The organism is Nostoc sp. (genome assembly GCF_036919815.1).
GTDB lineage: Bacteria > Cyanobacteriota > Cyanobacteriia > Cyanobacteriales > Nostocaceae > Nostoc.
The window spans coordinates 1-41,802 of the sequence record NZ_JBALCE010000123.1 but is presented as its reverse complement, the minus strand read 5'-3'; the positions used below and the strand labels follow the sequence as shown (position 1 = coordinate 41,802).

44 protein-coding genes and 3 pseudogenes are annotated in these 41,802 nt (G+C 42.1%); 22 read left to right on the top strand and 25 right to left on the bottom strand.

What is annotated here, in order from left to right:
• Nucleotides 1–263: 263 nt before the first annotated feature.
• Nucleotides 264–890, bottom strand: a complete 627-nt coding sequence (locus tag V7K15_RS27945; protein WP_334910946.1) for a type I restriction enzyme HsdR N-terminal domain-containing protein — start codon at nucleotides 888–890, stop codon at nucleotides 264–266.
• Nucleotides 891–953: 63 nt separating this feature from the next.
• A complete protein-coding gene (locus V7K15_RS27940; protein ID WP_334910944.1) occupies nucleotides 954–2,147 on the bottom strand; it encodes a serine/threonine protein kinase in 1,194 nt (397 codons plus the stop codon).
• A gap of 111 nt (nucleotides 2,148–2,258) precedes the next feature.
• Here V7K15_RS27940 and V7K15_RS27935 point away from each other — a divergent pair, with 111 nt between their 5' ends.
• Genes V7K15_RS27935 through V7K15_RS27925 form a run of 3 tightly spaced genes read left to right on the top strand, consistent with a single transcriptional unit; the run spans nucleotide 2,259 to nucleotide 3,581 of the window.
• The gene (locus V7K15_RS27935) at nucleotides 2,259–2,441 is read left to right on the top strand and encodes a hypothetical protein (RefSeq protein WP_334910942.1); all 183 of its coding nucleotides are present in this window, start codon (nucleotides 2,259–2,261) and stop codon (nucleotides 2,439–2,441) included.
• The gene (locus tag V7K15_RS27930) at nucleotides 2,438–2,722 is read left to right on the top strand and encodes a HigA family addiction module antitoxin (protein ID WP_334910940.1); all 285 of its coding nucleotides are present in this window, start codon (nucleotides 2,438–2,440) and stop codon (nucleotides 2,720–2,722) included. The genes V7K15_RS27935 and V7K15_RS27930 overlap by 4 nt, the downstream gene beginning before the upstream one ends.
• A gap of 7 nt (nucleotides 2,723–2,729) precedes the next feature.
• Nucleotides 2,730–3,581 carry an ImmA/IrrE family metallo-endopeptidase gene (locus V7K15_RS27925; protein WP_334910938.1) on the top strand — a complete coding sequence of 284 codons (852 nt, stop codon included), beginning with the start codon at nucleotides 2,730–2,732 and terminating at the stop codon, nucleotides 3,579–3,581.
• Here V7K15_RS27925 and rfbB read toward each other — a convergent pair.
• The 4 genes from rfbB to V7K15_RS27905 all read right to left on the bottom strand — a co-directional run bounded on the left by rfbB (nucleotide 3,508) and on the right by V7K15_RS27905 (nucleotide 7,147).
• Entirely contained in the window at nucleotides 3,508–4,569 is a 1,062-nt protein-coding gene (gene rfbB / locus V7K15_RS27920) for a dTDP-glucose 4,6-dehydratase (RefSeq protein WP_334910936.1), read from the bottom strand. The two genes, V7K15_RS27925 and rfbB, sit on opposite strands and share 74 nt — an antisense overlap.
• A gap of 94 nt (nucleotides 4,570–4,663) precedes the next feature.
• A complete protein-coding gene (locus tag V7K15_RS27915; RefSeq protein ID WP_334910934.1) occupies nucleotides 4,664–5,662 on the bottom strand; it encodes a glycosyltransferase in 999 nt (332 codons plus the stop codon).
• A 107-nt stretch (nucleotides 5,663–5,769) separates the two neighbouring features.
• Complete coding sequence (locus V7K15_RS27910) at nucleotides 5,770–6,471, bottom strand: DUF6391 domain-containing protein (RefSeq protein WP_334910932.1); 702 nt, start codon at nucleotides 6,469–6,471, stop codon at nucleotides 5,770–5,772.
• A gap of 412 nt (nucleotides 6,472–6,883) precedes the next feature.
• Nucleotides 6,884–7,147 carry a helix-turn-helix domain-containing protein gene (locus V7K15_RS27905; protein WP_292801486.1) on the bottom strand — a complete coding sequence of 88 codons (264 nt, stop codon included), beginning with the start codon at nucleotides 7,145–7,147 and terminating at the stop codon, nucleotides 6,884–6,886.
• Nucleotides 7,148–7,509: 362 nt separating this feature from the next.
• Between V7K15_RS27905 and V7K15_RS27900 the strand changes: the two genes are divergently transcribed.
• Nucleotides 7,510–8,487, top strand: coding sequence for a carbohydrate kinase family protein (locus V7K15_RS27900; protein WP_334910930.1), 978 nt, complete (start codon nucleotides 7,510–7,512; stop codon nucleotides 8,485–8,487).
• Nucleotides 8,488–8,871: 384 nt separating this feature from the next.
• Nucleotides 8,872–10,197 (top strand): RNA-guided endonuclease InsQ/TnpB family protein, encoded by a 1,326-nt coding sequence (locus tag V7K15_RS27895; protein WP_334910928.1) that lies wholly within the window; start codon nucleotides 8,872–8,874, stop codon nucleotides 10,195–10,197.
• A 44-nt stretch (nucleotides 10,198–10,241) separates the two neighbouring features.
• Here the strand turns inward: V7K15_RS27895 and V7K15_RS27890 are convergent, their stop codons facing one another.
• Nucleotides 10,242–11,042 (bottom strand): RMD1 family protein, encoded by an 801-nt coding sequence (locus tag V7K15_RS27890; RefSeq protein ID WP_334910926.1) that lies wholly within the window; start codon nucleotides 11,040–11,042, stop codon nucleotides 10,242–10,244.
• A gap of 205 nt (nucleotides 11,043–11,247) precedes the next feature.
• Nucleotides 11,248–11,946, bottom strand: a complete 699-nt coding sequence (locus tag V7K15_RS27885; RefSeq protein ID WP_334910925.1) for a polysaccharide deacetylase family protein — start codon at nucleotides 11,944–11,946, stop codon at nucleotides 11,248–11,250.
• Between the two features lie 382 nt (nucleotides 11,947–12,328).
• Here V7K15_RS27885 and V7K15_RS27880 point away from each other — a divergent pair, with 382 nt between their 5' ends.
• The 4 genes and pseudogenes from V7K15_RS27880 (at nucleotide 12,329) to V7K15_RS27865 (ending at nucleotide 17,558) form a co-directional block, all read left to right on the top strand.
• Nucleotides 12,329–13,156, top strand: coding sequence for an RnfABCDGE type electron transport complex subunit D (locus V7K15_RS27880; protein WP_334910923.1), 828 nt, complete (start codon nucleotides 12,329–12,331; stop codon nucleotides 13,154–13,156).
• A gap of 66 nt (nucleotides 13,157–13,222) precedes the next feature.
• Nucleotides 13,223–14,587 (top strand): DUF2330 domain-containing protein, encoded by a 1,365-nt coding sequence (locus V7K15_RS27875; RefSeq protein WP_334910921.1) that lies wholly within the window; start codon nucleotides 13,223–13,225, stop codon nucleotides 14,585–14,587.
• Nucleotides 14,588–15,282: 695 nt separating this feature from the next.
• Nucleotides 15,283–16,157, top strand: a pseudogene (locus V7K15_RS27870) (RnfABCDGE type electron transport complex subunit D).
• Nucleotides 16,158–16,184: 27 nt separating this feature from the next.
• Nucleotides 16,185–17,558, top strand: coding sequence for a DUF2330 domain-containing protein (locus tag V7K15_RS27865; RefSeq protein WP_334910918.1), 1,374 nt, complete (start codon nucleotides 16,185–16,187; stop codon nucleotides 17,556–17,558).
• 31 nt (nucleotides 17,559–17,589) lie between these two features.
• Here V7K15_RS27865 and V7K15_RS27860 read toward each other — a convergent pair whose 3' ends face one another.
• Entirely contained in the window at nucleotides 17,590–17,865 is a 276-nt protein-coding gene (locus tag V7K15_RS27860; protein ID WP_334910916.1) for a zinc ribbon domain-containing protein, read from the bottom strand.
• A complete protein-coding gene (locus V7K15_RS27855) occupies nucleotides 17,819–18,349 on the bottom strand; it encodes a transposase (RefSeq protein WP_334910914.1) in 531 nt (176 codons plus the stop codon). The genes V7K15_RS27860 and V7K15_RS27855 overlap by 47 nt, the downstream gene beginning before the upstream one ends.
• A gap of 235 nt (nucleotides 18,350–18,584) precedes the next feature.
• On the opposite strand from V7K15_RS27855, the gene V7K15_RS27850 reads away from it, so the two are divergent.
• Entirely contained in the window at nucleotides 18,585–19,235 is a 651-nt protein-coding gene (locus V7K15_RS27850) for a sigma-70 family RNA polymerase sigma factor (protein ID WP_334910912.1), read from the top strand.
• A gap of 103 nt (nucleotides 19,236–19,338) precedes the next feature.
• Here V7K15_RS27850 and V7K15_RS27845 read toward each other — a convergent pair whose 3' ends face one another.
• A complete protein-coding gene (locus V7K15_RS27845) occupies nucleotides 19,339–20,277 on the bottom strand; it encodes an alpha/beta fold hydrolase (RefSeq protein WP_334910910.1) in 939 nt (312 codons plus the stop codon).
• A gap of 86 nt (nucleotides 20,278–20,363) precedes the next feature.
• On the opposite strand from V7K15_RS27845, the gene V7K15_RS27840 reads away from it, so the two are divergent.
• The 3 genes from V7K15_RS27840 (at nucleotide 20,364) to V7K15_RS27830 (ending at nucleotide 22,873) form a co-directional block, all read left to right on the top strand.
• Complete coding sequence (locus tag V7K15_RS27840) at nucleotides 20,364–20,618, top strand: hypothetical protein (RefSeq protein WP_334910908.1); 255 nt, start codon at nucleotides 20,364–20,366, stop codon at nucleotides 20,616–20,618.
• Nucleotides 20,619–20,628: 10 nt separating this feature from the next.
• On the top strand, nucleotides 20,629–21,510 hold the full coding sequence (locus V7K15_RS27835; protein WP_334910906.1) for a shikimate dehydrogenase: 882 nt from the start codon (nucleotides 20,629–20,631) through the stop codon (nucleotides 21,508–21,510).
• Nucleotides 21,511–21,670: 160 nt separating this feature from the next.
• The gene (locus V7K15_RS27830; protein ID WP_334910903.1) at nucleotides 21,671–22,873 is read left to right on the top strand and encodes an alpha/beta hydrolase; all 1,203 of its coding nucleotides are present in this window, start codon (nucleotides 21,671–21,673) and stop codon (nucleotides 22,871–22,873) included.
• Nucleotides 22,874–22,889: 16 nt separating this feature from the next.
• On the opposite strand, the gene V7K15_RS27825 is transcribed toward V7K15_RS27830, so the two are convergent.
• The 3 genes and pseudogenes from V7K15_RS27825 to V7K15_RS27815 all read right to left on the bottom strand — a co-directional run bounded on the left by V7K15_RS27825 (nucleotide 22,890) and on the right by V7K15_RS27815 (nucleotide 24,355).
• A complete protein-coding gene (locus V7K15_RS27825) occupies nucleotides 22,890–23,399 on the bottom strand; it encodes a GNAT family N-acetyltransferase (protein WP_334910901.1) in 510 nt (169 codons plus the stop codon).
• A pseudogene (locus tag V7K15_RS27820) lies at nucleotides 23,386–23,684 on the bottom strand (type II toxin-antitoxin system TacA family antitoxin). The gene V7K15_RS27825 and the pseudogene V7K15_RS27820 overlap by 14 nt, the downstream one beginning before the upstream one ends.
• Nucleotides 23,685–23,743: 59 nt before the next feature.
• On the bottom strand, nucleotides 23,744–24,355 hold the full coding sequence (locus tag V7K15_RS27815; RefSeq protein ID WP_334910899.1) for a hypothetical protein: 612 nt from the start codon (nucleotides 24,353–24,355) through the stop codon (nucleotides 23,744–23,746).
• A gap of 510 nt (nucleotides 24,356–24,865) precedes the next feature.
• On the opposite strand from V7K15_RS27815, the gene V7K15_RS27810 reads away from it, so the two are divergent.
• Nucleotides 24,866–25,297, top strand: coding sequence for a biotin carboxylase (locus tag V7K15_RS27810; protein ID WP_334910897.1), 432 nt, complete (start codon nucleotides 24,866–24,868; stop codon nucleotides 25,295–25,297).
• 389 nt (nucleotides 25,298–25,686) lie between these two features.
• On the opposite strand, the gene V7K15_RS27805 is transcribed toward V7K15_RS27810, so the two are convergent.
• The 4 genes from V7K15_RS27805 to upp all read right to left on the bottom strand — a co-directional run bounded on the left by V7K15_RS27805 (nucleotide 25,687) and on the right by upp (nucleotide 28,071).
• Nucleotides 25,687–26,487: an Rpn family recombination-promoting nuclease/putative transposase gene (locus V7K15_RS27805; protein WP_334910895.1), complete on the bottom strand. Its 801-nt coding sequence runs from the start codon at nucleotides 26,485–26,487 to the stop codon at nucleotides 25,687–25,689.
• A gap of 113 nt (nucleotides 26,488–26,600) precedes the next feature.
• Complete coding sequence (locus tag V7K15_RS27800; RefSeq protein ID WP_292804799.1) at nucleotides 26,601–26,852, bottom strand: YggT family protein; 252 nt, start codon at nucleotides 26,850–26,852, stop codon at nucleotides 26,601–26,603.
• 133 nt (nucleotides 26,853–26,985) lie between these two features.
• Nucleotides 26,986–27,339, bottom strand: coding sequence for a hypothetical protein (locus V7K15_RS27795; RefSeq protein ID WP_334910950.1), 354 nt, complete (start codon nucleotides 27,337–27,339; stop codon nucleotides 26,986–26,988).
• 81 nt (nucleotides 27,340–27,420) lie between these two features.
• The gene (gene upp, locus V7K15_RS27790) at nucleotides 27,421–28,071 is read right to left on the bottom strand and encodes a uracil phosphoribosyltransferase (RefSeq protein ID WP_334910893.1); all 651 of its coding nucleotides are present in this window, start codon (nucleotides 28,069–28,071) and stop codon (nucleotides 27,421–27,423) included.
• Between the two features lie 297 nt (nucleotides 28,072–28,368).
• On the opposite strand from upp, the gene crtH reads away from it, so the two are divergent.
• Nucleotides 28,369–29,868: a carotenoid isomerase gene (gene crtH, locus V7K15_RS27785; RefSeq protein ID WP_334910891.1), complete on the top strand. Its 1,500-nt coding sequence runs from the start codon at nucleotides 28,369–28,371 to the stop codon at nucleotides 29,866–29,868.
• 20 nt (nucleotides 29,869–29,888) lie between these two features.
• Here crtH and V7K15_RS27780 read toward each other — a convergent pair whose 3' ends face one another.
• The 5 genes from V7K15_RS27780 to V7K15_RS27760 all read right to left on the bottom strand — a co-directional run bounded on the left by V7K15_RS27780 (nucleotide 29,889) and on the right by V7K15_RS27760 (nucleotide 34,743).
• Nucleotides 29,889–30,101 (bottom strand): carboxymuconolactone decarboxylase family protein, encoded by a 213-nt coding sequence (locus V7K15_RS27780; protein ID WP_334910889.1) that lies wholly within the window; start codon nucleotides 30,099–30,101, stop codon nucleotides 29,889–29,891.
• A gap of 63 nt (nucleotides 30,102–30,164) precedes the next feature.
• Nucleotides 30,165–31,328 carry a formate-dependent phosphoribosylglycinamide formyltransferase gene (gene purT, locus V7K15_RS27775; protein ID WP_334910887.1) on the bottom strand — a complete coding sequence of 388 codons (1,164 nt, stop codon included), beginning with the start codon at nucleotides 31,326–31,328 and terminating at the stop codon, nucleotides 30,165–30,167.
• A 65-nt stretch (nucleotides 31,329–31,393) separates the two neighbouring features.
• Nucleotides 31,394–31,924 carry a pentapeptide repeat-containing protein gene (locus V7K15_RS27770; RefSeq protein ID WP_334910885.1) on the bottom strand — a complete coding sequence of 177 codons (531 nt, stop codon included), beginning with the start codon at nucleotides 31,922–31,924 and terminating at the stop codon, nucleotides 31,394–31,396.
• A 60-nt stretch (nucleotides 31,925–31,984) separates the two neighbouring features.
• Nucleotides 31,985–33,745 (bottom strand): ABC transporter permease subunit, encoded by a 1,761-nt coding sequence (locus V7K15_RS27765; RefSeq protein WP_334910883.1) that lies wholly within the window; start codon nucleotides 33,743–33,745, stop codon nucleotides 31,985–31,987.
• Between the two features lie 47 nt (nucleotides 33,746–33,792).
• A complete protein-coding gene (locus tag V7K15_RS27760) occupies nucleotides 33,793–34,743 on the bottom strand; it encodes an ABC transporter ATP-binding protein (RefSeq protein WP_334910948.1) in 951 nt (316 codons plus the stop codon).
• Between the two features lie 248 nt (nucleotides 34,744–34,991).
• On the opposite strand from V7K15_RS27760, the gene V7K15_RS27755 reads away from it, so the two are divergent.
• On the top strand, nucleotides 34,992–35,582 hold the full coding sequence (locus tag V7K15_RS27755) for an EcsC family protein (RefSeq protein WP_334910881.1): 591 nt from the start codon (nucleotides 34,992–34,994) through the stop codon (nucleotides 35,580–35,582).
• Between the two features lie 65 nt (nucleotides 35,583–35,647).
• Here V7K15_RS27755 and V7K15_RS27750 read toward each other — a convergent pair whose 3' ends face one another.
• Both V7K15_RS27750 and V7K15_RS27745 read right to left on the bottom strand, forming a co-directional pair.
• Nucleotides 35,648–35,875 (bottom strand): hypothetical protein, encoded by a 228-nt coding sequence (locus tag V7K15_RS27750; protein WP_334792335.1) that lies wholly within the window; start codon nucleotides 35,873–35,875, stop codon nucleotides 35,648–35,650.
• Nucleotides 35,859–36,320, bottom strand: coding sequence for a PIN domain-containing protein (locus tag V7K15_RS27745; protein ID WP_334792334.1), 462 nt, complete (start codon nucleotides 36,318–36,320; stop codon nucleotides 35,859–35,861). The genes V7K15_RS27750 and V7K15_RS27745 overlap by 17 nt, the downstream gene beginning before the upstream one ends.
• A gap of 60 nt (nucleotides 36,321–36,380) precedes the next feature.
• Between V7K15_RS27745 and leuB the strand changes: the two genes are divergently transcribed.
• The 6 genes and pseudogenes from leuB to V7K15_RS27715 all read left to right on the top strand — a co-directional run.
• Nucleotides 36,381–37,469 (top strand): 3-isopropylmalate dehydrogenase, encoded by a 1,089-nt coding sequence (gene leuB / locus V7K15_RS27740; RefSeq protein ID WP_334910878.1) that lies wholly within the window; start codon nucleotides 36,381–36,383, stop codon nucleotides 37,467–37,469.
• Between the two features lie 94 nt (nucleotides 37,470–37,563).
• On the top strand, nucleotides 37,564–37,824 hold the full coding sequence (locus tag V7K15_RS27735; RefSeq protein WP_292790102.1) for a hypothetical protein: 261 nt from the start codon (nucleotides 37,564–37,566) through the stop codon (nucleotides 37,822–37,824).
• Nucleotides 37,825–37,926: 102 nt separating this feature from the next.
• A complete protein-coding gene (locus V7K15_RS27730) occupies nucleotides 37,927–38,751 on the top strand; it encodes a prepilin peptidase (protein ID WP_334910876.1) in 825 nt (274 codons plus the stop codon).
• A 137-nt stretch (nucleotides 38,752–38,888) separates the two neighbouring features.
• On the top strand, nucleotides 38,889–39,062 hold the full coding sequence (locus tag V7K15_RS27725) for a hypothetical protein (protein ID WP_334910874.1): 174 nt from the start codon (nucleotides 38,889–38,891) through the stop codon (nucleotides 39,060–39,062).
• A 213-nt stretch (nucleotides 39,063–39,275) separates the two neighbouring features.
• The gene (accD, locus tag V7K15_RS27720; RefSeq protein ID WP_292790095.1) at nucleotides 39,276–40,226 is read left to right on the top strand and encodes an acetyl-CoA carboxylase, carboxyltransferase subunit beta; all 951 of its coding nucleotides are present in this window, start codon (nucleotides 39,276–39,278) and stop codon (nucleotides 40,224–40,226) included.
• Nucleotides 40,227–40,749: 523 nt separating this feature from the next.
• Nucleotides 40,750–41,712 (top strand): annotated as a pseudogene (locus V7K15_RS27715) (ABC transporter substrate-binding protein); the annotation flags it as partial.
• Nucleotides 41,713–41,802 lie beyond the last annotated feature (90 nt).

Here is a 41,802-nt window from a genome sequence, read left to right as displayed (position 1 = left end):
AAAGTTAATAACGTTAAAGCATTTACAGCTTTGACTTAAGCAATTGTTGTAAATGCTCAAGCAAAAGTTAATAACGTTAAAGCATTTACAGCTTTTGCTTAAGCAATTGTTGTAAATGCTCAAGTATTTGTAAAATTGCTTATATTTTTGGATTGCAGCAGTTGCATTAAAATAGTAATGTCTATGACGGGCTACGCCTACGCATAAAATACTGAAAATATTGGGATGATGCGTTATGCTCTTGGCTAACGCACCCTACAAGATTACGAATTACGAATTAAATGAGCTAGGTGCTTTAACACTTTCAGGACAATATATATGTCATCACGACTATCTAAAGCAAACAAATCAGATAAAGCGTATTGTCGAGTTTCAGTTTTTAGCAGTTTGATAAATCTAAATTCATTACCATTGGTGATAAACCCAAAAACAGGTTTTGCCGAAGTTGCATCTGCCAACATATAAGCCAATGCTTGGGCAATTGCTGGCACTAAAGAATATTCTGCTCGTTTTGCCTCAATAACGAGAACCCAAAATGGAGGATGGAACACCAAGATGTCAATACGTCCTTTGATAATTGTGCCTTCATCTTCAGAAGAGATTTTTACCTCTTGTTCTGAGGCAATGTAAAAAGGCGGTTGATAAAAACCTGCTAGACACAATAGTGGAGATAGCACCACCATTTTAACTACAGGTGACAAAATAGGATATTTCGAGAGATGCAAATATTCTGCCTTGACTTCGTTAAGAGATTGCTTTTCTAAGTCACTCAACTCAGGTAAATCATCCTGCCACTCTGAAAAAAAATGTTCGTCGTCTGCAAGTTGTAGACCAAATTCATCAATAAGTTGGGCTAGGGTGATATCTTTTCCTTGAAGAATTTGAACCATTTGTTAAACCTTATACTTATCTGCCTAAAAAACCCTCGCTTGATATTTACCCAAAAGACTGTCTTAGAGTAAAGATTTGAGTAAATCGATCGCTCGAACCCACAACATAATACTAATAGGCGCTCCAATTAGAATCCCAGCGATCGCCCAGCCTCTTTGATGGGCTTTGAATTGTTCAATACTGCGCCACCGTCTACTTTTCCAAGCCCATTCGTTGCCTTTTGCACCAAGTGCGATCGCCATTAACCACCAAACGTTGGGCATAAAAGTAAATAGCCCATACCAGACTTGATTCGGCCACATCCACAACCAAGGCATCAAAAATGCGCCCCAATTCCAACCGAGAATTTCCTCTGGGACTGTTTCATTCTGATTCTTTATCCCGCATCCAGAATTGTTGATTATTTCTTTTAGCGGTAAAAGTTGGTTCTTATTTACAGATTTGATCGTCAGACCAGATTTGAGAGCATTTAGCGCAACGCTTGCACTAGTAAATCTTTGTTCTGGAGCAGGTTCTATCAACTTTTGTATCCAACTGACAAAACTAGGACTGAGGTTAACTCGGTCTGTAAATTGTAGTCGCAAATCCTGCTGGGGTAAATCAGCTGGGGAAGTCCCAGTTAACAAATGAATCAAAGTTGCTCCCAGTGCATAGAGGTCTGAAGCCGCAACCGCTCGACCACCAAATTGTTCCATTGGGGCATAACCATAAGTACCGACAACGGTGAAAGTAACGCCCTCTCTTGCCGCTTTATCCTGAACTGCACCAAAATCAACTAAATAAATCCGATTATCTTCGCCCCAGATTAAATTACTCGGTTTAATATCTCTATGTAACACCCCTGGATTCAACTCATGTAGATAAGTGAGAATATTTAAAATCTCAACAGCAATTTTTCTCGCTCGCTTTTCAGTAAACCTTTTGCCAATAGCAAGTTTTTCCTTGAGCGACTCACCAGGAATATATTCTTGTATTAAGGCAAACCAGAGTGTGCGATCGTCGATACAAAAATAATCTATATATTGAGGGATGCGGGGATGATTTAACTGTTTAAGAATTTGTGCTTCCCTCTCAAAAAGTTTCAGGTCATCCCACTGCACAGTACCCCCAAAGGCCAAAAGTTTGACTACAACAGTCGAATTTTCGTCATCAGAGGCTTGTAAATCCTTTGCTAGCCAAGTTTGACGAATCCCATTGTTACCAAGTTGGCGTTGAATTTGATAACGGTCTTGTAATATCTGTTCTGGTTGCAGCATCTTACACCTGCTAGCAATTTACGCTGATCTATTTCCTTATTATTTAAGGATAATCATTATCTAGAAAAACTGTGGAGTTTGATAATTCTTTGAAAAAGGAGTACCTAAGCCGTGAGAAAATTTAGAACACTTGATGAATTTGAAGAAGAGTATTTCCGCAAGTACCCGGAAGAAATTGACGATTATTTGACCGAGATATTTCAGGAATATGCACAAGACAACGATTCCGGCGCGTTGTTGGCATCCTTGCGCGTAGTTGCCCGTGTACAGGCAGCAGGAAAGACAGAAATATGAGCCAGAAGCTAGCACCAGCAAGAGTGCCAACACCAGGAAAAATTTTAAGTCGAGAATTAGAAGCCCGTGGCTGGACAGAGAAAGATTTAGCAGAAATTATGGGGTGTCCAGTTCAAACTATCAATGAAATTATTCGGGGAAGCAAGCAAATTACACCTGAAACAGGTATCGAACTCTCTCAAGCTTTGGGTACTTCTCCAGAGTTTTGGACAAATCTTGAAGCAAAGTATCGACTTCATCTAGTGGTAAAAGAAAAAAAAGGAGCAAGATATAACTCGTAAAAGCCGATTGTATACAATTGCCTCTATCTCTGAACTAATCAAAAATAAGTGGATTCAAGCAGCAGATTCAATTGATAATTTAGAACGGCAAGTATGTGATTTTTTCGGCGTATCTTCCTTAGATGAAATACTCCAACTAAATGTTAATTTCCGTTGTTACGAGTATCGAGAGCCAGAGGCAACTTCTCGCATAGCTTGGGTAAAACGAGTTGAGAACCTAGCCAAACAACAAACCATTGCTAGTTTTGAACGCAAAAAAGTAGAGATTGCGATCCCTGTAATTCTTGCTTGTGTTAAACAAGTAGAAAATATCGTGCAGATTCCTAAATTGCTGGCAGATTTAGGTGTACATTTTCTAATTGTGCCGCATTTAAGCAAAACCTACTTGGATGGTGCAGCCTTTTATTTATACAGCAATCCCGTTATCGCGTTGACATTGAGATATGACCGAATAGATTCATTCTGGTTCACCCTTATGCATGAGTTAGCGCATATTGTTTTAGGACATCAAGGTGCTTATTTAGACAACTTGGATGCGTTAGAAGAGAATGATGAGGAAACAGAAGCTAATGAAAAAGCCGCTGAATGGTTAATAAATTCTCAGACATTCAATGAATTTATTATCAGGAGTAAAAAAGTTTTTTCTCGGAAAGCGATTGAAGAATTTGCTCAAAATCAAAATAGACATCCAGGCATAATTCTTGGTCGCTTACATTATGACAAATTAGTTCCCCATAAAAATTTGAGGCCGTTACTGGTTAGAGTTAGCACGATTTTAAGTCATTCTACAGATAATTTTTGCGATAGTAAGCTTGATATTCCGCAGACAGCAGAGGTTCCCACCAATGACGATGATTGAGATACCATTCAACAGTTAAACGTAAACCCTCAGCAATCGTTACTGAAGGCATCCAACCAAGCTGAGTTTTAATTTTATTCGCATTAATTGCATATCTCTGATCATGTCCCTGTCTATCCTTGACAAAAGTAATCAACTGCTTTGCTGGACTCACTGGTAACTCAGGTGCTAATTCATCCATCAATTGACACAAAAGTTGCACGAGGTTAATATTTTCCACCTCATTATTGCCACCAATATTGTATGTTTCTCCTGGTTTACCATGATTGATTACTACATCCAGAGCAAGACAATGATCGCCCACATAAAGCCAATCGCGCACATTTTTACCATCGCCATAAACAGGTAATGGTTTGCCTATCAAAGTATTGATACACATGAGGGGAATTAGTTTTTCGGGAAACTGATAAGGCCCATAATTATTAGAGCAATTTGTGATAATAGTTGGAAGTTTGTAAGTATGATAATAAGCACGGACTAAATGATCACTGCCAGCTTTTGAAGCTGAATAGGGACTATTGGGAGCGTAGGGTGTAGTTTCAGAAAAAGCTGGATCATCTGCGTCAAGACTACCGTAGACTTCATCAGTAGAAACGTGCAGAAAACGATAGTCAGATGGCTGTGCTTTTGTCTCCCAATGTTGCCGAAAAGCTTCTAGTAGGGTGAAAGTTCCCACCACATTAGTTTGTACAAAAGCAGCCGGGCCAAGAATCGAACGATCAACATGAGATTCGGCAGCAAAATGGGCGATCGCATCAATATTTTCCGTTGCTAATAACTGATCTATAATGGTGCGATCGCAAATATCCCCCTGCACAAACCGAAAATTCTCTCTTCCCTCAAAGGGCGCTAAATTCAGACGATTCCCCGCGTAAGTTAGAGCATCCAACACCACCACCCGATCATTTGGATAAACTTGGCACCAATGATGCACAAAATTCGCCCCAATAAACCCCGCACCCCCTGTAACTAATAACCGCCGACTCATCCAATTTCCTCTCTTCTCTCTGTGTTGCGCCAGTTGCTATAAACTCCTCCACCCCCGCAACGCACTGGCTTCTCTGCGCTTCTGCGGTTCGTTTCTATTTCTTAAAGTATTTCTTCCTCAGCTTACCGTATATCCTCTGTGCGAGTAATTTAGCCATACGTATTTTCGTCAAATTCTTAATATTAGAAGGTTGCTGTATCTTGTGATCAAAAAACTCATTTAACTGATATACAATAACTTGGAAACGCTTAATAATATTTTCAGTGCGATACTCAGCCAAAAATTCTTCAGACAAATTAAACGCTACTGAAGAATCAAGTACCTTCATAACACGTTGGACATCATATTCTTGTGAATAGCCAGCAATTTTATAGCAATTAAATCCCGGATCTAAGTAATCCGCCAGTCCCCCGTTGACACTAGAAAATACTTGACAGCCACAGGCAAGAGCTTCCATTGGTTGCAGACCAAATCCTTCACTAACCCCCTGTTGCACCCAATACTCAGCCGAATCATAGAGGTAGACTTTAGCTCGGTTGAATAGTCCAGGTAAATCCTCTACATAAGAGTCAACAACCAATACTTTACAACGTTTTTGCAACGCTGGAATTAATTCTTTAATTAAATACTCAGAAGATTTTCGAGCCTGAACTAAAACATCAATATCCCGTTCCAGACCTAAATTTTGAAACTGATCAGAAATTTGATTAGGCAAATAATAAATGAGAGAATTGGGTGATTTTTCTCCCCAATATCCCATTGTATAGCGGCTGACAGTGATGATCGGAATACTTGCAGTTAGCCGGAATGGATAGCCTGCACTATGTGCATGGTAAACGACATTGTATTGCTTAAGTTTAGCTACGAGTTGAGCTACATCAAATCCCCAACTGATCACAAAAATTACATCACTTAAATTTTTCTCTTTTAGCAAATCATCAATAAAAAGCTTACCTTTTTCTCGTTGACGGTAAGTTACAACATCAGCACTACAGAACTGCTGAACCAGATTAAGCGCTTTTAACTCTGCCCAAAGTCCACCACAGGCAAATTTGCCATCTGTACCGGGGAGTAAGAAGTAAAGTTTTCTCATAATTTTTTTAGGGGAGTGGGCTTGCCGTGAGCGTAGCCGAATGGGAGTAGGGAGTGGGGGGAGACTATGGAGAAAATTTTTTCTTGTCCCCCTCGTCCTCCTCATCCCTACTCTTGCCAGTCCACTTTAACAAAATGTGCCTCACGCCCCCAAGGGTCGCGTGTACGGGTAATATTTTCAATTGCTAGGTTAAAAGGAATGGCAGTTGTTAAGTAACGCTGTGCCATAGAACCTAAATTAGGTGCGAGTTCAGCAGCTGTTGTTGCTGCTAACCCCAAACCTATAAGTTGCTCGATTGGTCGAAATGGTAGCAACAGATGTACACCCACAGCTAGTCCTGCTGTTAAAAGCATTGCTACTGATAAATTTGTGCCGCAACGCGGATGTACAGCCAAATCCCATTCTCCACTAGTGAGGCGATGTCGAGCAAGTGCGATCGCACGCCGCAAATTACTAATATTCACCTCACCATAGAGGTAGAATCCCTGCTCAGTAGATAAACCGCCTAATAGTTCATTATCTAATTGAACGTTAGTGGATTTTCCTGTGGCAGGATAGGCACTTTTTGATTCGCTAAGAACCCAAACAGTCGCATGTTCTAAAGCGTGAACTTGCCGAAGCATCAAAATTTCTTTCAACCCTGGAATAAACGATAGCTGTCTGAGTAAGTCAGCATCTTGTGTGGGTTGCGGAAAGTCTGAAAATCGGTCTTTAAGACTCGGAACTTTCTCAGATACAGGTGTAGTAAAATCAAACTTAAAAAATTCAAAGGGAGACGAGCCACCCTGAAAAGAAGCAGAAGTATTCATTGGAACTCCGCTCTCCAAGCCGATGGAGCAACATAGATTTCTTTCAAATGTAACGCTTGCACCACTCAATTGTTGCTAATTTTTGTGGATGATTGTTGAATTTGGGCATGGGGCATTGATTATTTATTCTCCTCTGCTCCCCCTGCCCAAACCCTTAATTTTTCGTTGCTGATGCGTAAGTCCTACATCTGTTCTGCTGAATTTGGAAAGGAATTCTGATCTTTATAGTTTCCGAGTCCGAGGGTCAGCTGGCTCCACTAACATAAACTCCGGCTGAGTGAAGGACTCGGAACTTTTGGTAGAGTGTTCACACTGAAAACTTAGGCGTGAGGAGGGGAAGAATCAGTAAACCTCATTCATTGGCTCTTTACTATACCAGACCAGAGCAATTACGTTGCTACTAGTAAATTGTTTATTCGATCTGGTTAGGAAGAAGACAGCAATTGACATCATTCAAACAAACTTTGCCCCACTGTAAAGCCCACCGGACAAGAGCTACTCGATTGTCTGTCTCGGTTTTTGTGAGAATATTACTGATATGGTTATCAACTGTACGCTTGCTAATCTCCAGTTTTCCTGCAATCTCTTGGTTAGTTAAGCCAGTGGCCACTAAGTCGATAATTTGCAGTTCTCTGTCTGATAGACTAACGGGGGTCTCAGACTTGCCACCAGCCATGACTATTTCTATCCTCTGTTGGTATATGTACTTAATCGCTCTTTCTAATTCTAGAGGATTCTTTTGTTGGTAGGGGTTTCAAGTGTTAACAGTAATACTATTGTGAATATTTTCTTTGGATTTAAAGTTTGCATAAATCTAAACTATAAAATATTCTAGTATTAAATAATACATATTCTTTAGAATAATCTAGTTTATTCACCGAGATACTTTGAAAAGTATTAGAAGCATATACATATTATAAGAGTAGTTAAAATTGCTATTTAATTCTATGAAGGACTGGCGACAGATTAGCAAAAATTATTGTAGATTTTATACTGTAAATTCCTAATCCCAAATCGAAATCTAAAATTGAAAATGAGATGAGCAATCCCCGTGTTTTGTGCCTTGGTGAAATTTTGTTTGATTGTTTAGCGGATCAATTGGGACTAAAGCTGGAAGAAGTGAAATCTTGGACTCCCTACCCAGGAGGGGCACCAGCTAACGTAGCCTGTGCTTTAGTTAAGCTGGGGACATCAGCTGGCTTTATCGGAGCGGTTGGCTCAGATGAACCAGGGAATGCACTGGTGAAGCTCTTACAAGATGTAGGTGTAGAGACGACGGGAGTACAACGCCATCCCACAGCACCAACGCGACAAGTTTATGTTACACGGGATCTGGCTGGCGATCGCACTTTCGCCGGATTTGGTCAGTATGATACCGCAGAATTTGCCGATACTCACCTGCAAGCTAAACAATTGTCAGATTCGCTGTTTCAAGAGGCAGATTTTCTGGTTTTGGGTACTTTGGAATTAGCCTATCCTGAAAGTGAAGAGGCAATTCACCGCGCTCTAGAGTTAGCTGAACATTACGATTTGAAGATTGTGCTGGATGTCAACTGGCGTCCTGTATTTTGGGAAGCACCAAACATCGCTCATCAAAAAATTCCAGAATTATTTAAGCGAGTCGATTTCCTTAAACTCTCCAAAGAAGAAGCTGAATGGCTATTTGAAACCGCAGATCCCGGAGCCATAACTTATCGTCTGGCTTCAATTGAAGGAGTGCTAGTAACTGATGGGGAAAACGGCTGCACCTACTGTCTGGGTGAGAACGAAGGCAAATTACCTGCGTTTTCCATCCCCGTAGTTGATACAACTGGTGCAGGAGATAGCTTTTTAGCAGGATTCATCCACCAATTGAGTCAGCATGGCATCCACAGCTTGCGGGATGCAGAAACAGCAAAACGCATTGTCAGCTATGCCAGTGCTGTTGGGGCGCTGACTACCATTAAACCAGGTGCGATCGCTTCTCAACCTACATCTGCTGAAGTCGAAGCTTTTCTAGCCGCACATCAACTCTAAGAACTAGCATAAGTCACTGGGATATCAGCCTTTGGTGGCTGATATCCCAACTAGAAAATGGATGTGGTATAAACTATTTTCATCTGGTTCTAGAACAGGGGAAAACTTCAACTAGAACAGCAGGATTCCCCCACCATGCCGCATCGGTTGGTGGCGGGAGGAATGCGCGTGAGTAAACGATTCCACCGCATCTAGAATCGACAAGCGTAGCTCAAGGGCAATAGATGCGGTGCATGAGTTTACGAACCCAACTCTTAAGAGACGCTGCGCGTAGCTTGTCCTCCGCCAGGAGTACGGCAGGCTCAGGGCATCGCAAATTCCTTGCTCGACCCCTTGATTTTATTGTCTTCAACAGTTATAATAGCTATAGAGTTTGTTGAAGATATGAGCCAAGTTATCACCGCTAAACTAAAGTTGAACCTCACCACTGAGCAAAAATCAGCAGTGCGTGATACTACGTTGGCTTATCGTGATGCCTTAAACTATGCTTCTACAATTGCTTTTGATAATGGTAAGTCTAGTAATGGTGCTACGTTGCAAAAACTCGTCTACAACAATCTGCGCTCTGACTTTAAATTAGGAGCACAGATGGCGTGTAATGTACCTAGACAAGTAGCGGCAACGTTTAAGTCATTGCAGACAAAAGTTAAACAGAACAATGAAGCGATAAAGAAAGGGCATACTAAGAAGCGTTTTAAAGGGCTTGATGAAGCTCCTAAATACTCATCTCGGACTGTGACTTTAAATTATCAGCGAGACTATTCGTTTAAGGCTGACCAATGCGTAAGTATTGGAACGGTAAATGGTCGGATTGTCGTGCATTATGAAGGCTGGAATAAACATCTAAACCTAATTAAAACCTGCCCTAATATCGGAGCGGCAAAAATAGTTTACCAGCGTTCTTCCAAGATTTACTATCTAATGGTGAGTCTTGAGATTGAACTACCAGATATAGATCCAACTACTATTACCCGAATCTCTGGTGTTGACGTTGGGATGAGGTATTTGGCAGTAGAGACAGACGTAAACAGTAAGTCTACTTTCTATTCTGGCAAAGCATCTCGACACAGAGCTAACCAATACCAGAAGGCTCGAAAAACTTTACAGCGTAAAGACACCCGGAAAGCATTGCGCCGATTAATCGCTTTGTCGGGAAGGGAGAGACGGTTTATCGCTGATGTGAACCACCAAATGAGTAAAGAAATTGCCAAGCCAAACAGCTTGATTGGATTAGAGAACTTGACGGGAATCCGAGATAGAACTAAATCTAAGGCGGGTATTAAGGCAAGCAAGAAACAGCGTAGAGCTAATCGGAATAAGGTTAGATGGTCGTTTGCTGAATTACACAGTTATATCGACTATAAAGCTAATTTAATTGGTAGCTTGGCTACCAAAGTTTCGGCACATTATACTTCTCAGAGTTGTCCAAAATGTGGACACACCTCGAAGGGTAATCGACCGAACAAAGGTCTGATGTTTCGCTGTGAATGCTGTGGCAATGAACTACACGCTGATTTAGTTGGAGCGCGAAATATTGCAATGAGAACGTTGCTTGTTCGGCAAGACTGGACGAGTACGGGGAGTTTGTCAGTATCCCCTGATGTGTCGCGTGATGAAACCAAAGCTGATATCCTGCAAAGGTTTTCAGAATTGAGGTGGAGCGTAGATACAAGCCCCCACCATAGCGGTACTCCGCTTGGTGGCGGGTAATTGACATCAAAAAGCTTTAACGTATCTCCAAGCTTAGTTTAGCGTTAGTGTTTGAAAATGATGTCGTACAGTGACAGCAAAATCTCCACCACAATCAGAATCACCACATACCACTCTACTCGTTCACTACTGCTATGCTGCATAAACTCCAGCACCGTTTGTGCGGTTCGGGAAATTAGCTCTAGTTTGCGTTCCAGAGCGTTGTGACGCTCACGGATTTCGTATTCATCCTCCAAGCGCAGATATAAGTTTTCTAGCTGTGGGGACTCCCAAAGCAACTCCGGCTTATCGATAATTTCTACTCGACCCACAATCTTATGTTGAACTAACAGGGTAGTCCCAAGTTGACGTAGTAATTCCTGACTCTGGCGTCTACTCCTGTTTTTTCGCTGGAGACTAGCTGCAAATGGTTCAATTTGATCAAATACGGTCTCTAAGCTAGTTTCATAATGAGACAGCACAACACTCTTAGCGAGAATATCAGCCACTATCTGCAAGCGTTCTACACTAAATTCATGCAGCAAAATTTTTCCTTCCTTAACTCGCTCACTCTCCGCAACGTTGAGATGAACTTCCACCTCTTCTGTTTCCGGGTCGGCAAAAGAGTCACTAACTTGAGAGGATAGTTTGGTCAAGAAGGCTACCTTTTCCATAGGCTCAAAGTTAAACAGGACAACTGCACCATAGCCCAGCAGTACCGCACAGCCGTGTTCACCTCCTGTAACCATTACTGGCCTAGCCGCCAAGCAAACGTAATTCTCCAATGTTTGTAGGTTAATCTTCTTACCAAGGAATAGGGCCTGCGCTCTAAAGCTATCTCTGTCATTAAAAAGAAGTTTTTGCATTGTCGCCCTATACTATATTTTGCCTGTTAATCTGTGGGGGTAGCGATGTCTACGACGGGCTACACCTACGCAATTGATCCGGTGTTGTTGGAGATCACTGCAATCTCAGCTTACGCAATTACCTTAATCTCTCACAGATGCCCACTGATTGATTCTGAATTCTGCATTCTTCTTCTATTAGCATTTGAGTAGCAGAAATCAAAAATCAGGACAGTAGTACTTTCGTGTGATTAGCCTTAGCTCGTTGCCACAGAGTATCAACAGTCACAAACTCATAGCCTTGTTGTAGCAGTTGCGGAATGAGAATTTGAATTATCGCAGCAAGATCTTCTCCACCACAAGCACCATCATGTAAAACAATCAGCGAACCATTTTTGACTTGCTGCATAACTCGCTTTACTACGGTGGTGACGCCTGGTCGCACCCAGTCTTCTGGTACAACGCTCCACATAACTGGGCGGTAATTCCACTGAAATAATAATTTTAAAGTCGCAGGTGTAAATAAACCATTGGGGGGGCGGACATCTCGCAGTTGTTCAAGTTGCAGGTTACAGGCATTGTAGATGGCAGCTTGGGTTTTTTCTAAACTCTCCTTCAGGTCATTTGGGGAAAGCATCGGAAAAGAGCGATGATCGTAGCCATGCAATCCGATCCAGTGGCCACGATCGCTAACGGCTTTGGCGATCGCTGGTGAACGGTTGACGCAAACACCCAACCAAAAAAAACTCGCAGTAATGTTGTAACGGTCTAATACAGCCAAGACTTCGGGTGTGTATTGAGCATGGGGACCATCATCAAAAGTTAGGGCGATCGCTTTAGAATCAGAATTTCCAGCCCAAAGGCACTTGGGAAAACTCGGCTGGAGAACGCGGTAGAAAATGGGGAACAGGGGAGCTAGCTGCATAAAGTTTTTTCTTTTTTGCGTAATCTTGCATAATTACATTGATTACTTAATATGAGACTGTTAAGCCTCGGAACCACGGCTTAACTCGCTTATATCTGGAACTTACCCATTGTACAAATACAGAGTTTTAGATATAAGCGCTCCTTATAGGTTCAAAAATCATCACGATCGCTCTAATTTTTGAAGAGTTCTGAGTAATTTCTAATTCACTCAGGACTCAGCACTGAGTGTGGTCAATCACCACCCTAAAGTCACTTGGGAAAGGTTGGCTAGAGAATATCAATCCTCTATTTTGTAAAAAATCTCTAAGAGCAATACTTTTTGATTTACCACTTCTCTAAATTGATGATAAATCTACCAAGAAACACTGCATGAAAAGTTAATGTTGTTCAAAGATATACGAGATTATCAAATTTCATTTCTGGGCTTGTTCCTAGTCGTGGGAATCAGTACACGAGACTGGACATTGCGACCAGAATTGATTGGGGTATTGATCGCCACTTGTCTACTAACCCAATGGATATTCTCATGGGTAACAGGCAAAGAACAACTGCCCAATCTTCGCAGCGCTTTAATTAGCTCGCTGGGACTCAGCCTGCTGTTGCGGGCTGATCACTGGACAACAATGGTAATAGCAGCAGCAAGTGCGATCGCTAGCAAATTTCTCTTCCAATTCGGTGATAAGCATTTCTTCAACCCCGCCAATTTTGGGATCATATCTGCCTTGATTCTCACCCCCGATGCTTGGGTTTCGCCGGGACAATGGGGTGAAGAGTGGTGGTATGGGCTATTATTTGTCGGCACTGGTGGCATGATTTTGCAACGTATTGGTCGCTGGGACACCACAGCAGCTTTTTTGACTGCCTATTCCTTGCTGGAAGCCATTCGCAATCTCTGGCTGGGTTGGACTTGGGATGTTTACTGGCACCGATTGATGAGCGGATCGTTGCTGCTGTTCGCCCTATTTATGATTACAGATCCGCGATCGATTCCCAATTCCCGAATTGGGCGGGTAGTTTGGGCAGTGTGCATCGCCGGATTAACTTTTATCCTGCGAAATTATTTCTTTATTTCTACCGCAGTCTTCTGGGCACTATTTGCCCTTGCCCCATTGACCATTCTCATAGATGTCCTCTGGTTAGCCCCCAAGTTTGCTTGGCAAGAGGGAGATGAGGGAGCAGGGGAAGAACTTCTTACTCAGCACTCCTAACTCCTGTACAGACGCGATTAATCGCGTCTGTCAGCATTCAGCATTAAAAATCTTGAGGTATAAAAAATGAAGATTTTTCGACTTTTAACGCCATTATTGTTGGCAATTGTAGCTGTTTTGTGCTTTGCACCCGCAGCTTGGGCATTTTGTGGATTCTATGTAGCTAAAGCTGATACGAAGCTGTATAACAAAGCTTCTCAGGTGGTGATAGCGCGAGATGGCAATCGCACTGTCCTAACAATGGCAAACGACTTTCAAGGCGAAGTCAAAGATTTTGCAATAGTAATACCTGTGCCAACACTGCTTAAAAAAGAGCAAGTTCGCGTTGCCAAACCCCAGATTATCGAGCCCCTAGATGCTTTTAGTGCGCCGCGATTGGTAGAATATTTTGACCCAGATCCTTGTGCCCCAATAATTTTCAACAACTTCCGAGCATTAGGAGGAGCAGGAGGAGCAGGAGGAGCGCTATCTGGGAGTAGCGATCGCAGTTTAGGTGTGACAGTCGAAGCCAGTTTCAACGTCGGCGAATACGACATAGTGATCCTCAGTGCTAAAGAATCTGACGGACTGGAAACTTGGCTCAAAAACAATGGCTACAAAATCCCTCAAGGGGCGAAACAGTTACTTCAGCCCTATATCCGTTCCTCAATGAAATTCTTTGTTGCCAAAGTCAACTTAGATAAATTCAACCAATCTGGCTACGAATTCCTGCGTCCGCTACAAATTTCCTATCAATCACCCAAGTTCATGTTGCCAATTCGTTTAGGTATGCTCAATGCCACGACAGAGCAGGATTTAATTGTCTATATCCTCTCGCCCGAAGGAAGGGCAGAAATCACTAATTATCGGACGGTGAAAATCCCCTCCAACGCCAATATTCCCGTATTTGTCAAAAATGAATTTAATGAATTCTACAAATCCCTGTTCCAAACCGCTTACACCAAAGAAGGGAAAAGAGTCGGTTTTTTGGAATACGCTTGGGATATGGGTAGTTGCGATCCTTGTTCTGCCGATCCTCTGACCCCAGACGAACTCAAGGAAGCAGGTGTATTTTGGCTAATTAATAATTCTTCAAGTAATGTACCAGTATTCCCCAATTTTGGTACTCCCTTTTTTAGCAGTAACGTCTTCATCTCCCGTCTGCATATCCGCTACACCCGCGACACATTCCCAGAAGACTTGATTTTCCTGCAAACTGCCAACCGTGAATCTTTCCAAGGGCGTTATATTTTGCAACATCCATTCCAAGGGGAACTTAAGTGTCAAGCAGGTAAAGAATACAAACGGTCTTTGCCCAAGCGTTTTGAACAAGAGGCGCAAACTCTGGCTAAACTAACCAACTGGGATATCCAAGATATTCGCAAGAAAATGAAGCTGAGTGTCGGAAATCTCACATATTCCTTGTGGGAAAGTTTCTTATCCTGGTTTTGATTAGTATTGACAACACTCAGTCCTGAGTGCTGTTAGCGGTAGCGGGGCCTTTAGCCCGTGCTGAGTTGAGTCAAGTAAAAAAACTACTCAGCACTTATGTACTTGGTACAAGCCCCGCCCGCAAGTGGTGCCACTGCGGTCTTGGCTTGTAGCCAAGTAGAGGTTGTGGCGTGGCGGAATCTTCTTGACTCCAGAGGTAGGTTGATACCCCACAAGAAAGCGGGTGGTCTTTTAACTCAGCACTCTAAGCCGAGGAACTCAGCACTCTTCATTTTTTCGGGTAATTCCCGGCTGTCTAAGGTCTTGTCATTACCCATATTTTTGTAACAATCAAAGTATCGCGCAGACAGGCAATCCCGCTCAGAACTTAAGTTCTGGGCTAATAGCTCAAGTCCACTTAAGTGGACTGAAATTTTCCCTAACACACAAAGTCTAACCATCTACATGACTTAAAACCTTGTATTTAGTCCTCTTGAGAGGACTTAACCTATAAGAGAGGGAATTTATTCCAAGGCGGGTTGGCACCGAAGCGAGAGATTAAAAAGATATGGGTAATGACAAGGACTTAAACTAAAGTTCAAGTCATTAGATTTACTGCTCTATTTTGTAACAAAATCTGTAACAGAAATACTATTTGAGCTAGCCCTCGTCTAGATTGATGACAAATCTACGGGGAATCCCTGAATGAAAGGGTCATGTTGCTCAAAGATATACGAGATTATCAAATTCTATTTCTGGGCTTATTCCTAATCTTGGGAATCGGTACACGAGATTGGACACTGCGACCAGAGTTAATTGGGGTAGCGATCGCCACCAGTCTTGCAACCCAATGGATTTTGTCATGGATAACAGGCAAAGAACAAATCCCCAATCTTCGCAGTGCTTTAATTACATCTTTGGGACTCAGTTTACTGTTGCGGGCTGACCACTGGACGACTATGGCAATAGCCGCAGTAATTGCGATCGCCAGCAAATTTATTTTTCAAGTTGGTGATAAGCATTTCTTCAATCCCGCTAATTTTGGGATCATTTCCGCTTTGATTCTGACTCCTGATGCTTGGGTTTCGCCGGGACAATGGGGTGAAGAGTGGTGGTATGGGCTATTATTTGTCGGTACTGGCCTGGCGGCATGATTTTGCAGCGCGTTGGTCGCTGGGACACCACAGCAGCTTTTTTGGGTGCCTACTCCTTGCTGGAAGCAATTCGCAATCTCTGGCTGGGTTGGACTTGGGATGTTTACTGGCATCGATTGATGAGTGGGTCTTTGCTGCTGTTCGCCCTATTTATGATTACAGATCCGCGATCGATTCCCAATTCCCGAATTGGGCGGGTAGTTTGGGCAGTGTGCATCGCCGGATTAACTTTTATCCTGCGAAATTATTTTTTTGTTTCCACCGCAGTCTTCTGGGCGCTGTTTGCCCTTGCGCCATTGACCATCCTGCTAGATGTTCTCTGGTTAGCCCCAAAGTTTGCTTGGCAAAGAGGAGATCAGGGAGAACTCCTAACAGACACGGTTAATCGCGTCTCTACTCCTAACTCTTGTACAGACGCGATGAATCGCGTCTCCTAACTCAACATTAAAAAGTAGAGGTATAAAATGAGATTTTTTCGACTCTTAACGCCATTATTGTTGGTAATCGTAGCTGTTTTGTGCTTTGCACCCGCAGCTTGGGCATTTTGTGGATTTTATGTAGCCAAAGCTGATACGAAGCTGTATAACAAAGCTTCTCAGGTGGTGATCGCGCGAGAAGACGATCGCACTGTTATGACAATGGCAAACGACTTTCAAGGCGAGGTCAAAGATTTTGCAATAGTAATACCTGTACCAACGGTGCTGCAAAAAGAGCAAGTTCGTGTGACTGAACCGAAGATTATCCAACGCCTAGATGCTTTTAGTGCGCCGCGATTGGTAGAATATTTTGACTCAGATCCTTGTGCTGTAACTGATTCGGAAGATCGACCTGCTCCAGCATCTAGAGCAGGCGCACTCAATGAGCAAGCTCAAAAGACAAGCGATCGCAGTTTGGGTGTGACAGTTGAAGCGCGTTTTAACGTGGGCGAATACGACATTTTGATCCTCAGCGCTAAAGAATCTGGCGGACTGGAAACTTGGCTCAGACGCAATGGCTACAAAATCCCTAGAGGAGCAAAACAGTTACTTCAGCCCTACATCCGCTCCTCAATGAAATTCTTTGTTGCCAAAGTCAACTTGGATAAATTTGAGAAATCTGGTTATCAGTTCCTGCGTCCGCTACAAATTTCCTACCAGTCACCTAAATTCATGCTGCCAATTCGTTTGGGCATGATCAATGCCACAAAAGAGCAGGATTTGATTGTCTACATCCTCTCGCCCCAAGGACAGGCAGAAATCACTAACTATCGGACAGTGAAAATCCCCTCCGATGCAAACATTCCCTTGTTTGTCAAAGATGAATTTGGTGAATTCTACAAATCCATGTTTCAAACTGCCTACACCAAAGAAGATCGGAAAGTTGGTTTTTTGGAATACGCTTGGGATATGGCTAGTTGCGATCCTTGTTCTGCCGATCCCCTGACTCCAGAAGAACTCAAGCAAGCAGGCGTATTTTGGCTAGATGATAATTCTCCAAGTAATATGCCAGTACCCCCCAGCTTTCGCCGTTCCTCTCCTAAAAGTAATGTCTTCATCTCCAGGTTGCATGTCCGCTACACCCGCGACAAATTCCCTGAAGACCTGATGTTCCAACAAACTGCCAACAGTGAATCTTTCCAAGGGCGTTATGTTTTGCAACATCCATTCCAAGGGGAACTCAAGTGTCAGGCGGGTAAAGAATACAAACGGTCTTTGCCCAAACGTTTTGAACAAGAGGCGCAGACTCTAGCTAAGTTAACCAACTGGAATATCCAAGATATTCGCAACAAAATGCAGATGAGTGTAGGAAATGTCACATATTCCTTGTGGGAAAGTTTCTTATCCTGGTTTGGATTATAGTCAATTACCCGCCACTGTAGCGGTACTCCGCTCAGTGGGGGCTTGTATCTACGCTGCACCTCAATTCTGAAAACATGAGCAGGATATCAGCTTTAGTTTCATCACGCGACACATCAGGGGATACTGACAAGCTCCCCGTACTCGTCCAGTCTTGCCGAACGAGCAACGTTCTCATTGCAATATTTCGCGCTCCAACCAAATCAGCGTGTAATTCATTGCCACAGCATTCACAGCGAAACATCAGACCTTTATTCGGTCGATTACCCTTCGATGTATGCCCACATTTTGGGCAACTTTGGCTTGGCAATTTCTTTACTTATTTGGTGGTTCACGTCAGCGATAAACCGTCTCTCCCGTCCCGATAAAGAGATTAATCGTCGCAATACTTTCCGGGTGTCTTTACGCTGTAGAGTTCTCCGAGCTTTCTGGTATTGGTTAGCTCTGTGTCGAGATGCCTTGCCAGAATAGAAAGCAGACTTATTATTTAGATCCGTTTCTACCGCCAAATACCTCATCCCTACATCAACACCAGAGATTCGGGTGATGGTAGTTGGTGAGATATCTGGTAGTTCAATCTCAAGACTCACCATCAGATAGTAAATCTTGGAAGAACGCTGGTAAACAATATGAGCGGCTCCGATATTAGGGCAGGTTTTAATTAGGTCTAGATGTTTATTCCAGCCCTCATAAGGAGCAACGATTCGACCATTTAGCGCATTTCTCCCGCCACCAACCTTGATCGGTATGGTGGGGGAATCCTGCTGTTCTAGTTGAGGGAAGCAGGGTAGCAAAAAAGAAGTTACAAGTATTAGAGCAGAAAGCTAGCTCATGAGGATTATATACATCCTGGACTGTTGGGGATGCGACTGCCGTAACAAGTAAAGCCTCGTTTTACCAACGGGGCTTTTTGGTGCGTGTCGTGAGTATAGTTCTATCGTGTCTCACTTAAACCCTCAAAAAGGTAATTTTTTAGGGCGTTGTTATACGCAATACTAAGATATTCTTGCTTTCTTCGCCAAGATTGTCATGGTTCAATTCGATGAACAGCTACGCCGCTTAGTTACCGAAGCCTGTGGACACCCACCTGGAAGCCCTCAGCGTCAGAAGCTGCTCACGCAAATTATTCGCTTGACAGCAAGTAGACTCTGGAGGGAAAGTACTCCTTACTATCAAGATGCATTACAACAAACTTGGTTGTATTTCTGCCGCAATGTTTGTGAAGGTTTGACAGGTCAAATCTATGACGCCAACTATGGCAGTGTCATCACTTGGCTGAATGCTTACCTAAAACGGAGACTACAAGACTTTTACATTAATCAGAACCGGGAACAAGCCACAACAGTCCCTCTTTGGGTTCGTCACTCTACATCGGGTGGAACAGGTGAAACTATTGATCCTGTAGATAACCTCGCAGCTAGCCCCCAAACACCTCCCATTCTGGAAAACTTGGAGATATGGGCTAAGAGAGATTCTGAAGGAGAATTGCGCCGTACTTACATTAAAGGGCGTCCAGATGTGAATTGTCAGGTGTTAATTCTCAAACGCCTACCCCCGGAAGTTAGCTGGAGAGAATTATCTGTGGAATTTGGGCTGTCAATTCCGACATTAAGCAGTTTTTATCAGCGCCAGTGTCTACCACGTTTGCGTAAATTCGCCGAATTGGAGGGACTGTTATAAAAAAAAAATTTGGTGAAAAAGAATGTAGAGACGTAGCAGTGCTACGTCTCTACAAAGGTTCTGGATAAAGCATATTTAAATTTTGGAGATGTCTAAAGCTTATTCACTTGTTAATAGACAAAACCCAATCGCCTAAAAGTTGGTTTACTCTATCGGGTACTTCATCATGAGGACAATGACCTGCTGTTAAAAAATGTTCTGTGAGTTCAGGATAATATTGACGAAATTTTTGGGAACGTTCTCTAGTATTCATCCAAGGGTCAGCTTCTCCCCATAACATCAATAAAGGACAAGTTAATTGTTTTAGTAGCAGATCAACTTTTTCCCCTTGAGGAGTCCTAAAAACTGACACAAATACATCTAACGCACCAGAATCGTAAGCAGGACGAGAAATTTCTTCTACCAATTGGTCTGTAATTGCACTCTTGTCAAGATAGACTTTTTCTAGAGTTTGGCGGATTACCCAACGTTGTCGCACGTATTGAAATAACAAAAACTGGGCTAAAGGTTGTTGAAAAATCCACTTAACCGAGTCGCCCAGTAGTGTCTGTAAAGAAGAGGTTTGTTTAGGTGGCTGAATTTCGGATTGTAAAGCTTCAGGTTCAGATGTAGGTTGGCTTTCGCTAAAAGGCCCTGCGCTATTGAGCAAAACTAAACCAGCCGCACTGTCGGGACGCTGTGCTGCAACACACAAGCCAGCATAGCCACCAAGGGAATTACCCGCTAATACTGCTTTTTGACCAATTACTTCAGTGATAAAATCATGGAGTTGGTCACGCCATAAGTCGCCGCTATAGTGCAATTTCGGTTTTGCCGATCGCCCGAATCCCAAAAGGTCGATCGCAAATACTTCAAAATCTTGACACAATCCTGTGATATTCTTGCGCCAGTGGTCTGTGGAAGCACCAAATCCATGTACCAAAAGCAAGGGCGGACGTTGCGATTGTTTTTCTCCCGCACGCACGTAGTAAACGTTATGCCCTCGCCACTGCCAATATTTACCAGGAGTTGGGGTTGTAGAGGGGGCTGTAGTTGCCTGCATGATTAAAAGAAATGTTAAGTAGCTTTTAATAATTGTAGGCTAGTGCAAGAACGTGGGGGCAGAGAAAACAGAGGAGTCTGAGGAAAATGAGGGAGATAAAGAAGGAAAAAACTCATAAATTTCAGCCTTTGAACCTGAATGATGAGCCTTTGAACCTGAATGATGAGCCTTTGAGCCTCGACGATGAGCTTTTGAGCCTCGACGTTGAGCCTTTGAACCTGAATGATGAGCCTTTGAACCTCGACGTTGAGCCTTTGAGCCTCGACGTTGAGCCTTTGAGCCTCGAAGTTGCACCTTTGAGCCTCGAAGTTGCACCTTTGATGCTGATGCTTGACAAATAACAAATAAAAAATGTCAAAAGTATTAATTACAGGCAAAACTAAACTACTAGGAGTCATTGGACATCCGGTGGAACATTCGCGATCGCCACTGATGCATAATGCAGCGTTAGCGCATTTAAAATTAGATTACGTTTATCTTCCCTTTCCCATAGCACCAGAGAATCTAGAGATTGCGATCGCAGGTTTCGCCGCTATTGGGGTTGTTGGTTTTAGTGTGACAATACCTCATAAACAAGCAATCATACCCCTACTCTCAGAAATTACACCCCTCGCCCAAACTATAGGCGCAGTAAATACTGTTAGCCGCCAAAATAACAAATGGGTAGGGACAAATACAGATATAGAAGGATTTATCGCCCCTTTGCAGACAACGTATAAACAAGATTGGAGTCAGAAGGTAGCGATAATTTTAGGCAATGGTGGCGCAGCCAGGGCAGTTGTAGCAGGTTGTCATCAACTAGGTTTTGCGAAAATTCATGTTGTTGGGCGGAATGTGCAGAGATTACAAGAATTTCGCAATAGTTGGAGCAATTCACCTATAAGTGAAAATTTACAAGTTGATCAATGGGAGGAACTTTCAAAGCTAATTCCTCAAGCTAATCTGCTGGTAAACACAACCCCCATAGGTATGTATCCCAAGGTTGATGAGTCGCCTTTGAGTGTAGAGGAAATAACGAATTTACCAACGGGTGCGATCGCCTACGATTTAATATATATTCCTAAACCGACGCAATTTCTAGAGCAAGCAGAAAAACAAGGTGTAATTGCGATCGATGGATTAGAAATGCTAGTTCAACAAGGAGTAGCAGCATTAAAAATTTGGTTGCAGCAGGAAACTGTACCTGTAGAAGTGATGCGCCAAGCGTTGAGAGAGGATTTGGGTTTAGGTTGATGAAATAATTTCAAAGGGCGGTTAGAAACCACGTCTACACGAGGCTTTACCCACCTTTCCTGGCGGAACGCTACGCGAACGTGGGTTAAAAAACTTGCCAACCTGAGCATTGGCGGATAAATTGTACTTCTTTGGAGTCGTTATTACCGCACTTTAATTTATGTTTGCCAAACCCAAAATACTTTTATCATGGCTTGCATTATTACTCAGTTTTGCAAGTATATTTCTTAGTTCTTGGATTATTCTTCCGGCTCCAAATATGTTTTTACTCACGTTAGCAGTGGGAGCGCCAGAAGTCACCCCTTGGTTATTATTATTAAACTTACTCTCTTTATTGCTTTCTTTTTTCTACATCCGTCGCCGTAAATTACAACGCCTAGCTTGTATTTTCAGTTTAATCGGATTGCTAATTTGTGGATGGATGCTAGTGAATATCCCACTAACTCAAATACAGATGGCTAAAGCGATGAAACAAGGGTTGGGAGCAAATTATCTAGAGCAAATTCCAGTCCAAGTAAGCGCTAAGATGCAAACCTATCCCTTTGACTTAGTTAATTTCTTCCGGGGTATTCCATTAGGCAAAATGCGTCATCAAAAAGATATTATCTTTGCTTCTCCTGCGGGAGTGCCTTTAAAAATGGAAGTTTACCAACCTTCAGAGGTAGGAAAATATCCAGCAGTGGTAGTAATTTATGGTGGTGCTTGGCAATATGGCAATCCTCATGCCAATTCCGAGTTTAATCAATATCTTGCTAATCATGGATATACAGTATTTGCGATCGACTATCGACACGCACCTAAATATCAGTTCCCATCTCAGTTAGATGACGTGCGTACAGCCCTAAATTTTGTTCGCAAACATGCAGCTGAATATGAAGCCGATCCAGAACGTATGATACTTTTCGGACGTTCTGCGGGAGCGCACTTAGCAATGTTAGCGGCTTATCAACTAGATGCACCACCGATTCGGGCTGTGGTGAACTATTACGGGCCTGTTAACTTAACTGAAGGATACAAAATACCGCCAAATCCCGATCCCATTCACAGTCGCGCTGTTTTAAAAGCATTTCTCGGTGGTTCTTTAGAAGAGTTACCTAATCAGTATCAAATTGCTTCACCGATAAATTACCTAACCCACCCTTTACCGCCAACTTTACTAATTTATGGCAGTCGTGACAATTTGGTAGAAGCACGATTTGGCAGACAAATGTATGAACGTTTACATAATTCTGGGAACACTGCGGTTTTTCTAGAAATTCCTTGGGCAGAACACGCTTTTGATGCTGTTTTCAACGGTGTGAGCAATCAATTAGCCTTGTATTATACTGAGAGGTTTTTGGCTTGGGCTTTGTTAAAACAATAATTTTATTAATATGCACTTAAATTTCAAAACGTAGACAAAGTTCCTCAATCGCTTTAACAGGTAGATAAAGCTTGAAGGAATGTTCTTTAAATTGTTGAAAACCGTACTTTTGATAAAAGTTAACTGCTTTTTCATCTATAGCTTCTACAATTACTGCAACGGATGCGACTTGCTCTATAGCTCTTAGGACACGCTTCAAAGCATCTATCAGAATCACTCCTCCTAAACCTTGACGACTGCTATCAACAGCAAGATGACCGAGTAAAATAGCTGGCAGCAAAGGATAGCGAGGTAAACCTTTGGTAAAGGTTTTGTCTAGATTAGTAATATCTACTGTGTAAGTTGAAAGAGTGTAATAAGCAATAATATCCATGCTTGGAGAATCAATCAAAACAAAGACTGTAGCGACTTTTTTCTTTAGGTCTTGAGATGCAGATTTAACTATATAGCTATATAAACTATCATTTCCACAAGCAAAAATTGAGCGGTTATGCCTTTTACTATCTAGCAACTCAATCGTTAACACAATTTTTTTGGATTATTTGTTTGTAACGTAAAGCTGCTGCGATCAGAGAATCGGAAGGTTTCGGGAAGTTTTGCAGAACTTCTACAAAAGCTTCAGCATCTTCTAAACTGAGCTTGAGTGTTTGATGCTGCTGTATAACCTTGTAAGCGCTTCCTGAACGCTGGCGATGACAAAATCCGTCAAAGTGACTCCCTGTAAATCCGCAGCTTTTTGCCATAGCGCTTTTATCTCAGGATTGACGCGTGCTTCTAATCGAGCTGTCTGTTGCAAGCTATTATCACTCATAAAACACAAATATAAGTCTATACGGCATTATGCCGTATCTATTAAAAATATTTCAATATCTACTTTTGAGGCCAGCGCCAGTTATAGCGATTCCATTCGTAGATGCCTTGAATTTCATACTCAGCGCCATTGAAGAAGCGGACGACGCAATTAGTAGAGGAATCATCGCTATTGCTAATTTCCTCAACCTTAATCACCATACAGGGAAACCATTCGCGCTTACAAGGCCCATCCTCTTGCACCCATTCCCATAATGCATTGGAAGTTTCAATGCGATCGCCTACTCTCAGCTTTAGTGCATCCTCAAAATAAGAATACTTATCAAAATGACATGATTCAACCCGATTGAGCCACTGTAAACCATAGCGTTTGCGAATAAATTGTACTGTTCCAGAGTCATTTTCCCGCAGCCAGTCGTTGAGTAATTGCACTTTCCAAGTGCGGTTACATTCTTCTTCATCCTTAACAAACTGTAAAAATACTTCTAACTCTTCTGGGGTAAGTTCGTCTAAGGGATTAGCAATATTTGATGCCCCAGAGGTAGAATTTTCCTGAATTTGCTCGACGACTTGCAGTAATATCTGTTTCTGTGTGTCAGTGAGAGGACAGCTTGCGGCATCACAATCATTAAAGGCTGCGAACATAGCTGCTTCAATCTCATCTGGAGTCATAAGTTAATCGCAATTGAGAGTTTATTTCCCTAATTATTACAAAAGTTAAATTAAAGTCTCCAATCTCCCTGTAGTTAAATATAGACATAAACCATGTCTATCTTGAAATCTGTAGTTCTTCAGTGATGAAAAGGATTTGCCCTCATCCCCCAGCCCCTTCTCCCAGATTTGGGAGAAGGGGAGCCAGAATTTCAAAGTCCCTCTCCCAGATATGGGAGAGGGATTTAGGGTGAGGGCGAAAACTACGCTTATAAACTTAGATGAAGTTTAATTAAACGTAAGATGCTTAATATTCTGGGAAGTCAGGAGAAAAACTTCGTTCTGTCTCTTGTCTCCTGGGTTCTTGATATCGGGTTGATATTTTCTAGTGTTAATCTACTTATCACCTAGTTAGGGGAATTACCATGACTGTTGCGAATCAATCAGGGAAGTAAAAAATAGGGAGTAGGGGTATGCTGTAAGCTGAGGTTATAAGTTACATAATTATTGAATTAAATCACGGAGTCTTTTATGCGGTTGCGCTCACTCACGGTCGTTTTTATTTCCTGTCTCATCACCTTTCTATCGTGGGCGATCGCTCCCACATCTGTAGCCCTGACACAGATTAAACTATTTGATGTATCTTATAAAGATTGTCCACCAGAACTAGCACAAGGGGCTGTTATCAGTAGTGGTAGCGCAGCTGCCAATTGTTTTATTGTCATTGGCAAAGCCGAAAATGCTACTAATAAAACAGCTTACGACGCAGATATTTTTGGACGCATCTATGATGCCAATAATGACTCAGTAATGCAAAACCGCACTCGCTTAGGCTCTATTGCTGAGGTGCCACCAGGCATTAGCGATTTTGAATTGAGAATTTCTGTACCGGCGAATCAGCCTACTCCCTTGAAGCTAAAGCAGTTCAAGGCTGCCGGATTTAGCGGTCAAGTACGTAAGTAATAAATTTTAACTTTTCCCGCTATAAGTCCCGCACTTTATCAAAAGATTCGGTGTCGGGATGAATAGCGTACAATTGACATCCTCACCGGACTAAAGCCACGGTGATTCCCAAACATTACTATTTGGGTTCCTGCTTCATAGCAACTGCCTCCACCTCCCGAAGGGTAATAGGTCTTACGTTCGCTCCACAGGCTTTGGCTTTGAGCCTCCCGCGAGAGAAAGCGGTATTCTACTATTATACCAAAAGCCGTCCTATAAGCGATGCACTGAGCGTGGTCGTTGTGGACGGGGTTTTAGACCCAATTTTTTGATAAGAATAGTCCCTTCACAGAATCTAGCGTGCAGCGATGCTCCTCTCATAGTAAAATCCTACTTCTAAGAGTAGTTCTCTAATTAAGAGATTTCCTAATGATTTCAACATCTAATTCTAATAATTCTGCTATTTCCTGAATACTTAACCCTTTTTGTACTAATTTGGGTATCAATTTTAACTTTAATTCTAGCTTTAGTTCTTCTTTTACTTCTTCTTTTACTTCTTCTTTTGCTTCTTGATAAACTCTGGTTTGTTTCAGTAAATTTAAATTCAGCATAGCTTCTATCTGCTCTCGGTTAAAATTAGGAAACTTGTAAACAATAATCTCTTCTATAAATTCTAAAACTTTTCTTTGGATAAGAACATCGGCTAATTCCAATCTAGCTTTGTCAATTAACTGTTTAGCAAGCTCTGGTGCTTTATTGTCAGTTTCTACGACCAATCGGACAATTCCTACACCCAGAGATCCTTCAGCTACTACCTCAAGTTCATCCAGATAAAAGCAGCGTAAATGAGGCTCTAATAAGGCACGATAACGTAAAGGACAGGATGTTTCATTGCTGTGCTTATCATAAATAACTATTGCATACCATTCAGAAGTGACTGGTTTATATTGAGAAAAGTAAAGGAAAATACTTGTAAATAGACGGTCATAAAATTCTTCATCTTTGTAAAACTGAACTTCTACAAAATAAAGCGGTTCATTAGCAAATTCTTTTATAGGAGAAAATACTCCATCTAAACGAAAAGAACGTTGTTTAATTTCTGGTGCAATAAACTCATAAGCATTGATATTAGTATTACATTCACCAATAAGTTCAAAGAAAATATTAGGAAATTGTTGAAATATATCGTAAAATATAGCGTCAGTTTTCAATTATTGCATCCCTAATTATCCATAATTAGCCTTGAAATTGCATAAGTCTGAGCTAGTTAGCCCAGACCTAAAATTCATTACTTGAAGTACAGCAAACTGCAAATTCTGCGTTATCAGATGCCTTGCAGACCACCACCTACTAGTTGAAGTAGTATAATAGCTAACATTGGGGAAAAATCCATCCCGCCTAATGGGGGAATAATTCTGCGAAACAGATTGAGATAAGGATCGGTTATCTGGCTCAAAGCGGCAAATGGTTGGTTGTACCAGTTGATTGTCGGGAACCAGGTCAATAAAACCCGAATAATTAGCAAAAGAGTATAAATCTGGATGAAAGTAGCCAGAGTGTTAATCAGAAGGTACATGGATTTGTTGGTTTCCTACTAAGTGTTAAACACGGTCTTATCTTTTAATTTTAATTTAGTCCAAAGTCAAAAGTGTTTGTAGATTCCACCCAGATTTACCACACTTGACACTTTCACCACGCCTGAACAAATCTCAGTAATCTTTAGTGAGGGAGCGGTCATTGGTTGCTTGGGGTGAACCGGCATTAACATTTCCCAGTTGCTTTCGCACTTCATCAATTGTGGCATTTAGCTGGGCAATTTTATCTTCTAGCGATCGCCTAGCCGTTTCTATACCAATACTTTCACTTTCTGAGGCTTTCATCTGACGCCGCTTTGCTGCTATTTTCTTAGCTTCGGCTTGGCTATCTGTCAGTTGTGTCTCCTCATCTGCTAGCAATTCCGGCTCGCGTCGAGAAGCAATCAGTGCCCCGACAACACCGCCAAATACGCCACCAACAAATGCCCCTGCTAAAAAACCACTGGCAAAACCATCTCGCTGACTCATATCTTTACCGCCTTCAACAAACCTTGCAACTTTTATAGTAGTTATAGTTATGCTATTTCCCTGCTCTAGCTGCATACTAGCTTAAGTCCCAAAGATGCGATCGCCTGCATCTCCCAATCCCGGTACAATATATCCCTTGCTGTTTAGTTTTTCGTCAATAGTTGCTGTGTAAATTATCAAACCTGGATAAGCTTCACTCAGTTTTTGCAAAGCTGGTGGAGCCGCCACTACACAAACAATCCGCATCAAGGTAGGATCAGCACCCCGTTGTGTCAATTCTGCCATTACCGCCATGATCGACCCTCCTGTTGCCAACATCGGATCGGTAATTAACACTCGTGTTTGGGGGTCAAATTTTTCTGGTAATTTGTTCAGATAACAATGAGGTTGCAGTGTTTCTTCATCTCGCGCCAAGCCAAAGTGGTAAATAGATGCTAAAGGTAATAAAGTCTGCGCTCCCTCAAGTAAGCCTAGTCCAGCTCGCAAAATCGGTACTACTGCCATAGGCACTTGCGGATCAATCACAGTTGCCAGACAGGTATCCAAGGGACTCTGCACCGATATTTCTTGGGTCGGCAACCAGTCTCGCACAGCTTCATAAGTCAGCCATCTTCCCAACTCAGTCATCGCACTGCGAAATAATACTGAAGGTGTGCCTGCATCACGGGCAACTGCCAGCCAGTGTTTGATCAGAGGATGGGGTGGAACATAAACGCGCAATTGTAGCGTCATAGCCAGAAAAGTGGGACTTTTTATTGTATAAGAACTGAAACACCATAATACTCTTTCCTGCATCCGGCTGACGGCTAAAATTAATCCTCTCAATTTTATTGATAAATTTTTTCATTAATAGTTGACATTTATTCTCAATCAAGGCTATATTCTTTTACAGTGTTCTCCTCTCTTTTAAGGATCGGCAGACGGGATTAGCCAGCAGTAGCAGGCTCGTCCCTCTTTTTTTTTGATTGGGGCATTGGGCATTAGTAAATATTGGTTTACTCTGGACTAATGACTAATCACTAATGACTAATGACTAATGACAAAATTGATGCGATCGTGATTGGGTCTGGGATTGGCGGATTAGTAACGGCGACCCAGTTAGCGGCCAAGGGAGCGAAAGTGCTGGTATTGGAACGTTATTTGATTCCAGGTGGGAGTGCTGGTTATTTTGAACGCCAAGGCTATCGATTCGATGTTGGCGCATCAATGATTTTTGGGCTGGGAGAAAATGGTACGACTAACTTACTCACGCGTGCATTATCAGCTGTAAATGTCAGCCAAGAAGCGATCGCAGATCCAGTGCAGATTCACTATCATCTACCCCAAGGTTTAGACTTGAAGGTTGACCGGGTTTATGAAAAATTTTTGCAAAATCTTACTGCTCATTTTCGCCATGAAGAACAGGGGATTCGTCGCTTTTATGACGAATGCCAAAAAGTATTCAAGTGCCTCAATAGCATGGATTTGCTGTCGCTGGAAGAACCTCGGTATTTACTGCGGGTATTTTTCCAGCATCCTTTGGCGTGTCTCGGTTTAGTCAAGTATCTGCCTCAAAATGCCGGGGACGTGGCGCGGCGCTACATCAAAGACCCGCAATTATTAAAATTTATCGATATGGAATGTTATTGCTGGTCGGTGGTTCCATCAGACATGACACCAATGATTAATGCTGGGATGGTCTTTTCTGACAGGCATTATGGCGGAGTTAACTATCCTAAAGGCGGAGTCGGACAAATTGCCCAAAAACTGGTGGAAGGTCTAGAGAAGGCTGGAGGTCAGATTCAGTACCAAGCTAGAGTTACGAAAATTCTCACAGAACAGGGAAAAGCCGTAGGTGTGAAACTGGCTAATGGTAAAGTCTATCGGGGTAAACGCATAGTTTCTAATGCTACACGCTGGGATACATTTGAACAATTACTACCAGTAGATGAAATGCCAGATAATGAGAAAAAGTGGCAACAAAATTATCAAAAATCTCCAAGCTTCTTGAGTTTGCATATAGGGGTAAAGGAGTCAGTTTTAGCTGCGGGGACAGAGTGCCATCATATTTTGCTGGAAGATTGGGAAAAGATGACAGCAGCAGAAGGTACACTTTTTGTTTCGATTCCCACATTGCTTGACCCAGATTTAGCACCAAGTGGATATCACATCATTCATGCCTTTACGCCTGACTGGATTGATGATTGGCAAGAACTTTCTCCGAGTGAGTACGAAGTGAAGAAAGAAAAAGCGGCTTGGCGAGTTATTGACCGCCTAGAGAAGATTTTTCCAGGTTTAGATGCCGGATTGGATTATTTAGAAGTTGGGACACCGCGCACTCATCGCCGCTTTTTGGGTCGTGAGGATGGCACATACGGGCCAATTCCCCGGCGCAAGTTGTGGGGGTTATTGAAGATGCCGTTTAATCGCACAGCTATTCCAGGATTGTATTGTGTAGGGGATAGTACCTTTCCGGGTCAAGGGTTAAATGCAGTAGCTTTTTCTGGGTTTGCTTGTGCCCATCGCATTGCCGTAGATTTAGGATTGTGAAGTACCCCTTTACAATTTTGTCAAATCCTATTGATGCTCTCGATTCCAGGCTTTGACCAAATGCATGGCTGAAATGGTTTATCAAGAGGCGTTTTAGCAATGTGGTTTGTGTAGTTGTGCATCACTTTAATTGCTATGCCCAGAATGACTTCTAGTACTTGTTGCTGACCATAACCAAATGCTAAAAATTCCTGAATTTCAGCATCTTGAACCCAACCCCGTGCTTGAATCATTCGTTGCGTAAAACAGCGTAGTGCTTGCAATTTTGGCTCTTTGAGTTAACTTAGTTAACAGAGCTAGATGATTTTAATTTTACTTGCAGCTCTAGTAGCTTTTTCTCTCGCCTCTTGGACATTAGCACCTTTCGCTAAAGCTACGCCCATTCGCCGATATGGATGAGCATTAGGTTTCCCAAATAATCTAATATCTACATCTTTTTCTGACAAAGCATCGGCTACACCACTAAAAGTAATAGAATCAGATTTTTCGGAAGCTAAAATTACCGCACTCGCTGATGCTCCTAGCTGTTCTATATGAGGAATTGGCAAGTCTAAAATAGCTCGCAGATGTAGCTCAAATTCATTGAGATTTTGTGAGATTAATGTCACCATTCCCGTATCGTGCGGTCTGGGAGACAGTTCGGAAAAAATAACTTCATCTTTGGTAATGAAAAATTCAACGCCAAAAATTCCGGCTCCTCCTAAAGCATCAGTAACTTTTCTGGCTATTTCTTGAGCTTTTAATATCTTATCTTCAGAAATTAGTGCAGGTTGCCACGATTCTTGATAATCTCCTCGTTCTTGGCGATGACCAATAGGAGAACAGAAAATTGTCGGTGCATTCCACTGTTTAATTGTCAGTAAAGTTATCTCAATTTCAAAGTTAATAAATTCTTCTACGATCACCTTTTGACTGTCTCCTCTAGAATTAGATATCGCATAATTCCCAGCTTTCTCAACCTCACTTTTATTCTGCACTACAGACTGACCCTTACCAGAGGATGACATCACAGGTTTAACAACATTAGGAAAGCCAATTTCATTAGAAACTGCAATCAATTCTTTTAGGGTTGTTGCATAACCATATTTAGCCGTTCTGATGCCCAATTTTTCATGCGCCAGTTCCCGAATTTTGTCGCGGTTCATTGTATAGTTAGTAGCAGCCGCAGTCGGTATAACTGTAATTCCTCGCTGTTCAAATTCAATCAGTTTTTCTGTTCTGATTGCTTCAATTTCTGGTATAATTATATTTGGCTGATGTTTTGTGACTACAGCTTCTAAATCATCAGCACTGAGCATAGAAATAACTTCATAAGCATCAGCAACTTGCATCGCCGGAGCATTAGCGTAGCGGTCAACGGCAATCACATAATTACCGAGACGTTGAGCTGCGATCGCAAATTCTTTACCGAGTTCTCCTGAACCCAGCAACATCAATTTTTGGGGCAACTTAATACTCATTAACTTATCTAGGTCAATATCAATTTAATAATCTTATAATTTTTTGTATTCCAATTACCATCTTCTCAAGAATTAAAGCCTCGGCTCCGCTCGGCTTTAACAGTGAGCGGAGCCGAACTGTTAAATCTAGCTCTGCGTACTTGTAAATCTTGACGTTGCAGATGATTTAAACCAATACCAACACCAAGCTGACAATTATCTACTAGAGTCTCTAACCAAATAGTCTCGTTAAGAGTTGCGCCTTGCAAATCGGCATTTCTCAAGTCAGCTTTCGTAAAATTTACAAATAAGAGGTCTGCATTCACTAAACTACTACCTTGTAGATTTGCTTCTGATAAATTTCCTCGGATGAAGTTTACACCATCTAAAATCAAACCAGATAAATCTGCTCCGATAAGAATAGGAAATTTTAGCTGATTTGGATATTGAAAAAACCGCATCATACAAATAATATTTGCTTCATTTAATCGTATTTTGGTTAAAAAATCATAACGAGCTATGCCCAGTTGTTTGAGAATTTGTAGACGCTGTGGGGGACTTTGTTCTAAAAACTTGATGGCTGTGTGGCGTAGGTCTTGAGTAGAGATATTTAACATAATAATTAAATTTTAACGATGTTAGATACCCGACTTCTCAAAGAAGTCGGGTATCTTATTTTAACGTCCTGCCAATAATGCTTTCGTAGCAGATTCGCCTGCTAATCTCACCTGCCTTGTCAACTGCAAGTTTAACAACGTTAGAACACTCAACTCAGCTAGGAATGCCATAAAAATTGTTGTGGTTCCACAGCCTTGTATACCTGCCCAAGGAAAAGTTGAAAACAGCCATACACTAGACATCTGCGAAGAGATGCCGATAAATCTTAAAATCATCGGTGGTAGGAACATTGCTGCACCTATAGTCCCAATTGCCCAGAAAGAACGTTTAGGAGTTTTCAGCAAAAGTATCAATTGGGCGATGGTAGCGTAAATCATCATTAAGCTGATAGACAAAGCTGTACCTAAAACTACTTTCAACCTGTCAGTATCGTTAGTGAGCCAAGTTTGGCTATCGTTAATCTCAAAAACAGATGTAAGTGAAATCCAAACTAGCCAGGGGATAGTAACAATTGTCAGATTAATAGCGATCGCCACAAGTGCAGGGCTTTTTTCAGCTACAATTAGATCCCGCCAGAAATTTTTGCGGCTAGTAGCTCCCTGATGTCGATATCTTGCCCAATCTTGTATATCTTGACGGTGAGGAGAAAGAACCGCAATTAAACTTAAAATCAACAACAAGTTGTATAATCCCAGCAAAATCAGGTTTTGCTCAACCTGTCCAACCCATTTATCATTATTTCTACCAAGTTGTACGGTAAATCCCCACATCATCAGCTGGCAAAACGCTACTAATAAATAACTTTGTTCTTTGCTGATTATTGAGGCTTGAGGATTACGGAAGCAACGTTTAAGAGCTTGCAAAATTCCATAACTGCACAATCCAAAGTTCAGTAAGTGGAAACCAACAATACTAAAAACACTTGCGCCTAATGGGAAATAGAAAAACTGCCAGTTTATCAGGGGAGAACCATTAGATAGATGGAACAAGTTAGGAAATAGATAATTAGTTACATCCCAAGGATTAAAGAGTCTAAACCAAGCAGTTGAATTATTTAAAGTGTTGCTAGAAAGCGATGCCAGGTTCATCGTAATGAACAAAAAGAGGAAAACTGCACCACTACCTAACCAAGGCTGAAAACCGCTAAACCACCGACTAACTAAGCTAAATAGTAGTGCGGCACTGTAGAAGAAAATACAGCTAGCAGCAAGAATTGCATAATAACTCAAAATGTAACCAAAGGCAATTTTGGCAGAATGTCCAGCCCACAAATGTAAAGGAACTGCTATTAAGACCACGAGATAAATTAAACTCGGAACTCCTAGCAACTTGCCAGTCAATATACTTGTTTCTGATTGAGGGCTGAGACGGATGAAATTCAGCGTACCGCGAGTTTCTTCTTTAGCTAAATCGTTTATTAGTAAATAAGTTCCTGCAACTAATAGTGTAAATATAAAAATCACACTAAATGCTAGGAATATATGTTCCCAATGGTTTTGCCACCACAACTGCCAATCAATTTCATTTTGGGGGCAAAAATTCTTTGAGATAAAATCATTGAACTCAGCAATTTGAGATTGATTTGATTGCTTGTAAAGCTGGTTTTGTTGCGGTTCGTATATTTGACGCAAACGACAGTATGTGCCAGTTAGGGAGTATTTATGATCAGGAAACTCGCGGAACTGAGATAAAAAAACTACCAGTTGCAGTAGTAAAGATGTTGCAACTGCGATCGCTACATTAAAAAATTTCAGCCGTCCTTTAAGTTCCCGCAATAGTTGCGGATTCCAATCGCCGATTTTGTCTATTAAATTGAGCATAGTATGAAAAAACTCTCCAAAAATTGGGAGTGATATTTATTGACGTATCAAGATGCTTGTTTGTGACCTAATTTTAGGAAAATAGTTTCTAAGTCTTCTTGCGTGCAATGAAAATCAGTCAGGGGAATGCCTGCTTTGATGAGCGATCGCAACAACTCAGCACTATCTTCATCTTTACCCGAAAAATTCACCCGCACGCTGTTTTTTCCTGGTATTACCTCCCACTCATCTACTAAAGGATGATGTTTTAGTTCGCTCAAAAGTGCCTCTAGGTTCCCCAGAGTTGATAATACGATTTGCTGATGAGCAAGACTTTGATAAAGTTGCTGTAGTGATGTACTTTCTACCAAGAAGCCAAGTTCCATAATTCCCACAGAAGTACACAATTCCGCTAAATCACTGAGAACGTGGGAAGAAATGATTACAGTCATCCCAGCTTCTCGCAAAGCCTTGATGATTTCACGAAATTGCATCCTAGCAATGGGGTCAAGCCCAGAAACAGGCTCATCTAGTAGTAGTAAAATCGGTTCGTGGATGATGGTTCGCGCTAAACTTAAACGTTGTTTCATTCCCCGCGACAGAGTAGAAATCTGACTGTGGCGTTTATTACCAAGTTGGATGAGTTCTAAAACTTCATGTAAGCGTTGAGTGCGGCGTGGTTCTCGCAAACGATACAGACGCGCAAAATAATCTAGGTAGTCCCAGACTGTCAAATCCTCATATAGCGGGTAGTCATCGGGTAAGTAGCCTAGACGACGTTTGAGTTTGGGGTTACTCTTGTCACGGAGTAGGCGATCGCCATTAATATAAATCTCACCCGTAGTTGGTTCCTCAGCAGTTGCCAACATGCGGATGAGAGTTGTTTTACCCGCGCCATTCGGCCCAATCAGTCCATATACTTCCCCCGTCTGGATTTCTAAATCCACATCATTGACAGCAACGTGCCGGTCAAATTGCTTAGTTAATCCACGGGTGCAAATTGCTAATTCTTTTACCATTGCTGCTGGCGTGCGGCTTGTGATTAACACTTAACCTAGCCTTTTCTAAAGCTTTTGTCAGGCTGGTTTCAGAAATTGAAACTGAGTTTATATAAAGTTGCTTTGTGTAATGGGCATTATTTACTACTGTTTCAGTAAAGTTTCAAATATTACCAACTATTAAGTTTTACTACGGTGGATACTAAAGCTAGAAATCTCTAGGTCTTCTCAGTTAATCAGGTAAAAGCTGTATGGATTTTGAATCGATTATGAAAATGCCTGTTATTGGGCAAACTATTGCTAGTGCGATCGAAGATGGTAGGCAATGGGGACTATCTTTTGCCAACAATTTTTATTGGGTAGGTAATAGAGATAATATTGCAAACTTGATGATATTAGAGTCAACCGTTTGGTCAGTAGGCAACGGTATTGTAAATGGACTCATAGGATTAGCTGGAATACCCACTGATATTGCGATTACTTTGTATTCTAATGTAAAATTAGCATCCGCTCTTTTTGCCCTTTATGGGATTGATATAAGAAGCGAATCTGCACGACTACTGGTTTTAGCTGCTGCTGCTGGAGTTACTGTATCTGAATTCGCTAATCAATTAGGAACTAAGGCAGGATCACAAGCTATGCAAAAAGCTTTGATGTCTATCCCTGGTAAAACTTTTGCTGAGATAAACAAAGCTTTAGGAATTAAGCTAATCTCCAAAGCAGGCGAGAAAACTTTAGGGAATGTAGCAACAATGATGCCTTTTATAGGCTCTGCGGTTGGTGGTACAGTCAATGGAGTAACGATGAACGCTTGTGGACATTCAGTGGTTGCCTTCATCAAGGTTTGGAAGACAGCATAAGGTAGGATAACGTAGCGATTATCTAGATTGTCAAGTTTAGGCGATCGCTACCACATAAAACTTTTCTACTTTTCGCCCTTCTCCTGCTGTTTTCGTCGCTCCTCAATGCGAGCAAAGATTTCATCGATAGTGGGATTTCCCAAGATTTGATCCCTGTCTCGTGTGTAATCTCCACTACCTATTTCAAATTGCTGCATAAATCTTGCCATTCCAGCAGGGCCAAGAGCCTTTGTTAAGGCTTCTATTCCCAGTCGCCTAATTTCAGATTGAGTCAACTTAGTCACGTCTAGCATTTATTACCTCCGATACCCACCGCAAGGGGTTTTCTACTCTCACTTGTAGCATGGCGCTGTATTTTGCTCCTAAGCGCAACATTCTGTCATCAGTTGTTAAAAAGATATCGGCATTTCCGACTTCTGCACAAGCAATATGAGATGCATCAAAGGTTTTTAATCCGAGAGCAACAACTTCTCTAGCACGGGACTTAACCTGTTCTCTAGCCATAATTTTAGTGCTTGCTAAAGCAGCCCAAGCCATCATTTGTCGTTTTCTTTCTCCGTCTGGTGTCTGTTCCAACTCATCATCCATAACTTCACTTCCCAGTAATTGCCATTCACCACTCTGACAACGAGCCAAAATGAGCCTTATAGCCTCGGCTTCTAAAAAAATCCGTTCTTGTGTCTGGTCATCGAAAGGGCGATTCAGACAACATACATCTAAATAAATTAAAAACTCCATCGGTACATTTTGCTGGGTATGATATTTGATCTGCAAGCATTTACCCAGTAATAACCAGCTATGACCCAGAACTACCGCATTACTCTACTCCCCGGCGATGGCATTGGCCCTGAAATTATGGCAGTGGCGGTAGATGTGCTAAAAGTCGTAGGGAAGCAATTTGATATTCAGTTTGAATTCCAAGAAGCCTTAATTGGTGGTGCAGCAATTGACGCTACAGGCGAACCCCTACCATCTGCCACTCTACAGACTTGCCGTAACAGTGATGCTGTATTACTCGCTGCCATTGGTGGTTATAAGTGGGATTCCCTGCCATCCAATTTACGCCCAGAAGCAGGTTTGTTAGGGCTACGTGCAGGTTTGGGATTATTTGCCAATTTGCGCCCAGCGAAAATTTTGCCCCAGCTAATCGACGCTTCGACTTTGAAACGCGAAATTGTAGAAGGCGTGGATATTATGGTAGTGCGTGAACTTACTGGCGGGATTTACTTCGGTAAACCCAAGGGGATTTTTGCTACGGAAACTGGTGAAAAACGCGGTGTAAATACAATGGTTTACACGGAATCGGAAATTGAACGCATTGGGCGGGTGGCTTTTGAGGCGGCGCGAAAACGGGGCAAAAAACTTTGTTCGGTGGATAAGGCGAACGTATTAGAAGTATCTCAGTTGTGGCGCGATCGCATCACCCAACTTTCACAAGAATATCCAGATATTGAACTCTCTCATTTATATGTAGATAATGCTGCTATGCAGTTGGTACGCGCTCCCAAGCAGTTCGACACCATAGTTACAGGCAATTTATTTGGTGATATTCTCTCTGATGCTGCTGCCATGCTCACAGGTAGTATTGGGATGTTACCCTCAGCTAGTTTAGGCGCTTCTGGCCCTGGTGTGTTTGAACCAGTTCATGGTTCCGCCCCAGATATTGCCGGACTTGATAAAGCAAATCCTCTAGCACAGGTTTTGAGTGCGGCGATGATGCTACGCTACGGTTTAGACCAGCCAAAGGCGGCAGACCATATTGAACAAGCTGTGTTGCAAGTTTTAGAACAAGGCGATCGCACAGGGGATATAATTTCTCCAGGTAAAAATCTTTTAGGTTGTCGTGCTATGGGCGATGCACTGATTAAAGCGATTCAAGGAAAATAATTTAATAATTAATCCAACTTAGGCAATTTGGCAACCTTTCCTATAAGTTTCGGGTAGACTAGAGAGAAATCTAGCAAGCAAATAACAGTCGATAGTGTACGCATTACGACAAGGACAAGCAAATTTTACTGCCCCAAAAAACCAGCCGCCTTTGATTGATCCCGCCGTAATCAGAGCTGCTGGGCAGATATACTACACTCACTGTGAAGTACATCCCGAAATAGCTGGGCAACCTTCCGGTGTAGCAATTAATCGCATGAACCATCGAGGTAAGGTTATTTTTACTAACCAACCAGTTCTCTTACCTCAAGAATGTTTTGTGCCCTTGAGTCAAATTGAATCGCATATCTATTAGTCATTGGTCATTAGTCATTGATCATTAGTCATTAGTTCTCGACAAAGGACAAAAGATAAACGACAAATGACAAAGGACAAATGACAAAGGACAAATGAGTGTATGGACATTTTGTTCGCTGTTCCGGCGAGTCTAATGGTCTTTGCTTTGGGTGCATCTATTGGCAGTTTTATCAATGTTATTGTTTATCGCCTACCTGCTGGGTTGTCAATTCTTTGGCCGCCCTCTCGTTGTCCTAAATGCTTAAACCAGTTAAAAGCTTACGACAATGTACCAGTGTTCGGCTGGATTTCGTTAAGAGGGCGGTGTCGATATTGCAAAAGCAAAATTTCTGTCCGTTATCCTGTGGTAGAAGGGGTAACGGGCATAATTTTTTTACTGGTTTTTTTGATATTTCAAGTTTCGACTTTAACAATCGGCTATTGGGCTTTTTGCAGTTGGTTATTAGCGCTATCGCTGATCGACCTAGATACAATGACCTTACCCAATCGACTTACTCAGTCGGGTTTAGTGGTAGGGATTTTGTTTCAAATGGTGGTTGGTTTTTTACCAGAAGCTAGTTCCGTGGCATTGGTAAATCACCTGATGATGGCGATAGTCGGTGCAGTATTGGGTTTATGGCTGTTTGATGCGATCGCCTTATTCGGTTCAATTGCCTTTGGGAAAGCTGCAATGGGTGCGGGTGACGCCAAGTTAGCAGCCATGATGGGAGCCTGGTTAGGCTGGAAATATTTGCTCTTGGCTAGTTTTATTGCTTGTGCGCTGGGAGCGTCAGTTGGTAGCTATGTTATTATACAGCGATCGGGACAAAGGTTAGGACAAAAAATGCCTTTTGGCCCTTTTCTGGCTTTAGGATCTGTGATCACTCTGTTTAGCGGCGAAGCCATTTTGTCTAGCTACCTGCGGTTATTTTTTCCAGCGTCTTGAATTGCAGTAGGGGATGAGGGGACAAGAGGAATAACCCATGCCCAATGCCCAATGCCCTTTCATAAGAAATATTTATAATTAGTGACTGTAACCAGCATTACCCCATCTGCCCTTCATATTTTGATAATATTCAGCTTGTGACTTGTATTACCCTCTTAACGACGATTAACCGTTGGCAAGTACAACTAGTGCAACAGATGCTGATTGCTCATGACGTAGCAATAGGAATAATTGATTTGGGTGGGAGGGGGAAAGCATCTTATTTGGAGGTTGGTATTCTCATGGCTTTGTCAGTACGTCCATATAATTAAGTCTGCTGAAAAAAGAGCAAAAGACTTGTATTGGTATAAGTATTTTCGTTAAGCTGGCAACCAAAGATGAAAGTTCCGGTATGAATTGCTTAAAAGCGTAATTTAACGATGTAGTCATTAGTCATTAGTAAAGACAAATGACAAAAGACTAAGAACAACCCGATACGGCTTGACATGTTTTCGACCTCATACCCACTTAAAATAAAAGAAAAAATGGCTAACAACGAAGAATCACGCGGTTTAAAGTCTTTATTCGATTGGTTTGCAAATCGACGCAAATCAGGATCTACCAGCCTCGAACGCCAAGAACGTGATATTGCTGATGGTTTGTGGCATAAATGTTCTAAATGTGGCGTGTTGGCATATACAAAAGACCTGAAAGCTAATCAGATGGTTTGTGTTGAATGTGGTCATCACAATCGGGTAGACAGCGATGAACGCATCCGTCAATTGATAGATCATAATACCTGGAAACCTCTCGACGAGCATTTGCGCCCAACCGATCCTCTGGAATTTCGCGATCGCAAACTCTACAGCGATCGCCTACGAGAAACACAAGATAAAATTGGCTTAATAGACGCGGTTAAAACTGGTTTAGGTCAAATCAACGGTTTGCCCATTGCCCTTGGGGTTATGGATTTCCGTTTCATGGGTGGTAGCATGGGTTCGGTTGTGGGAGAAAAACTCACCCGCATGATTGAGCAAGCTACTCAACGGCGATATCCTGTAGTTATCGTCTGCGCCTCCGGTGGTGCCAGGATGCAAGAAGGAATGCTCTCGCTGATGCAGATGGCGAAAATTTCCGCAGCCCTCCAGCGCCATAAAGACGCCCGACTATTATATATTCCCGTTTTGACCAATCCCACAACAGGCGGCGTTACCGCAAGTTTTGCGATGCTGGGCGATATCACTTTGGCAGAACCTAAGGCAACCATTGGTTTTGCCGGTCGGCGAGTGATTGAGCAAACCCTGCGGGAAAAACTACCCGATAATTTTCAGACTGCTGAAGATTTGCTCCAGCACGGTTTTGTTGATGATATCGTACCCCGTACCCAATTAAAGAACATACTAGCCCGGCTGATTGCCCTACACCAGCCAGTATTAACAACACCTCCTATGGTGTTGTGGGAAACAATGTCCTTGACTTCTACCGCCGCAGAATAAACAAAAGTTATGAGTGAGGAGAGGAGTGAGGAGTAGGAAATGAAGAGTGCTGAGTTCCTCGGCTTAGAGTGCTGAGTTAAAAGACCACCCGCTTTCTTGTGGGGTATCAACCTACCTCTTGAGTCAAGAAGATTCCGCCCACAAGGGGCGGGGCTTGTACCAAGTACATAAGTCCTGAGTAGTTTTTTTACTTGACTCAACACTCAGGACTGAGTGTTGTAAAAAATTCATAACTCCTCACTCCTAACTTCTAACTCCTAACTTTTCAATCCCCAACTGACGCTTGCAATACCAATTATTAAAACCAGCCATAACAGCCGACCAATTCCGTGTGTCCGAAGAAAATTATGTTTATGGGTGAAGTACCCGGCGATAAATCCGGTTGCAGAGGCACTCAGTATCCTTTAATTAGCATTGCTGATAATTTTTCGTTATTTTAGCTTGCAATTATCAACTAGGTAAAATATCACTCCTTAGAAACAGAAGGTATAACTAAGAAGAAAGAGACTGTTATCTATCTGTGATCAAGAAAAGATTATTTAATTTTTTGGGATTGGCGATCGCAATCGCGATCGCTATTATTGCTTGTCAAAGCCTACAATTACCAAGCAAACCCTCAGCATCTACCGCAGTCACCATTAAACTCAGTGGTTGGGGAGGCTCTCCTGTTGAGCAAAAACTCTTGAGACAAGTACTGCAAGACTTTGAAGCACAACATCCAACTATTAAGGTCAAATATGAAGTAATCTCCGACCAATATATGGATGTAATTAAAACTCGTTTGGTTGGAGAAGCCGCGCCTGATGTTTTTTATCTGGATGCGCTGGAAGCTCCTTTTTTAATGAGTCAAAATGTCCTGGAACCATTAGATGCTTACATCACTCCTAAATTTGACCTAGTAGACTTCGAGGAGAACCTACTCGACAGCTTTAAATATCAGAACCAGATTTATGGTCTTCCTAAAGACTATTCCACCCTGGCGCTGTTTTATAACAAAAAAGCCTTCGCCGCCGCAGGCTTGAGTAATCCGCCAGCTACTTGGGATGAATTACGTAGCTACTCGAAACAATTGACAGGCAAACTTAACAGATACGGCTTTGGAGAAATCCCCGAATTGGCGCGTCAGGCTTATAAAATTAAAGCCTTTGGTGGACAACTAGTTAATCAAAATGGTTATGCAACCTTTGCGAGTGCAGCAGGTTTACAGGGTTTAGAGTTAGTGGTAGACCAGTATCAAAAAGACCGCTCCTCTGCCCAAAAATCTGATGTAGGGACAAACTCAGGTAGTGAAATGTTTGGTCAGAGTAAAGTGGCAATGGTGATTGAAGGTAACTGGGCAATTCCTTACTTAACTGAAACCTTTCCTCAACTAGAGTTTGCTACCGCCCAATTGCCTACTATTAATGACAAAAAAGGCACGATGGTTTTTACCGTTGCCTACGTGATGAACAAGCAAGCACAGCACAAAGCCGAAGCTTGGGAATTACAGCAATTTGATATCAAACCAGCCACAAAGATTGTAAACTTTAAAGATGTAAAAAAACAGATTATTTAGAGATGGCAGCATATTCGATTG

Excerpts from the sequence above, each read along its gene's own strand:
- V7K15_RS27945 (WP_334910946.1), bottom strand. The coding sequence starts at position 890 with ATGGTTCAAATTCTTCAAGGAAAAGATATCACCCTAGCCCAACTTATT.
- V7K15_RS27940 (WP_334910944.1), bottom strand. The coding sequence starts at position 2,147 with ATGCTGCAACCAGAACAGATATTACAAGACCGTTATCAAATTCAACGC.
- V7K15_RS27930 (WP_334910940.1), top strand. The coding sequence starts at position 2,438 with ATGAGCCAGAAGCTAGCACCAGCAAGAGTGCCAACACCAGGAAAAATT.
- rfbB (WP_334910936.1), bottom strand. The coding sequence starts at position 4,569 with ATGAGTCGGCGGTTATTAGTTACAGGGGGTGCGGGGTTTATTGGGGCG.
- V7K15_RS27915 (WP_334910934.1), bottom strand. The coding sequence starts at position 5,662 with ATGAGAAAACTTTACTTCTTACTCCCCGGTACAGATGGCAAATTTGCC.
- V7K15_RS27910 (WP_334910932.1), bottom strand. The coding sequence starts at position 6,471 with ATGAATACTTCTGCTTCTTTTCAGGGTGGCTCGTCTCCCTTTGAATTT.
- V7K15_RS27905 (WP_292801486.1), bottom strand. The coding sequence starts at position 7,147 with ATGGCTGGTGGCAAGTCTGAGACCCCCGTTAGTCTATCAGACAGAGAA.
- V7K15_RS27900 (WP_334910930.1), top strand. The coding sequence starts at position 7,510 with ATGAGCAATCCCCGTGTTTTGTGCCTTGGTGAAATTTTGTTTGATTGT.
- V7K15_RS27895 (WP_334910928.1), top strand. The coding sequence starts at position 8,872 with ATGAGCCAAGTTATCACCGCTAAACTAAAGTTGAACCTCACCACTGAG.
- V7K15_RS27890 (WP_334910926.1), bottom strand. The coding sequence starts at position 11,042 with ATGCAAAAACTTCTTTTTAATGACAGAGATAGCTTTAGAGCGCAGGCC.
- V7K15_RS27885 (WP_334910925.1), bottom strand. The coding sequence starts at position 11,946 with ATGCAGCTAGCTCCCCTGTTCCCCATTTTCTACCGCGTTCTCCAGCCG.
- V7K15_RS27880 (WP_334910923.1), top strand. The coding sequence starts at position 12,329 with ATGTTGTTCAAAGATATACGAGATTATCAAATTTCATTTCTGGGCTTG.
- V7K15_RS27875 (WP_334910921.1), top strand. The coding sequence starts at position 13,223 with ATGAAGATTTTTCGACTTTTAACGCCATTATTGTTGGCAATTGTAGCT.
- V7K15_RS27865 (WP_334910918.1), top strand. The coding sequence starts at position 16,185 with ATGAGATTTTTTCGACTCTTAACGCCATTATTGTTGGTAATCGTAGCT.
- V7K15_RS27850 (WP_334910912.1), top strand. The coding sequence starts at position 18,585 with ATGGTTCAATTCGATGAACAGCTACGCCGCTTAGTTACCGAAGCCTGT.
- V7K15_RS27845 (WP_334910910.1), bottom strand. The coding sequence starts at position 20,277 with ATGCAGGCAACTACAGCCCCCTCTACAACCCCAACTCCTGGTAAATAT.
- V7K15_RS27840 (WP_334910908.1), top strand. The coding sequence starts at position 20,364 with ATGAGGGAGATAAAGAAGGAAAAAACTCATAAATTTCAGCCTTTGAAC.
- V7K15_RS27835 (WP_334910906.1), top strand. The coding sequence starts at position 20,629 with ATGTCAAAAGTATTAATTACAGGCAAAACTAAACTACTAGGAGTCATT.
- V7K15_RS27830 (WP_334910903.1), top strand. The coding sequence starts at position 21,671 with ATGTTTGCCAAACCCAAAATACTTTTATCATGGCTTGCATTATTACTC.
- V7K15_RS27815 (WP_334910899.1), bottom strand. The coding sequence starts at position 24,355 with ATGACTCCAGATGAGATTGAAGCAGCTATGTTCGCAGCCTTTAATGAT.
- V7K15_RS27810 (WP_334910897.1), top strand. The coding sequence starts at position 24,866 with ATGCGGTTGCGCTCACTCACGGTCGTTTTTATTTCCTGTCTCATCACC.
- V7K15_RS27800 (WP_292804799.1), bottom strand. The coding sequence starts at position 26,852 with ATGTACCTTCTGATTAACACTCTGGCTACTTTCATCCAGATTTATACT.
- V7K15_RS27795 (WP_334910950.1), bottom strand. The coding sequence starts at position 27,339 with ATGAGTCAGCGAGATGGTTTTGCCAGTGGTTTTTTAGCAGGGGCATTT.
- upp (WP_334910893.1), bottom strand. The coding sequence starts at position 28,071 with ATGACGCTACAATTGCGCGTTTATGTTCCACCCCATCCTCTGATCAAA.
- crtH (WP_334910891.1), top strand. The coding sequence starts at position 28,369 with ATGACTAATGACAAAATTGATGCGATCGTGATTGGGTCTGGGATTGGC.
- V7K15_RS27780 (WP_334910889.1), bottom strand. The coding sequence starts at position 30,101 with ATGATTCAAGCACGGGGTTGGGTTCAAGATGCTGAAATTCAGGAATTT.
- purT (WP_334910887.1), bottom strand. The coding sequence starts at position 31,328 with ATGAGTATTAAGTTGCCCCAAAAATTGATGTTGCTGGGTTCAGGAGAA.
- V7K15_RS27770 (WP_334910885.1), bottom strand. The coding sequence starts at position 31,924 with ATGTTAAATATCTCTACTCAAGACCTACGCCACACAGCCATCAAGTTT.
- V7K15_RS27765 (WP_334910883.1), bottom strand. The coding sequence starts at position 33,745 with ATGCTCAATTTAATAGACAAAATCGGCGATTGGAATCCGCAACTATTG.
- V7K15_RS27760 (WP_334910948.1), bottom strand. The coding sequence starts at position 34,743 with ATGGTAAAAGAATTAGCAATTTGCACCCGTGGATTAACTAAGCAATTT.
- V7K15_RS27755 (WP_334910881.1), top strand. The coding sequence starts at position 34,992 with ATGAAAATGCCTGTTATTGGGCAAACTATTGCTAGTGCGATCGAAGAT.
- V7K15_RS27750 (WP_334792335.1), bottom strand. The coding sequence starts at position 35,875 with ATGCTAGACGTGACTAAGTTGACTCAATCTGAAATTAGGCGACTGGGA.
- V7K15_RS27745 (WP_334792334.1), bottom strand. The coding sequence starts at position 36,320 with ATGGAGTTTTTAATTTATTTAGATGTATGTTGTCTGAATCGCCCTTTC.
- leuB (WP_334910878.1), top strand. The coding sequence starts at position 36,381 with ATGACCCAGAACTACCGCATTACTCTACTCCCCGGCGATGGCATTGGC.
- V7K15_RS27730 (WP_334910876.1), top strand. The coding sequence starts at position 37,927 with ATGGACATTTTGTTCGCTGTTCCGGCGAGTCTAATGGTCTTTGCTTTG.
- accD (WP_292790095.1), top strand. The coding sequence starts at position 39,276 with ATGGCTAACAACGAAGAATCACGCGGTTTAAAGTCTTTATTCGATTGG.